Origin of the sequence: Ruegeria sp. PrR005, assembly GCF_010500245.1 — a bacterium.
GTDB lineage: Bacteria > Pseudomonadota > Alphaproteobacteria > Rhodobacterales > Rhodobacteraceae > Ruegeria_B > Ruegeria_B marisflavi.
This window is the reverse complement of the sequence record NZ_JAAGOX010000055.1, coordinates 1-56703: the sequence shown is the minus strand read 5'-3', so window position 1 is coordinate 56703 and position 56703 is coordinate 1. Positions and strand designations below refer to the sequence as shown.

The 56703-nt window shown below is 61.3% G+C and carries 53 protein-coding genes, 1 tRNA gene and 1 other RNA gene (1 of these 55 only partly in view); 35 read left to right on the top strand and 20 right to left on the bottom strand.

The window, feature by feature from the left end:
• Together G0P99_RS21530 and G0P99_RS21525 are read right to left on the bottom strand one after the other, a co-directional pair.
• Positions 1-2247: the 5' portion of a mechanosensitive ion channel family protein gene (locus G0P99_RS21530; RefSeq protein WP_164132546.1), read on the bottom strand. 15 nt of this gene lie to the left of the window's left edge; only the first 2247 of its 2262 coding nucleotides appear in the window; it begins with the start codon at positions 2245-2247; its stop codon lies off the left edge, out of view.
• 265 nt (positions 2248-2512) lie between these two features.
• On the bottom strand, positions 2513-3418 hold the full coding sequence (locus G0P99_RS21525; protein ID WP_164132545.1) for a LysR family transcriptional regulator: 906 nt from the start codon (positions 3416-3418) through the stop codon (positions 2513-2515).
• A 169-nt stretch (positions 3419-3587) separates the two neighbouring features.
• Here G0P99_RS21525 and G0P99_RS21520 point away from each other — a divergent pair, with 169 nt between their 5' ends.
• From G0P99_RS21520 to G0P99_RS24860, 10 genes are all read left to right on the top strand, one after another.
• Positions 3588-7007 carry an indolepyruvate ferredoxin oxidoreductase family protein gene (locus G0P99_RS21520; RefSeq protein WP_164132544.1) on the top strand — a complete coding sequence of 1140 codons (3420 nt, stop codon included), beginning with the start codon at positions 3588-3590 and terminating at the stop codon, positions 7005-7007.
• Positions 7008-7086: 79 nt separating this feature from the next.
• On the top strand, positions 7087-7965 hold the full coding sequence (locus G0P99_RS21515) for a lysophospholipid acyltransferase family protein (protein WP_164132543.1): 879 nt from the start codon (positions 7087-7089) through the stop codon (positions 7963-7965).
• 8 nt (positions 7966-7973) lie between these two features.
• A complete protein-coding gene (locus G0P99_RS21510; RefSeq protein ID WP_164132542.1) occupies positions 7974-8783 on the top strand; it encodes a glutamate racemase in 810 nt (269 codons plus the stop codon).
• 175 nt (positions 8784-8958) lie between these two features.
• Positions 8959-9402: a cytochrome c maturation protein CcmE gene (ccmE, locus tag G0P99_RS21505; protein ID WP_164132541.1), complete on the top strand. Its 444-nt coding sequence runs from the start codon at positions 8959-8961 to the stop codon at positions 9400-9402.
• Between the two features lie 132 nt (positions 9403-9534).
• Complete coding sequence (locus G0P99_RS21500) at positions 9535-10146, top strand: holin-associated N-acetylmuramidase (protein ID WP_164132540.1); 612 nt, start codon at positions 9535-9537, stop codon at positions 10144-10146.
• Positions 10137-10715 carry a holin family protein gene (locus tag G0P99_RS21495; protein ID WP_203583207.1) on the top strand — a complete coding sequence of 193 codons (579 nt, stop codon included), beginning with the start codon at positions 10137-10139 and terminating at the stop codon, positions 10713-10715. Before G0P99_RS21500 ends, G0P99_RS21495 begins: the two co-directional genes overlap by 10 nt.
• Positions 10716-10790: 75 nt before the next feature.
• Positions 10791-12755, top strand: a complete 1965-nt coding sequence (locus G0P99_RS21490; RefSeq protein WP_164132539.1) for a heme lyase CcmF/NrfE family subunit — start codon at positions 10791-10793, stop codon at positions 12753-12755.
• Positions 12752-13204 carry a cytochrome c-type biogenesis protein gene (locus G0P99_RS21485; protein ID WP_164132538.1) on the top strand — a complete coding sequence of 151 codons (453 nt, stop codon included), beginning with the start codon at positions 12752-12754 and terminating at the stop codon, positions 13202-13204. The genes G0P99_RS21490 and G0P99_RS21485 overlap by 4 nt, the downstream gene beginning before the upstream one ends.
• Before the next feature lie 76 nt (positions 13205-13280).
• On the top strand, positions 13281-14057 hold the full coding sequence (locus G0P99_RS21480; RefSeq protein ID WP_164132715.1) for an enoyl-CoA hydratase-related protein: 777 nt from the start codon (positions 13281-13283) through the stop codon (positions 14055-14057).
• A 49-nt stretch (positions 14058-14106) separates the two neighbouring features.
• Positions 14107-15660, top strand: a complete 1554-nt coding sequence (locus tag G0P99_RS24860) for a serine protease (protein WP_164132537.1) — start codon at positions 14107-14109, stop codon at positions 15658-15660.
• Positions 15661-15662: 2 nt separating this feature from the next.
• Here G0P99_RS24860 and bmt read toward each other — a convergent pair whose 3' ends face one another.
• Both bmt and G0P99_RS21465 read right to left on the bottom strand, forming a co-directional pair.
• Complete coding sequence (bmt, locus tag G0P99_RS21470) at positions 15663-16679, bottom strand: betaine--homocysteine S-methyltransferase (RefSeq protein ID WP_164132714.1); 1017 nt, start codon at positions 16677-16679, stop codon at positions 15663-15665.
• 251 nt (positions 16680-16930) lie between these two features.
• Positions 16931-17251, bottom strand: coding sequence for a DUF1476 domain-containing protein (locus G0P99_RS21465; protein ID WP_164132536.1), 321 nt, complete (start codon positions 17249-17251; stop codon positions 16931-16933).
• Positions 17252-17410: 159 nt separating this feature from the next.
• Here G0P99_RS21465 and purC point away from each other — a divergent pair, with 159 nt between their 5' ends.
• From purC to G0P99_RS21435, 6 genes are all read left to right on the top strand, one after another.
• A complete protein-coding gene (purC, locus tag G0P99_RS21460; RefSeq protein ID WP_164132535.1) occupies positions 17411-18169 on the top strand; it encodes a phosphoribosylaminoimidazolesuccinocarboxamide synthase in 759 nt (252 codons plus the stop codon).
• An 84-nt stretch (positions 18170-18253) separates the two neighbouring features.
• Positions 18254-18484, top strand: coding sequence for a phosphoribosylformylglycinamidine synthase subunit PurS (purS, locus tag G0P99_RS21455; RefSeq protein WP_164132534.1), 231 nt, complete (start codon positions 18254-18256; stop codon positions 18482-18484).
• A 3-nt stretch (positions 18485-18487) separates the two neighbouring features.
• On the top strand, positions 18488-19531 hold the full coding sequence (locus G0P99_RS21450) for a zinc-dependent alcohol dehydrogenase family protein (protein WP_164132533.1): 1044 nt from the start codon (positions 18488-18490) through the stop codon (positions 19529-19531).
• 12 nt (positions 19532-19543) lie between these two features.
• Positions 19544-20212, top strand: coding sequence for a phosphoribosylformylglycinamidine synthase subunit PurQ (gene purQ, locus G0P99_RS21445; protein WP_164132532.1), 669 nt, complete (start codon positions 19544-19546; stop codon positions 20210-20212).
• A gap of 36 nt (positions 20213-20248) precedes the next feature.
• Positions 20249-22021: an ATP-binding protein gene (locus G0P99_RS21440; RefSeq protein ID WP_164132531.1), complete on the top strand. Its 1773-nt coding sequence runs from the start codon at positions 20249-20251 to the stop codon at positions 22019-22021.
• Positions 22022-22034: 13 nt separating this feature from the next.
• The gene (locus tag G0P99_RS21435; RefSeq protein WP_164132530.1) at positions 22035-23369 is read left to right on the top strand and encodes a sigma-54 dependent transcriptional regulator; all 1335 of its coding nucleotides are present in this window, start codon (positions 22035-22037) and stop codon (positions 23367-23369) included.
• Here the strand turns inward: G0P99_RS21435 and G0P99_RS21430 are convergent.
• A complete protein-coding gene (locus tag G0P99_RS21430) occupies positions 23360-24103 on the bottom strand; it encodes a triacylglycerol lipase (protein WP_164132529.1) in 744 nt (247 codons plus the stop codon). The two genes, G0P99_RS21435 and G0P99_RS21430, sit on opposite strands and share 10 nt — an antisense overlap.
• Positions 24104-24567: 464 nt before the next feature.
• Here G0P99_RS21430 and G0P99_RS21425 point away from each other — a divergent pair, with 464 nt between their 5' ends.
• A complete protein-coding gene (locus G0P99_RS21425) occupies positions 24568-27465 on the top strand; it encodes a ribonuclease E/G (protein ID WP_164132528.1) in 2898 nt (965 codons plus the stop codon).
• A 33-nt stretch (positions 27466-27498) separates the two neighbouring features.
• On the opposite strand, the gene G0P99_RS21420 is transcribed toward G0P99_RS21425, so the two are convergent.
• Positions 27499-27732, bottom strand: coding sequence for a sulfurtransferase TusA family protein (locus G0P99_RS21420; RefSeq protein WP_164132713.1), 234 nt, complete (start codon positions 27730-27732; stop codon positions 27499-27501).
• A 125-nt stretch (positions 27733-27857) separates the two neighbouring features.
• Between G0P99_RS21420 and G0P99_RS21415 the strand changes: the two genes are divergently transcribed.
• From G0P99_RS21415 to G0P99_RS21400, 4 genes are all read left to right on the top strand, one after another.
• Positions 27858-28610, top strand: a complete 753-nt coding sequence (locus G0P99_RS21415) for a cytochrome c biogenesis CcdA family protein (protein WP_164132712.1) — start codon at positions 27858-27860, stop codon at positions 28608-28610.
• Positions 28611-28762: 152 nt separating this feature from the next.
• Entirely contained in the window at positions 28763-29995 is a 1233-nt protein-coding gene (locus G0P99_RS21410) for a hypothetical protein (protein WP_164132527.1), read from the top strand.
• Positions 29992-31344 (top strand): cytochrome P450, encoded by a 1353-nt coding sequence (locus tag G0P99_RS21405; RefSeq protein ID WP_164132526.1) that lies wholly within the window; start codon positions 29992-29994, stop codon positions 31342-31344. The genes G0P99_RS21410 and G0P99_RS21405 overlap by 4 nt, the downstream gene beginning before the upstream one ends.
• A gap of 68 nt (positions 31345-31412) precedes the next feature.
• Complete coding sequence (locus tag G0P99_RS21400) at positions 31413-32294, top strand: fructose bisphosphate aldolase (protein ID WP_164132525.1); 882 nt, start codon at positions 31413-31415, stop codon at positions 32292-32294.
• Between the two features lie 45 nt (positions 32295-32339).
• On the opposite strand, the gene G0P99_RS21395 is transcribed toward G0P99_RS21400, so the two are convergent.
• The 6 genes from G0P99_RS21395 to fumC form a co-directional block, all read right to left on the bottom strand.
• Positions 32340-32948, bottom strand: a complete 609-nt coding sequence (locus G0P99_RS21395) for a DNA-3-methyladenine glycosylase I (RefSeq protein ID WP_164132524.1) — start codon at positions 32946-32948, stop codon at positions 32340-32342.
• A complete protein-coding gene (locus G0P99_RS21390; protein ID WP_164132523.1) occupies positions 32945-33244 on the bottom strand; it encodes a YciI family protein in 300 nt (99 codons plus the stop codon). The genes G0P99_RS21395 and G0P99_RS21390 overlap by 4 nt, the downstream gene beginning before the upstream one ends.
• Positions 33245-33256: 12 nt before the next feature.
• A complete protein-coding gene (locus tag G0P99_RS21385) occupies positions 33257-33832 on the bottom strand; it encodes a TetR/AcrR family transcriptional regulator (RefSeq protein WP_164132522.1) in 576 nt (191 codons plus the stop codon).
• A 66-nt stretch (positions 33833-33898) separates the two neighbouring features.
• A complete protein-coding gene (locus tag G0P99_RS21380) occupies positions 33899-34120 on the bottom strand; it encodes a ribbon-helix-helix domain-containing protein (RefSeq protein WP_164132521.1) in 222 nt (73 codons plus the stop codon).
• On the bottom strand, positions 34117-34293 hold the full coding sequence (locus tag G0P99_RS21375; protein WP_164132520.1) for a DUF4169 family protein: 177 nt from the start codon (positions 34291-34293) through the stop codon (positions 34117-34119). Before G0P99_RS21375 ends, G0P99_RS21380 begins: the two co-directional genes overlap by 4 nt.
• A complete protein-coding gene (gene fumC / locus G0P99_RS21370) occupies positions 34293-35687 on the bottom strand; it encodes a class II fumarate hydratase (protein WP_164132519.1) in 1395 nt (464 codons plus the stop codon). Before fumC ends, G0P99_RS21375 begins: the two co-directional genes overlap by 1 nt.
• A 178-nt stretch (positions 35688-35865) precedes the next feature.
• Here fumC and G0P99_RS21365 point away from each other — a divergent pair, with 178 nt between their 5' ends.
• The gene (locus tag G0P99_RS21365) at positions 35866-36429 is read left to right on the top strand and encodes a hypothetical protein (protein WP_164132518.1); all 564 of its coding nucleotides are present in this window, start codon (positions 35866-35868) and stop codon (positions 36427-36429) included.
• Between the two features lie 60 nt (positions 36430-36489).
• Here G0P99_RS21365 and G0P99_RS21360 read toward each other — a convergent pair whose 3' ends face one another.
• The 6 genes from G0P99_RS21360 to G0P99_RS21335 all read right to left on the bottom strand — a co-directional run bounded on the left by G0P99_RS21360 (position 36490) and on the right by G0P99_RS21335 (position 40910).
• Positions 36490-36945, bottom strand: coding sequence for an SspB family protein (locus G0P99_RS21360; RefSeq protein WP_164132517.1), 456 nt, complete (start codon positions 36943-36945; stop codon positions 36490-36492).
• An 80-nt stretch (positions 36946-37025) separates the two neighbouring features.
• Entirely contained in the window at positions 37026-38273 is a 1248-nt protein-coding gene (gene chrA, locus G0P99_RS21355; RefSeq protein ID WP_164132516.1) for a chromate efflux transporter, read from the bottom strand.
• The gene (locus G0P99_RS21350; protein ID WP_164132515.1) at positions 38270-39085 is read right to left on the bottom strand and encodes a sulfurtransferase/chromate resistance protein; all 816 of its coding nucleotides are present in this window, start codon (positions 39083-39085) and stop codon (positions 38270-38272) included. Before G0P99_RS21350 ends, chrA begins: the two co-directional genes overlap by 4 nt.
• A 140-nt stretch (positions 39086-39225) precedes the next feature.
• Positions 39226-39657 carry an ester cyclase gene (locus G0P99_RS21345; RefSeq protein ID WP_164132514.1) on the bottom strand — a complete coding sequence of 144 codons (432 nt, stop codon included), beginning with the start codon at positions 39655-39657 and terminating at the stop codon, positions 39226-39228.
• A gap of 101 nt (positions 39658-39758) precedes the next feature.
• Positions 39759-40108: a transfer-messenger RNA gene (ssrA, locus tag G0P99_RS21340) on the bottom strand.
• 55 nt (positions 40109-40163) lie between these two features.
• Positions 40164-40910 (bottom strand): FadR/GntR family transcriptional regulator, encoded by a 747-nt coding sequence (locus G0P99_RS21335; protein WP_164132513.1) that lies wholly within the window; start codon positions 40908-40910, stop codon positions 40164-40166.
• Positions 40911-41036: 126 nt separating this feature from the next.
• On the opposite strand from G0P99_RS21335, the gene G0P99_RS21330 reads away from it, so the two are divergent.
• The 4 genes from G0P99_RS21330 (at position 41037) to acuI (ending at position 44819) form a co-directional block, all read left to right on the top strand.
• Positions 41037-41807, top strand: coding sequence for a DUF2182 domain-containing protein (locus tag G0P99_RS21330; protein ID WP_239059904.1), 771 nt, complete (start codon positions 41037-41039; stop codon positions 41805-41807).
• 18 nt (positions 41808-41825) lie between these two features.
• The gene (locus tag G0P99_RS21325) at positions 41826-42458 is read left to right on the top strand and encodes a DUF1326 domain-containing protein (RefSeq protein WP_164132512.1); all 633 of its coding nucleotides are present in this window, start codon (positions 41826-41828) and stop codon (positions 42456-42458) included.
• Positions 42459-42621: 163 nt separating this feature from the next.
• Positions 42622-43725 carry a dimethylsulfoniopropionate demethylase gene (locus G0P99_RS21320; RefSeq protein WP_164132511.1) on the top strand — a complete coding sequence of 368 codons (1104 nt, stop codon included), beginning with the start codon at positions 42622-42624 and terminating at the stop codon, positions 43723-43725.
• A 101-nt stretch (positions 43726-43826) separates the two neighbouring features.
• On the top strand, positions 43827-44819 hold the full coding sequence (acuI, locus tag G0P99_RS21315; protein ID WP_164132510.1) for an acryloyl-CoA reductase: 993 nt from the start codon (positions 43827-43829) through the stop codon (positions 44817-44819).
• Between the two features lie 48 nt (positions 44820-44867).
• Here acuI and G0P99_RS21310 read toward each other — a convergent pair whose 3' ends face one another.
• Positions 44868-45251: a VOC family protein gene (locus tag G0P99_RS21310; RefSeq protein WP_164132509.1), complete on the bottom strand. Its 384-nt coding sequence runs from the start codon at positions 45249-45251 to the stop codon at positions 44868-44870.
• A 128-nt stretch (positions 45252-45379) separates the two neighbouring features.
• Here G0P99_RS21310 and G0P99_RS21305 point away from each other — a divergent pair, with 128 nt between their 5' ends.
• From G0P99_RS21305 to G0P99_RS21265, 9 genes are all read left to right on the top strand, one after another.
• The gene (locus G0P99_RS21305; RefSeq protein WP_164132508.1) at positions 45380-46603 is read left to right on the top strand and encodes an aminotransferase class V-fold PLP-dependent enzyme; all 1224 of its coding nucleotides are present in this window, start codon (positions 45380-45382) and stop codon (positions 46601-46603) included.
• A 47-nt stretch (positions 46604-46650) separates the two neighbouring features.
• Positions 46651-48099, top strand: a complete 1449-nt coding sequence (locus G0P99_RS21300; protein WP_164132507.1) for a deoxyribodipyrimidine photo-lyase — start codon at positions 46651-46653, stop codon at positions 48097-48099.
• 50 nt (positions 48100-48149) lie between these two features.
• A complete protein-coding gene (locus G0P99_RS21295) occupies positions 48150-49364 on the top strand; it encodes a cyclopropane-fatty-acyl-phospholipid synthase family protein (protein ID WP_164132506.1) in 1215 nt (404 codons plus the stop codon).
• Positions 49365-49376: 12 nt separating this feature from the next.
• Positions 49377-49817, top strand: coding sequence for a TrgA family protein (locus tag G0P99_RS21290; RefSeq protein ID WP_164132505.1), 441 nt, complete (start codon positions 49377-49379; stop codon positions 49815-49817).
• A 30-nt stretch (positions 49818-49847) separates the two neighbouring features.
• Entirely contained in the window at positions 49848-50963 is a 1116-nt protein-coding gene (locus tag G0P99_RS21285) for an NUDIX domain-containing protein (protein WP_164132504.1), read from the top strand.
• Between the two features lie 82 nt (positions 50964-51045).
• Positions 51046-52080 (top strand): cysteine synthase A, encoded by a 1035-nt coding sequence (locus tag G0P99_RS21280; RefSeq protein ID WP_164132503.1) that lies wholly within the window; start codon positions 51046-51048, stop codon positions 52078-52080.
• 1 nt (position 52081) lies between these two features.
• On the top strand, positions 52082-54517 hold the full coding sequence (locus G0P99_RS21275; protein WP_370462866.1) for a DUF3772 domain-containing protein: 2436 nt from the start codon (positions 52082-52084) through the stop codon (positions 54515-54517).
• Positions 54507-55229 (top strand): alanyl-tRNA editing protein, encoded by a 723-nt coding sequence (locus tag G0P99_RS21270; RefSeq protein WP_164132502.1) that lies wholly within the window; start codon positions 54507-54509, stop codon positions 55227-55229. Before G0P99_RS21275 ends, G0P99_RS21270 begins: the two co-directional genes overlap by 11 nt.
• A 58-nt stretch (positions 55230-55287) precedes the next feature.
• Positions 55288-55377: transfer RNA gene (locus tag G0P99_RS21265), tRNA-Ser, on the top strand.
• 10 nt (positions 55378-55387) lie between these two features.
• On the opposite strand, the gene G0P99_RS21260 is transcribed toward G0P99_RS21265, so the two are convergent.
• On the bottom strand, positions 55388-56703 hold a 1316-nt coding region (locus G0P99_RS21260; RefSeq protein WP_203583206.1), incomplete at its 5' end, for a zinc ribbon domain-containing protein.

Below are 56703 nucleotides of genomic sequence, written 5' to 3'. Positions count from 1 at the left end.
TTGAGATTGCTCATTGGCGGCTTGTGCCGCAGCGGCCGCAACCGCCGATTTCTGGTCCGGCGTCAGATGGTCGGCTTCGTCCAGACCGGGAATGGCGACACGGACTTCGCGACGGGCGAATTCAATGCCGTTCGCCTTGAATTCGGTTTTCACCCGGTTGAAGATTTCCTTGCGCAGGGTGAACTGCTTGCCGGGCTTGGCCATGAACTTGCCCCGGATGATCATGCCGACATCGTCGAAATCGAATACACCCTGTGACTTGAAGGGTTGCAGGAAACCTTCCTTGTGGGTTGGATCCTCCATCATCTCGGCGCCGATCTTCTTGAAGATCTTCTTCACCTTGTTGGGATCGGTGTCGAAAGGCACGGTGAACTTGAGCTTCATGATTACCCAGTCCCGGCTGTAGTTTGTCAGCTTGGCGATCTCGCCATAGGGGATCGTGTGGACTGGTCCACGGTGATGGCGCAACTGCATCGAGCGGATCGAGATTTTCTCAACCGTGCCTGTGGTGCCTCCGACATCCACATATTCACCCACGCGGAATGCATCGTCGATCAGGAAGAAAATGCCGCCGACAATGTCGGCAACCAGTTTTTGCGCGCCAAAGCCGATAGCAAGGCCGAGGATCCCGGCACCGGCCAGCAGCGGAGTGATGTCGAGGCCAAGCGCCCCGAGCGCAAGAAGGGCGAAGATCACCGCGATGGCAACCTGCGCCGTGACGCGCAACAGCGGTAGAACGGTCACCAGCCGCGAGCCTCCGGCGCCGCCGCCTTCGCCCGCTTCCTCGTCCGGGCTTTGCTCGATCGCCGTCTGTTCCTTTGCCAGGCGGCGGTTGATCCAGAGCGAGATGACCTCGTCCAGAATGTAGCCGATGGCAATGATGATCAGGAACTGGATGACCGCACCACCGGCATCGGAGCCCGCGCCCGCCACCTGCCGCAGGTCGATCTCCCAGGCATTGGCGATCATCAGGACCACAAAGATGCCCGCCACCACGCGGCCGATACGGATATAGCTGCGCTTGGTCGAGCGATAGGCCTGCTCAGCTATGGGGCCGGTGCCGATGAGCGGCGGTTGCAGATGCCGCACGAGCCCCCGGATCAGCGTGTCGATGGCCGGAGCCATCAGCAGCCAGAACATGGTCACGTAATGTGCTCCCGCGCCCACATTGACCAGCACCGCCATGTCGCGGATCGCTACGAAATACTCCACGATCAACCAGACGGCCGCCGAGACCGCGATGGCGAAATAGGGGTAGTAGGTTGCGACTTTTTCGTCGAACTCGGTGCGGTCGGGATCGTTGCCGCGCATCATATCGGTCAGTCCGCTGCGCGCTGTCCAGGCGATGAGAGCGATATAGATATGGATCGAAGCGTTCAGCCAGAAACCCAGCCGCATATCGCCCATCGCCACGCCGTTCAGATTGTTGAAGGTGACGATGAACAGGGTAAAGCCGATCAGCAGGAAAAGGCCGATCTGGTTGCGGTGCAGATAGTTCGCCCAATGGTCATTGGCGTTCACCAGTCGTAGGTCGGGGCGGTTCGGAGCCAGGACAAAACGCGAGATCGCGGCCCCCAGACGCGGCAGCCAGATCAGATAGAGTACAAAGGGCGCCGCATAGGCGATCTGCTCGGGTTCCAGCAGGCGGCGGCCGACAAAGACCAGCGTATAGTAGAAGACGACCAGCCCGAGAACCTCGCGGCAGAAGCGGCGAAAGAGGAAACTCACCGCGCCGCGGAGATCGTCCGACGCACTTGCCGGATCGGCCTTGATCCACGAGCGGGTCACAAAAACCGCCAGCTTTTCAGCCGCATAGCCTATGGCGAGGGCGAGCAGCGTATAGCCGAACAGAGTGGCTATGCCCGCGCTACCCAAGGTGGTTGCAAAATTCGACAGCGCCTCGGCCTGTTTCGTCACCAGCAGCGGCACCTTGCGCAAGGCATCCAGCCACGAGGCGGCCAGCGCCTTGGCGGCGTCGCCGATCCGGGCCACGGGCCCCTTGCGCGGCTCGGAAACCTCCTGCGCGGCCAGCGCCACCGCGTCCAGCCGTTCCAGCAGCAGGGCGCGAACCTGATCGTCGGACAGGCGGGCCACCAGGTCGTCGACCTGTTCCGGGGTCAGGTTGTCTGGGACGGTCGGGGTGGTTGCGGCAGGTGCGCCCGATGGAACCGGAACCTGCGCCGCCAATGGCACGGAGATGCAAAAAAGGGCGGCTACCAGGGCCAGCACCTTGAAAAGCGGTTTCATGAATTGCCCTCGTTTTTGATAATTACGTTTTTACCGCGCGTATGCTCAAACACAAACGATTTCAGCGGGTAGAGAGGGCGCTCTCCGGCCGGTACGGCAAAAAAAAGGCCGAGCACTAAGCTCGGCCGTAGTCCAACAGGGAGGTATGAAGAGGATGAGCGTTTGAGCATCACCGCCTTCGAGTGCTCATTTATGTGGCGCCCCTTGAACGTTCAAGCTTTTTATGTCGCAGATGCAGCATTTCCGATATGCAAAAATTGCATGTCTATAGAATGCCAAGCTCTTTCAATTGCTTGCGGTGGGCAATGATTTCGTCCTGAACGAAATCCCGAAATGCCGCCACGCGCTGTGAATGCCGCAGCTCTTCTGGATAGGCGAGGTAGACGGGAACCTCGGATGATTTTATTTCCGGCAGCACATGAACCAGATCCGGAAAATCCTGGGTGACATAGTCCGGCAGGACGCCAATTCCCAGGTTATTCAAGACGCCCTGAAGAATACCGAAGTAGTTGTTAACGGTCAGCAGTGACGCCGGATTGTAGGCTAGCAGATGCTGCGCCAGAACCGCACTGGCGCCCACCTGGGCGGCAGATGTGTTCTGACAGATCAGCCGGTGATTGCTGATATCCGAGATATCGGTCGGAACGCCCGCGCTGTCGAGATAGGCGCGCGTGGCATAGAGCTTCATCTCTACAGTCATCAGACGCTTGCGGATCAGATCGGCCTGGCTGGGTTCCTTCATGCGGATGGCCACGTCGGCTTCTCGCATCGGAAGGTCCAGCACTCTCTCTTCGAGCATCAGGTCGACCTTGAGGTCGGGATACTTCTGGTAAAGTGCAGTCAGGCGCGGGGCCAACCACAATGTGCCAAATCCGAATGTCGTGGTCACGCGCAATTCGCCGAACACCTCTTCCTCGCTGTCGCGGATACGAGCGGCGGCGGCATCCAGGCGTTTGGCCATGGATTTGGTGGCGTCGAACAGAAGCTCTCCCTGCTCGGTCAGAATCAGGCCGCGAGCATGACGATGGAAAAGAGTCGCGTTCAGCGATTCCTCAAGCGCGCGAATCTGTCGGCTGACCGCTGATTGCGACAGATTCAGCTTGTCGCCCGCATGAGTGAGACTTCCTGCGTCGGCGACTGCGTGGAAGATTCGAAGCTTGTCCCAGTCCATGCCCGTAACTTTCTTAATCAGGGTGACGGACTATATGAAAGACATGACAATTTCCAGAAATATCGGACCGTGCAAAAGGCAAAGCATTTTTTTTAGACTATGCAGGTCAGCAATTATGACCTAAAATTCGACGCATGATACCGCCGATCCGGCGCAGGGGAGACGTCAGATGAGCCAACAGAAAATTTCGCTGAACGATAAGTTCGATCTGGAGAAGAGCCCGGTACTTTTGAACGGTACTCAGGCGCTGGTACGCCTGATGTTGATGCAGAAGGCGCGCGACGCCGCCGCCGGTCTGAACACGGCAGGTCTGGTCACCGGCTATCGTGGTTCGCCCTTGGGCGCGGTCGATTTGCAGATGAGCCGGGCGCAGAAACAGCTGAACGCGGCCGATGTCACTTTTCAGTTCGGGCTGAACGAGGATCTGGCGGCCACCGCCCTGTGGGGCAGTCAGCAGGCGGGGCTGCGCGGCGACGGTAAATACGATGGTGTCTTTGGCCTGTGGTACGGCAAGGGGCCGGGGGTGGATCGGTCAGGCGATGTGATGCGCCACGCCAACATGGCCGGTACCGCCACACATGGCGGTGTGCTGATGGCGATGGGCGACGACCATACCGGCGAAAGCTCGACCGTGCTGCACCAGTCGGAATGGGCGCTGGTGGACATGTACATGCCCGTCGTCAGCCCGGCAGGTGTTCAGGAGATTCTGGACTACGGCATCTATGGTTATGCCTTGAGCCGGTTCTCTGGTCTCTGGGTTGGTCTCAAGACCATGAAGGATACGATCGAAGTGACTTCGGTCGTGGATGGCCGTCCCGACCGGATGCAGCTGGTGACCCCCGGTTTTGACATGCCCGAGGGCGGGCTGAACATCCGTCTGGGCGACACGCCGCACCTGCAAGAGGGACGGATCATAGATTACAAACGCTTTGCCGCCGAGGCCTTCAGCCGCGCCAACCGGATGGACAAGCGGGTCTGGGGCAAGCCGGGCGCCAAGATCGGTATCGCTGCGGCGGGCAAGAACTGGCTCGACCTTGTGCATGCCATGTCGCTCTTGAACATCGACGAGAACGAGGCCGAGCGTCTGGGCATCACCACCTACAAAATCGGCCAGACCTTTCCGCTGGACATGCAGAGTTTCCACGACTGGGCCGAAGATCTGGACTTGGTGGTGATCGTCGAGGAAAAGCGCAAGCTGATCGAGGTGCAGGTCAAGGAAGCCATCTTTGACGACCGTCAGGGCCGCCGCGTGTATGGCTGGTACAAGGGCGGCGCCGGGGCGATGCACCGCGAAGAGCTGTTCCCGACCCGTGGCGCGCTGGATCCGATCCTGATCGCCGAGAAACTGGGTGGGATCTTTATCGAAGAGGGGCGCGAGACCGATGGGATTCGAGCCGGCCTTAATGCTCTGGCCGATGCGCGGCGCAACGACAACGCGCAGGAAATCGCGTCGCGTCTGCCGTATTTCTGCTCAGGCTGCCCACACAACAGCTCGACCAAGGTGCCCGATGGCAGCCGCGCCTATGCCGGGATCGGCTGTCACTACATGGTGCAGTGGATGGACCGGAACACCCAAGGCTTTACCCATATGGGTGGCGAGGGTGCGAACTGGATCGGCGAGGCGCCGTTTTCCAAGACCAAGCACGTGTTCCAGAACCTGGGCGACGGCACCTATAACCATTCCGGCGTGCAGGCGATCCGCGCCGCCTTGGCCGCTGGCACCAACATCACCTACAAGATCCTGTTCAACGACGCGGTCGCAATGACCGGCGGGCAGGAGAACGAGGGCGATCTGACCGCGCCGCGCATCGTGGCCGAGCTGAAGGCGATGGGTGTCAAGGAGCTGGCCGTTGTCTATGACGACAAGGAAGACGTGGACCGGTCGCAATTCCCCGCTGGTGTCCCGTTCTACGAGCGCGCCGAGTTGATGCAGGTGCAAAAACGGTTCCGCGAGATCGAGGGCGTCAGCGCCATCGTCTATATCCAGACCTGCGCCGCCGAGAAACGCCGTCGCCGTAAGCGCGGCACCTTCCCCGATCCGGACAAGCGGGTGTTCATCAATACCGATATCTGCGAGGGCTGTGGCGATTGCGGGGTGCAGTCGAACTGTGTCTCGATCGTGCCCAAGGAGACCGAACTGGGCCGCAAGCGCGCCATCGATCAATCCTCGTGCAACAAGGATTTCTCTTGCGTCAAAGGGTTCTGCCCGTCCTTCGTTACCGTGCAGGGGGCCAAGATCCGCAAGGAAGCCACCGCCGAGATCGACCTGCCGCATCTGCCGATGCCCGAGTTGCCCGCCATTACAGGCACCCATAACGTGGTGATCACCGGTGTCGGCGGCACCGGCGTCGTGACTATCGGGGCAGTGCTGGCGCAGGCTGCGCAGATCGACGGCAAGGGCGCGGGCATGATGGAAATGGCGGGGCTGGCGCAAAAGGGCGGCGCCGTGCACATCCATTGCCGCATCGCCAACCGGCCCGAGGATATCAGCGCCATCCGCGTCGCCACCGGCGAGGCGCATGCGCTGATCGGTGGTGACCTTGTGGTCAGCGCTGGAGCCAAGACGCTGGGCCTGACCCGTACCGGCACCACAGGCGCTGTGGTCAACAGCCACGAGATCATCACCGGCGATTTTACACGTAACACCGATTTCACCATCCCCGCCGACCGACTGAGCCTTGCGCTTGAGGCGCGACTGAAAGAGCGGCTGGACCTGTTCGACGCCTCGGAACTGGCGCGGGCGGTGATGGGCGATTCGATCTATTCCAACATGATGGTGTTCGGCGCCGCCTGGCAGCGCGGGCTGCTGCCAGTCAGCCACGAGGCCATCATGCAGGCGATCGAGATGAACGGTGCCGCGGTCGAGCGCAACAAGCGCGCCTTTGACATCGGCCGCTGGGCAGTGCTGCATGCAGATGAGGCCGCACGGCTGATCCGGCCCAATGTGGTCGACCTGCCGAAATCTCCCGAGGACAAGATTGCCTATCGGGCTGAGCATCTGACCGCCTATCAGGGAGCGCGTCTGGCCAAACGCTACCGCAAGGTGGTCGACGGGATCGAGGACGGCGATCTGCGCGCGGCGGTGGCCGAGGGCTATCACAAACTCTTGTCCTACAAGGACGAATACGAGGTGGCGCGCCTGCTGCTCGACAGCCGCGACAAGGCTGCCGCCGAATTCGATGGCGATCTGAAGCTGACCCTGCATCTGGCACCGCCGATCCTGGGCGGCAAGGATGCGGATGGGCGTCCGAAAAAGCGTGAGTTTTCCGAGCGCTGGCTGGGGCTCTTCAAGTTGTTGGCGCGGATGAAGGGACTGCGCGGCACGCCGCTCGATCTGTTCGGCTATACCGCCGAGCGCAAGATGGAGCGGGCGCTGATCCGGCAATACGAGGCAGACATGCGCGAAGTGCTACCGAAACTCGACACCCGCACCCGCGATGCCATCGTGGCGCTGGCGCGGCTGCCTCTGGAGATCCGCGGATTCGGTCTGGTCAAGCAGGCGAACGAAGCCAAGGCCGCCAAACGGCGCGAAGAGCTCTTGGCGGTAATCCGCCAGGGTGGCCCGTCGATGGCAAAAGCGGCGGAATAACGCGTCATCTGACTGTTACAGGCTCTATGCAAAGTCCAGGACTGCCCCTATTTCAGGGGCAGTTTTTTCGGAGCCGTTCATGACCGCAGAGCGCCATATCGCCCGCGATATCAGCTATGCCCATTCCGCCGTGACCAGGGGAGGTCGGGCGGTGATCCGCCTGATGGAGAACACCACCGGACGCCTGAGCTTGATCCGGCGCGCGCAAGGATATGAGCAGGAAGTCGCCCGGGGCCGCGATTTCTGGGCGGTGATTGTCGAGCGATACGGCCTGACGCTGGATGTGGTGGGCGGCACTCTGGAGAATATCCCGAAGGACGGGCCGCTGATCCTGATCGCCAATCATCCTTACGGCATCCTCGACGGGCTGATGATGGGACATATTCTGGCGCGGACACGGGGCGATTTCCGCATCATGGCAAACCGGGTTTTCCGAAAGGCCGAGGACATCAACCGGATCATCCTGCCGATCTCGTTCGACGACACCCGCGAGGCGGTGCAGCTGAACCTCGACACCCGTCGACAGGCGCTAAGCTATCTGGGGCAGGGCGGCGCGATCGGTATCTTTCCCGGCGGTACCGTCTCGACCGGGTTGCACCCGTTCTCGCATCCGATGGATCCGGGCTGGCGCGGGTTTACGGCCCGGATGGTGGCAAAATCCAATGCGGTGGTGGTGCCGGTCTTCTTTGACGGTCATACCAGCCGCCTGTTCCAGATCGCCAGCCACCTGCATTCGACCCTGCGCATGGGGTTGTTGATCAAGGAATTCCGCAAGCGGGTGGATACACCGGTGCGCGTGGTGGTGGGCCAGCCCATCGGCCGCGACATTCTGGACCCTCTGGCCCGGGACACGCGCAAGATGATGGATTTTCTGCGCAAGGCGACGTATGAGCTGTCTCCGACGCCGCTCAAGTCTTTTGACTACGGCTATGAATTCGAGGAACGGCATCGCGCCTGAAGGGACAGATGGCAGTAGGGATATTCGATTCGGGCCTGGGTGGCCTGACCGTGCTGGAAGCGGCGCAGAAACGGTTGCCGGATGTAGAGTTTCTCTACTATGCCGACAGCGCCCATGCACCTTATGGGGTGCGCACGCCCGAGGATATCTTTCAGCTGACCCGGACGGCGGTGCATGACCTGTGGAACCGGGGCTGCGACCTAGTGATTCTGGCCTGCAACACCGCCAGCGCCGCAGCGCTGCGCCGGATGCAGGAAGAGGGTGTTCCACCGGGCAAGCGGGTGCTTGGCGTGTTCGTGCCGCTGATCGAAGCGCTGACCGAGCGGCAATGGGGCGACAACAGCCCCCCGCGCGAGGTCGAGGTCAAGAACGTCGCCCTGTTTGCAACGCCCGCCACCGTGGCCAGCCGCGCGTTCCAACGCGAACTGGCCTTTCGCGCCATCGGTGTGGATGTCGAGGCGCAGGCCTGTGGCGGGGTGGTCGATGCCATCGAAGAGGGAGACCTGATCCTGGCCGAAGCGCTGGTACGCAGTCATGTGGACGCGCTGAAACGCAAGATGCCCTGTCCGCAGGCGGCCATTCTGGGTTGTACGCATTATCCGTTGATGGCCGAGGCTTTCCAGGACGCGCTGGGTCCCGAGGTCACAGTATTCAGCCAGGGAGATCTGGTTGCGGAAAGCCTGGCCGACTATCTGAAACGTCATCCGAACATGCTGGGATCGGGTAAGGGCGGCTATCTGACGACAGGCAAACCCGCAACCGTGAGCAGCCGGGCTACCCAGTTCCTGCGGCGCAAGATCGAGTTTCAGGCCGCCTGACTTCGGTCAAGGCCGTGGCCGAATTCAACGCCTATTGCGGTATCAACCTGATCGTGAAACCGTAACCGCTGACAAAAGGTAGCAGCCGCAAGACCTTGCAGAGCGCCAATTCGATGTTAGCTGAACGGTCAACTACTGGTCTGATGATGGCCCCGCTCTTTCTGGTGAGGACGCTATGAAATCGCTGAAGAAACAACGTCGCATACAGGTTATTGCCGTGGCCGCCGTGGCCTTGGTTTTGGCGACCGGCTTGATCGGATATGCCATGCGGGATGGCATAAACTTCTTTCGCGCACCCAGCCAGGTGATCGCGGAACCGCCGGCGGCCACTGAAGTGTTTCGCCTTGGCGGACTGGTCGAGGAAGGGACCCTGATCCGCGGTCAGGGTGAAACAGTCCGGTTCTCTGTCACCGATGGCGGCGAAAGCGTGCCAGTGGTGTTTACAGGTGTACTGCCGGATCTGTTTGGCGAGAACCAGGGCATGATCGGAACCGGGCGGTACGTCAACGGTGTCTTCGAAGCCTCTGAAATCCTAGCGAAACACGACGAAACCTATATGCCGAAAGAGGTTATGGACGCGCTCAAGGAACAGGGCGTTTATCAGGCGCCGGAAAGCTAAACGGGCGCCTTCGGCGGGAGTATCTGGCGCGAAATGAAGGAAAGGGCGTTGCGTAAGTGGCGCCCTTTGTTGTGTCGCAGGCTTAACCCTTTTGCGGCCTCATCAGAGCGGTTCTGATGGAGGTCGAGACCAATGCAGACGGTACGGCAGATCGCTCAAGACATCGTGGCGCGAGAGGGCGGGTTCGTGAACGATCCTGATGACCCGGGTGGGGCGACCAATTTCGGGGTAACCATCCACACCTTGCGGCGGCTGGGGTTGGATGTGACCGGTGACGGGGTAGTGGATGTCGCCGATGTGCGGGCGCTGAGCCAGGAGCAGGCGGTTGAGATTTTTCTGACCCATTACTACGCCCGCCCGCGCATCGGCGAGATGCCCGAGGCGGTGCAGGCGTCGCTGTTCGACATGTATGTGAACGCGGGCGGCAACGCAGTGAAGATCCTGCAACGGCTGCTGCGCGATATGGGGTATGACGTGTCAGTGGACGGCGCGATCGGGCCGCAGACCCTGCACGCGGCGCGGGATGCCGCGATCCCGCGCCCCGAGGCGCTGCGGGATGCCTATGGGGTGGCGCGGCGCAACTATTACTTCCGGCTCGCCGACCGGCGCCCGGCTAGTCGCAAATATGCCCGCAGCAGCAGCGGCGACAAGGGCGGCTGGATCAAGCGGGCCGAGGAATTCATGGCGCCCGAATACCATATGAGCACGGCTGAGTTTACGCGGAGGGTCTCAGGATGGGTCTGATCGGTGGGTTGATCGAGCTGTTGTTCGGTGGCGGACGCAATGTGGTACGCGAGACGACCGAGGTGTTTCGCGAGAATGCCGAGGCGGGGGCGGAACGGGCGCGCGACGTGCAGATGAGCGCGTTGGACCAGTTTTCTGCGGAATTCGTTGTGCCGAGGCGCGGCGGATTCGACCGTTTCATGGACGGGCTGAACCGGCTGCCGCGCCCGGCGATGGCGCTGGGGACGCTGGGCCTGTTCATCGCGGCGATGTCCGATCCGATCTGGTTTGCCGAGCGGATGCAGGGAATTGGGCTCGTGCCGGAACCGCTCTGGTGGCTGCTGGGGGTGATCGTGTCGTTTTACTTCGGAGCTCGCCACCAGGCCAAGGCGCAGGATTTTCAGCGCGACCTAGCTACCACGATCAGCCGGGTTCCGCAGGCGGTGGAGAACATCCGTGCATTGCGAGCGTTGCGCTTTGACAGCCCAGGTGCGGCCGATGCCGGTACTGACGCGGAAATGGCGCTGGCGGCAACCACCCCCGAGGTCAACCGTGCCCTGGAGGACTGGCGCCGTATAAAAAGGGCCTGACGGCGCGACACTATGCGCTGCAAATCCCGGCGAAAGGGATTGGCTGTACCCGGGCCGGGGTTTATATCTCGGCCCATGGTTACAGAACTCGGTCACTTCGCCCTCATCCTCGCCTTCATGGTCGCTATCGTACAGATGGTTGTGCCGATGGTTGGTGCTCAGAAACGCTGGACTTCGTGGATGGCGGTCGCTGAACCGGCCGCGGGAATACAGTTCCTGCTGACCGCCTTTGCCTTTGCCGCGCTGGTCTGGGCCTTTGTGACCTCGGATTTCTCGCTGCGGCTGGTGGTGCTGAACAGCCATTCGGCGAAGCCGATGCTCTACAAGATCAGCGGCACATGGGGCAATCACGAGGGTTCGATGCTGCTGTGGGTGCTGATCGTGACACTATTCGGCGCGATGGCGGCCTGGTTTGGCGGCGAACTGCCGCCCACGCTCAAGGCCCGCGTGCTTGCGGTTCAATCGGCGATCGCTGTGGCTTTCTTTGCCTTTATCCTCTTTACTTCGAACCCCTTCCTGCGGCTGGCGGTGCCGCCCTTTGACGGGCAGGACCTGAACCCTCTGTTGCAGGATCCGGGCCTCGCATTCCATCCGCCGTTTCTCTATCTCGGCTATGTGGGGCTGAGCATGGCGTTCTCCTTTGCCGTGGCGGCTCTCATCGAGGGGCGTGTCGATGCGGCCTGGGCTCGCTGGGTACGGCCCTGGACACTGGCGGCCTGGATATTCTTGACCATCGGCATCGCGCTGGGGTCTTGGTGGGCCTACTACGAACTGGGCTGGGGTGGGTTTTGGTTCTGGGACCCGGTCGAGAACGCCTCTTTCATGCCCTGGCTCCTGGCCGCCGCGCTTTTGCATTCGGCCATCGTGGTGGAGAAGCGTGAGGCGCTGAAAAGCTGGACCATTCTGCTGGCGATCCTGGCCTTTGGATTCTCGCTGATCGGCACGTTCATTGTACGTTCCGGCCTGTTGACCAGTGTGCATGCCTTTGCCAACGACCCCGAGCGGGGCATGTTCATCCTGGGTATCCTGGGAATCTTCACCGGCGGCGCATTGACGCTTTTTGCCGCACGGGCGCAGGTGATGGAGGCCAAAGGAGTCTTTTCGGTCGTAAGCCGTGAAAGCGCGCTTGTGCTGAACAATATCCTGCTGGCGGTCGGATCGTTTGTAGTGTTCTTCGGTACACTCTGGCCAATCGTTGCCGAGATGTTCTTTGACCGTAAGTTGTCGGTTGGTGCGCCATTCTTCAACGCGGCCTTCACGCCCTTCATGGTGGTTCTGGGTCTGGCGCTGCCGCTGGGCGCCATCTTGCCGTGGAAGCGTGGCAAGCTGGCGCGCGCGGCTTACAGCCTGCGGTTTGCCTTCTTCCTGGCACTGACACTGGCCATGCTGGTCTGGGCCATGCAGTCGGGGCGTAGTGCGTTGGGTCCTGTAGGTCTGTTCCTGGGAGCTTGGATCACTTTCGGAGCGATAATAGATCTGTGGAGCCGGACAGGGCGGACGGGCAAGTTTGCCAGAATTCTGCGCCTGCCGCGTGCGGACTGGGGCAAGGCGGTCGCGCATACCGGATTGGGTGTCACGATGTTCGCCATTGCCGGGCTATTGGCCTGGGAAGTGGAGGATATCCGCGTTGCCCGCATCGGCGAGCCGTTCGAGGTGGGCGGGTTTACCCTGACGCTGGACGCGGTCGAGCGGGTACCCGGGCCCAACTATTTCTCGACAATGGCCACAGTCCGGCTGGAGAAGGATGACCGCCAGGTGGCGGTACTGAACCCCGAGAAGCGCGAGTACCCGGTGGCCCGGATGCCTACGACAGAGGCGGCAATTGACTATCGGTTCCTGCGGGATGTCTATGTAGTGATCGGCGACCGTCAGGATGATGGTGGTTGGACCATGCGGACCTATATCAAACCCTTCGCCAATTGGATCTGGGCCGGGTCGCTGTTGATGGCGATTGGTGGTCTTCTCAGCCTTAGTGACCGGCGGTTCCGGGTGGCCGCAGGCGCGCGAAATGCTCCGGCAGGTGGAGTTCCGGCGGAATGAAACGGCTGATCCTGATCCTGACGCTCCTGGCTGCGCCGCTCTGGGCAGTTCAGCCTGACGAAGTGCTGGATGACCCGTTACTGGAATCGCGGGCGAGGGAACTGAGCAAGGAGTTGCGCTGTCTGGTTTGCCGAAACGAAAGCATCGACGAATCGAATGCTGACCTTGCCCGCGACCTGCGCATTCTGCTGCGGGAACGGCTGGTGGCCGGGGATAGCGACACGCAGGCCATTGACTATATCGTCGATCGCTATGGCGAATATGTCCTTCTGAAACCCACGACATCCGGTGCGAACTGGATGTTGTGGCTGGCCGGACCTCTTATGTTGGTGACCGCCGCGGCGATGGGCTGGGCATTCGTGCGGAACAGGTCGACTGCGACCGCCTCTGTCGAAGTGGCGCTGAGCACCGATGAGCAGGAGCGTCTGCGTCGTATTCTCGAGGAGTGACGCGCGGTTCCCCTTTTCCATTGGTCCGACATGCGCCAGTTTGCGTCCATTGAACCTGCGACCGAGGGCCATGGAAATGGAATACGACACGATCACACTGGACATCACCGACGGCCTTGCGGTTTTGACGATGAACCGTCCGGACAAGATGAACGCCCTGACCGGCCGGATGCGGGCCGAGATCACCTTTGCGATGCGGGCAGCTGCCAAAGAGGCACGTGCCATTGTGTTGACGGGCTCGGGGCGTGCGTTCTGCACCGGTCAGGATCTGGGCGATGCTGCCAGTTCAGGCAAGATCGATCTGGAGCGGACCCTGCGGGACGAATACAACCCCATGCTGGAGGCGATCTATGATTGCCCAGTGCCGACCATCGCTGCGGTCAATGGCCCGGCGGCGGGGGCGGGAGCCAATCTGGCACTGTGCGCTGACGTGGTGATTGCGACCGAAAGCGCCTACTTCCTCCAAGCCTTTGCCCGGATCGGCCTTATGCCCGATGCCGGTGGCACTTGGTTCCTGCCGCGCCAGATGGGATTGGCCAAGGCAATGGGGGCAGCTCTGTTTGCCGACAAGATCACCGCACGTCAGGCCGAAAGCTGGGGCATGATCTGGGAAGCTGTCGCCGATGACGAGTTTGACGCCCATTGGCGCAAGCGCGCGGCCTATCTGGCCGAAGGGCCGACCGCCGCATTTGCCAATATCAAAAAGGCGATCCGCTCCAGCTTTGGCAAGTCGCTGCCGGATCAGCTCGCCTCCGAGGCGCATTTGCAGGGCGAATGCGGGCGCACGCGCGATTTTCAGGAAGGCGTGGTTGCCTTCATGGAGAAGCGTGCCGCAAAGTTTGAAGGCCGGTGACCAATCGCCGAGTTGACAAGACAGGGGCGTGAAGCGGCATCATGCCAGCATGAGCGCCCCAACCCAACACCCGGATGCTGCCGTCCTTGAACATCTGACAGGACGCAATCGGGGACTGTATTCCTGGATCACCTCGGATGCGGTCGACATCCTGCTGGACGACGACGGCATTTTACGCGCGCTGGCCGCGGGCGATGTCCGGGTTTCCGGACAGGTCGTCGCCCGCATTCTGCGGCAAAAGAACGGATTTCATCTGATCACGGCACCCCGGGCGCGGGTCTGGGTAAACCGGCAGCCTGTCGAGGCCGCCGATCTGACCCAGGGCGACGTGATAGAGTTCGAGGAAAACGGACCGCTCTCGCGCATACGAATTTACGATGCGCAGCACCATCGGCAAAGCTCTCTTTCCGATATCCTGGGGGACGCCGAAAGTTACTTGAGGACAAGTCGGCGCCCACTTGTGCGGCGGTTGGCCCGGGCTACTGGAATGGTGCTGAGCCGTGTTGTCACGAGCCCGTCGATCCTGTTCCGGGCGGGTGTCGTTATCACGCTTGGGGTTCTGGCGGTGTTCGCCGGTTGGCAGTATTTTTCGGACCGGGCCTTGCAACAGCAGATCGAAGGCGGTCGCCTTCAGGTCGATGCCTTGGCCTCGGCCTTGGAAAAAGCCCAGCGAGAGGCGATCCGGCCGGGTGATCTGAACGCGCTTCAGGACGAGATCGGGGTTCGCCTGCGCGTGAATGCCGAGCGGATCGATACGCTCGAGGATCAGTCCACTGCCGGAACGCGGGTCGTTTCGCTGGCAACCGGATCTGTGGTGTTCCTGCAAGGCGGATACGGATTGCGCGTGCGGGACTCCGGGCAGATGCTGCGGCATGTCCTGGGGCGAGATGGAAGCCGGTTGATCTATCCGAATGGGCAGCCTGTCCTGTCCCCGGATGGCGAGGGTCCGGTTGCCGAGGCGCAGGTGACCGGTACCGGGTTTGTCCTGCGTGGGGCAGGGGTGATCGTGACGAACCGGCACGTGGCGGCGCCGTGGGAGCAAAACTCGGCCCTTCAATTTGGCGGTGATACGTTGGAGCCGGTGCTGACCCGGTTTATCGGCTATATCCCCGGTCGACCCGACGCGATTGGCCTTTCCATACTCGCGCTCAGCGACACTGCGGATCTGGCCCTGGTGGTGCCTGCTGACATATCGTCCTTGCCCGATGGGCTGGACTTGGCCGAAACGCTGCCGGTGCCAGGTCAGGAAGTGCTGGTGATGGGTTATCCGACCGGGCTGATGTCGATGCTGGCCCGGTCTGGCGAGCAATTTGTCGAGGAGATGCGCCTCTCTGGACGGACGGGGTTCTGGGAAGTGGCCGAGCAACTGGCGGCCGCAGGTCTGATGTGGCCGTTGTCGAGCCGGGGGATCGTCGGGCAGATCACCCAGGCCTCGGTCGTTTATGACGCCGAAACCACGCATGGCGGCAGCGGGGGGCCGGTCCTGAACCTGCAAGGGCAGGTGGTAGCGGTCAACACGGCCATCTTGCCGGACTTCGGCGGATCAAACCTGGGCGTGCCGGTGGCCGAGGTGAGGGCGCTGTTGGCAGCGCCCTCCCAATAGGCTCAGGCGCGGCGGCGGCGTCCGCCACGGGCGCGGCGTTCGCCACCATCATCGCCGGTGCCGTCCGAGGCGGAGGTGAAGGCGCCCAGCGCTTCGACAATCTGGTCCAGTGTGGGCCGTTCGCCACGCGGGGTTGAATCAAGCGCCGCCCGCATCTTGACCAGATGCTCGGGCATGGTGCCGCAACAGCCGCCGATGATCTTGGCCCCGGCATCGCGGGCCATGGTGGCGTAGACAGCCATCAGCTCCGGCGTGCCGTCATAGTGAATATGGCCATCGACATATTTCGGGATGCCTGCGTTGCCCTTGGAAATGATCGGCCGCTTGGTCCCTTGAGCCGCGAATCCCAGTACGGTGCGCAGGATGTCTGACGCCCCGGTGCCGCAATTCGCACCAAAGGCCAGCGGCGGATTGGGGAGACTTTCAACCAGCTGGACCATATCGGCCGAGGTGACACCCATCATCGTGCGTCCGGCGGTGTCAAAACTCATCGTGCCGCACCAGGGCATGTCCGCCAGCGCAAAGGCCTCGGCCGCGGCGCGGTATTCCTCGGGGGCGGAAATAGTTTCCAGCCACAGGACATCGACACCGCCTTCTTTCAAACCTTCGGCCTGCTCATGAAACATCTCGACCGCTGCGGCATGGCTCAGGTTGCCGACCGGCTGCATGATCTCGCCGGTGGGGCCGACCGAACCCGCCACGATCACCTTGCGGTTGGCCTTGTCCGCGATTTCGCGACCCAATTCCGCTCCGGCCCGATTCAGTTCGCGCACACGCCCTTGCGCATCGTGCAGTTTGAGCCGTGCCGCCGTGCCGCCAAATGTATTGGTCAGGAACAGGTCACTGCCTGCGTCGACAGATCCCTTGTACAGCGCCCGGATCTTGTCCTGCTCCTCGGTGTTCCACAGTTCCGGCGCGTCGCCCGATTGCAAACCCATCTTGAACAGGTTTGTACCGGTGGCCCCGTCGGCGAGGATCACGTCATGGCTGGAGAGCATTGCAGAAAAGGCGTTGGTCATGTCGTTCAAGTTCCATTTCCACGGCGCCGGCGTGGCGCGATCAGACAGGAACCTGTGTCACGAATGCGTGAAAGAGGCAAACGCAAACTTCTCATCATGATGATGAAGCGGGTTCAGTCCTGTGTTCAAGAGGCGCCATCTTTGGCGCGAGCGCGATGCGGTTTCATCGGCGCGTCCCCACCGTTCGCGACAAAGGAAAACCCGCGAACGCCTGTTCGCAGGTTTTCAATTGCTCGGTCATGGGCAGCGGCTCAGTTGCCTGCTTCGCTCATGATCTCGGCTTTGGCTGCCGGCAGAAGCTCGGCCATCTTGGCCCGCACGGTATCTGCATCCACAACGCCCTCGAGATCCTTTGCGACCTTGCGCACCACGTCTTCGTGACCGGCTTCCTCGAAATCGGCCAGGACCACGGACTTGGCATATTCCGCAGCTTCCGCCTCGGACTTGCCCAACAGGCCCGCAGCCCAGAGGCCCAGCATCTTGTTGCAGCGCGCTTGCGCCTTGAACTGCATTTCTTCGTCATGAGCGAATTTGGCTTCGAAAGCGTGTTCGCGATCGTCGAAGGTGGTCATGGGTTGCGTCCCTCCATGAAGTGTCGTTCTTTTCTGATATGCCGCCCGTCTGACGGAACCGCAAGAGGCAGTGGTATGCTTGCGACACTGCGGCGCTTGCCTTATGAGGGCGCCATGAGGGGGGACTCATTCCCCCGTCCCAGCCTGGAAAGGTCGCACATGGCGCGTCGCAACAAGATTTACGAGGGCAAGGCCAAGATCCTCTACGAAGGCCCCGAGCCGGGTACCATCGTCCAGTATTTCAAGGATGACGCCACCGCCTTCAACGCCCAGAAGAAGGATGTGATCGAAGGCAAGGGTGTGTTGAACAACCGCCTCAGCGAGTTTTTCATGACCGGTCTCAACCAGATCGGCGTGCCGACCCATTTCATTCGCCGCCTCAACATGCGCGAGCAACTGGTGCGTGCCTGCGAGATCATTCCGCTGGAAATCATCGTGCGCAATTTTGCCGCGGGCTCCATGTCCAAGCGTCTTGGCATCGAGGAAGGCACCCAGCTGCCGCGCCCGATCGTCGAATACTGTTTCAAGAACGACGAACTGGGCGATCCGCTGGTGACCGAGGAACATATCGCTGCCTTCGGCTGGGCCAGCCAGCAGGACATGGACGATATCCTGAGCCTGGCGCTGCGCGTGAACGATTACATGTCCGGTCTGATGTATGGCGTCGGTATCAAGCTGATCGACTTCAAGATCGAGATCGGCCGGGTTTATGAAAACGACTATCCCCGCCTGATCGTCGCCGACGAGATCAGCCCTGACAGCTGCCGGTTGTGGGATATCGAAACCGGACAGAAGTTGGACAAGGACGTGTTCCGCCGCGATCTGGGCAGCTTGACGGATGCCTATTCCGAAGTGGCGCGCAGGCTGGGCGTGATCCCCAAGACCTCGAATGTGGTCAAGCCGACGCTGATCAATTGAAATCACCGCCCGGGATCCGGGCTGGTTCTACCTTTCATTCGCCGGGCGGATCGTCCGGCACGCAAGACCGGGGAATAGGACGAGATGAAGGCACGCGTGCATGTGATGCTCAAGAACGGGGTTCTCGATCCGCAGGGCGAGGCGGTGCGCCACGCTTTGGGGGCGATGGGGTTCGACAAGGTGACGGGTGTGCGTCAGGGAAAGGTGATCGACCTTGATCTGGCAGATGGTGCGACCGAGGCCGACGTTGCCGAGATGTGCGAGAAGCTTCTCGCCAACACTGTCATCGAACGTTACGAGATCGAGCTGGTCTGACCCATGCGCGCCGCGCAGCTGACCGCATGGCGCCAAGCGCTGGCGCTGACCACGCTTCCCGACCCGACACCGGGCAAGGGAGAGGTCGTGTTGCGCGTGCTGGCCTGCGGCGTCTGCCGGTCGGACTGGCATGCCTGGACCGGGGCCGACCCGGATGTCGTGCTGCCGATGGTTCCAGGGCACGAGTTCTGTGGCGAGGTCGTCGCCGCGGGTGCCGATGTTTCACGCTGGCGGGTAGGTGACCGTGTGATCGCGCCCTTCATCCTGGCCTGTGGTCGCTGCGGCGACTGCGCGGCCGGGCATCAGACGATCTGCGCCTATCAGCAGGTGCCGGGGTTTACCCGCGACGGCGCCTTTGCCGAGTTCATCGCGGTACCCTTTGCCGATACAAACCTGACGGCGCTGCCCGACAGCTTGCCACCCCATGTCGCCGCGGGCCTCGGGTGCCGCGTCACCACCGCCTGGCAGGCGCTTGTGGGGCGGGCCGAACTGCGCCCGGGCGAATGGCTGGCGGTCTTTGGTGCGGGCGGTGTCGGGATTTCGGCATTGCTTCTGGGCCGAGCACTTGGTGCACGTGTCGCGATGGTCGATGTGGTCCCCGAAAAACTTGCCTATGCCAGCTCTTTGGGTGCGGATGCCGTGATCAACGCGGCCGACGTCGACGCCGCGCAGGCCGTGCGCGACCTGACCGGCGGCGGCGCCCATGTCGCGGTCGAGGCGTTGGGGATCGAGACCACCATGACCGGCGCCATGCGCGCCCTGCGCAAGCTGGGGCGCTTGGTCATGATCGGCATGCCAGCGGGCGAGCACACCGCGATGACCCTGCCGATGGATGTGCTCTATTCCGGTCAGCTGACCTTGCAGGGAACCCGGGGCATGCCCGCTTGGCGCTATCCCTCGCTTCTCTCGCTCATCGACGGAGGTCACCTGGATCTCTCGCCGTTGGTGACCCGCACCATCACCTTGTCCCAGGCAAGCGATGAGCTTGCCGCCTTTGACCGTCCCGCCCCGCCGGGCGTTGCGGTCATCACCGATTTTCAGACCTAGGAGGTCCCGCTCATGCGCGCTGCTGTTGTCGTTTTCCCCGGATCGAACTGCGACCGGGATCTGGCCGTGGCCTTTGAACAGGCCGGATTTGATGTCACCATGGTCTGGCACAAGGATGCCAGCCTTCCGGCAGGGCTTGACATCGTCGGTGTGCCCGGCGGTTTCAGCTATGGTGACTATCTGCGCTGCGGTGCCATCGCGGCCCAATCGCCGATCTGCAAGGCCGTTGTCGAGCATACTGAACGCGGCGGTTATGCCATGGGTGTCTGCAATGGTTTCCAGATCCTGACCGAGACAGGCATCCTGCCCGGCGCGTTGCTGCGTAACGCTGGCCTGAAATACATCTGCAAGACTGTCGGTCTGAAAGTCGCGACTTCGGACAGTGTATTCACCCAAGGCTACAATGCGGGCGACGTGATCGGTATTCCGATCGCGCATCATGACGGCAACTATTACGCTGACGACGAGACGCTGGCGATGCTGCGCGATCAGGATCGCGTCGCGTTCACCTATGCCGAGAACCCCAATGGCTCGCGTGGGGATATCGCCGGTATCCTGTCCGAAAACCGCCGGGTGCTGGGGATGATGCCACACCCCGAACGGGCGGCGGATGCCGGTCACGGCGGCACGGACGGAGCGGCGCTCTTCCGCGCATTGGCCGGTGTGCTCACGCCTGCATGACTTGAGAAGCGCCCTTCAGGGGCGTAGCTTGGGCATATGAACAAGCCGCTTCGTCCAAATGGTGACAACACCAGCTGGATCCGCTCCGGTCAGCTCAGCTGGCGGGTTCGGCTTGCTTTGGTGTTTCTGCTGGTTTCTGCCACGGCGACCGTATGGGTCACCAACCGGCTGCTGACCGACCGTTTCACCGAAAGCACCCGCAACCGGGCCGAACTGCGGCTTGCCCTGTATTCGGGCAACCTGCTGAGCGAATTGCGCCGGAACGCCATCGTGCCCCAGCTGCTGGCCCGCGACCCGACGCTGATCTCTGCGCTGCAATCCAGCAATTACTCGCAGTCCACACAGCGTCTGATTTCCTTTGTCGAGGAGATCGGTGCCGCTTCGCTGATGCTGTTGGACCGGGACGGACGGGTGGTGGCCGCCACCGACCGCAACCGGTTGGGAGAGTTGCATCGCTCTGCCGCCTATTTTGTGGATCCGGTTCGGTCGAACGCCACGGTTTTTACCGCCTATCAGCACGAGGCGGGGGGGTACCGGTTCACCTATTCTCGCAGGCTCGAAGACAGTTCCGAAACCTTGGGCGTGGTCGTGGTCGAGGTGGATCTGCAAAAATTCGAACGCGCCTGGTCGGGGATTTCGGATGCGGTGTTCGTGACCAACACCGAAGGCACCATCATCCTGTCCACCGAGCCCCGTTGGCGAGGCTTGAAGGAAGCGGAGGCGCTGCGTCGCCAGACGCCCGAGAACGCCATCGAACGGGCGATACGGGTGACGGCGGACTGGACGGCGCTCCCCCCCGATGCCTATTTGCGCGGCGAGGCCGTGATGCGGATGGACAGCCGCATTCCGTTTCGCGGCTGGCAGATGACGTCTTTCTCGACCTATTCGTCGATACGGGAGCGAGTGAACGGCGTGCTGGCCCTGGAAATCATGGGATTCGCGATTCTTCTCGCGCTGAGTTTCTACGCGCTGAGCCGCCGTACCGCGTTCCGCATGGCGTTGTTCCAGCGCGAGTCGGCGGAGCTTCGCGCGCTTAACGCACGGCTACAGCGGGAAATCGCCGAACGCGAACGGGTGCAGAAGACCCTTGAAGTGGCCGAGCAGACCCTGGCGCAAAGTTCGAAACTGGCGGCCCTGGGCGAGATGTCGGCGGCGGTCAGCCACGAATTGAATCAGCCGCTGGCGGCGATGAAGACCTATCTGGCGGGTGCCCGCCTCTTGTTGCGGCGCAATCGGCCCGAGGAGGCCCTGGCCAGCTTTGGCCGCATCGACGACCTGATCGAACGGATGGGGGCTATCACCCGGCAATTGAAGTCATACGCGCGCAAGGGGCAAGAAGCCTTTTCACCAATAAACATGGGTGAGGCCTTGACCGCGTCGCTGTCGATGATGGAGCCGCAGCTACGCCAGAGACAGGTTCAGATCACCCAGATCCTGCCGGATCGACCGGTGCTGGTGATGGGGGATCGGATGCGGATCGAACAGGTGATGGTGAACCTCTTGCGGAACGCTCTGGATGCCACCAAATCGGTTCGTAATCCCGAGGTTGAAATCATTCTGGCCGCAGGTGAAACGGCGACCCTGACGGTGCGGGACAATGGCGATGGCATCAAGGATTTCGAGAATATTTTCGAGCCCTTCTACACGACCAAGCAGCCGGGCGACGGGGTCGGTCTGGGGCTTGCAATCTCCTCGGGGATCGTCAACGACCTCGGGGGGCGCCTGACGGCGCGCAACGGGCAACATGGTGGGGCGGTCTTTGAAATGCAGCTCCCGATATTGGAAGACGGTCTCGAGGCCGCAGAATGACGAGGTAACGCGGATGGCTCAGGCCATGAAAATTGCGATTGTTGACGACGAGCAGGACATGCGCCAGTCGATCAGCCAGTGGTTGGCCCTGTCGGGATACGACACCGAGACCTTTGCCAGCGCGGAAGAGGCGTTGAAGATCCTCGGTCCCGATTACCCGGGTATCGTGATTTCGGACATCAAGATGCCCGGCATGGACGGGATGCAATTCCTGAGAAAACTGATGGGCGCCGACAGCTCGCTGCCGGTGATCATGATCACGGGGCATGGCGATGTTCCGATGGCGGTCGAGGCGATGCGCGTGGGGGCGTTTGATTTTCTGGAAAAACCGTTCAACCCGGATCGTATGTCGGACCTGGCCAAGCGTGCCAGCAATGCCCGCAGGCTGACGCTGGACAACCGGGCGCTTCGTCGGGAGCTGAGTGATGGTTCTCAGATCATCAAGAAGCTGATCGGGACCAGCCCCGTGATGGAGCGTCTGCGCGAGGATATCCTGGATCTGGGACAGGCTGATGGCCATGTTCTGATCGACGGAGAAACCGGGACCGGCAAGACGCTGGTGGCCCATGCGCTGCACGCGGTTGGCAGCCGCGCGGGCAAGAAATTCGTTCTCGTTTCCTGTGCCGCCCTGGAAGAGGACGCGCTGGCAAAGCGGTTGTTTGGCCCCATGCTTCCAGAGGATGCCCAATTGCCGGCGATCGAAGAAGCGCGCGGTGGAACGCTGGTGTTGGAAGATGTGGAGTCTCTGAGCGATACGCTTCAGGCCAAGCTCTTGTCGGTGATGAACGAGCAGGGCACCCCGGCCGAGACACGGATCATCGCGATTTCGAACCTACAGGAAGCGGGAAAAACCAGCGAAGACGTGCTGCGCCCGGATCTGTTCTATCGTCTGGCCGCGTTGCGGCTGACCATGCCGCCGCTGCGCCAGCGGGGCGAGGATATCCTGACGCTGTTCACCCGGCTCAGCGAGCAGTTCGCCGAGGAATACGGCTGCGACGCGCCGCAGGTCAGCGCGCAGGAGGCGGCGCAACTGTTACAGGCGCCCTGGCCGGGCAACGTGCGTCAACTGATCAACATCGCCGAACGCGCAGTATTGCAAGCTCGGCGCGGTTCCGGAACCATCGCATCGCTCCTGATGTCCGATCACGAGGACATGCAGCCGGTGATGACCACCGAGGGCAAGCCACTCAAGGAATATGTCGAGGCATTCGAGCGGATGCTGATCGACAATACGATGCGGCGGCACAAGGGCTCGATCGCGGCGGTGATGGACGAACTGTGCCTGCCGCGTCGGACGCTGAACGAGAAGATGGCCAAATACGGGTTGCAGCGGTCGGATTACCTCTGACCAGCGCCTTCGGCGACGGTTGCAATGAGGTCGGTCATCGCATCCGGGGCGCTGCCCGCCACATCATGGGTGCCTGATAGTGTCGCATGGACCCATCCTGGCACCCCTTGGGCCTTTCGCGCCAGACCGGCCAGAGGGCTGTCGGTCATCGACACCGCGTGGCGCGCCGGTTCAGGGGGGAGGCGGCCGTTCTTCAATATGACTGCACTCGTCAGGCTTGCCAGACTTTGCGGCCGAACCCGGTCGCCATAGCGGGTGCGCAGCGCGGCCGGGGCGGGCCATAACCCGGCGTCGACGATGCTTGGTGCATTGACGACGAGATACTCCAGTGTACGGGTATCGGCCGGGATAACCTCGGGCGGCGGGGCAAGTGGCAGCGGGCCCTCGACCATGACGACCGATCTGATAACGCTGCGGGCTCTATCCCATGCTGCAGATGCAATGCGCACTCCGGCACTATGGGCCACCAGAACAACCGGGGTTCCGACAGCTTCGATCGTTTGCGCCAGTCGATCCGCCAGAGTGTCGACCCCGATTGCGGCATCCGTCGCCGGCAGATCCGGGGCGCGTGTAGCGATCCCGCGCGCGTTCAGCCGCGCCTCTACCGACTGCCAGTACCAGTTGCCGACCCAGGCCCCATGCACCAAGACAACCGTCACCGGAGCGCCGGCGCGGAGCAGGCGCGGAAGGGCCAACGTGGTGGCCCCGGCGAAAATCACAGATCGGCGGTCCATGTCGGCCATGCTTGACCCGGGATTGGGTGGGGTCAAGCCCGCCCAAAAGGCAAAGCTGCACTTTGCCCATTGTCTTTTCCACAGCTCTGCTTTTAATGTGGTCAGACGGGCCGGGCGTTTTTAACCCATGCGCCCGCACCCTGAGAGTTTCGCTGCTCTGCCCCCGTTGGCACAGATCCCGGAGACAAAGCAGACCGATTGGCCCCGTGAAGGGGCGTGCAAATACCTTCGCCCAGAAATCGGGTGACGGGAATTAACGGGCGGGTCTGGAATATTCCGGCCTGTCGGAGAAGAACCGCGATGACGCGCGCGCGAAGAGTCAATGGACCAGCAGGGGGCCTCTCGGCCGTACCTTGCCGCGCGCGGTCGCTTATCGCCCAGACAAGACACCCCTCAGAAATTGTTCGCTTGGCTACCGTAAGGCCGCCTGGGCGTTCCGTTGTGACCGGGTGCATCAAGGACACATGGCAAAGAAGATGCTTATCGATGCCACCCACTCGGAAGAGACCCGGGTCGTGGTGGTTGACGGAAACAAGGTCGAAGAGTTCGATTTTGAGTCTGAAAACAAACGCCAGCTAGCTGGCAATATTTATCTGGCAAAAGTAACGCGCGTTGAGCCCTCGCTTCAGGCTGCTTTTGTTGACTATGGCGGGAACCGTCACGGGTTCCTCGCGTTCTCTGAAATTCATCCTGACTATTATCAGATCCCGGTCGCTGATCGACAGGCTCTGATGGAAGAAGAGCGGGCGTTCGCCGAGGCGCAGCGGGCGCGGGATGAGGACGACGAAAAACCCAAGCGCAGTCGCACCCGCTCGCGCAGCAAGGCCGCTGCCGCGAAATCGAACGATCCGATCGAGGTCATGGAAGTAACCGAGACGGAAATCAGTGGCATGGAGACCATTGATCTGCTCGGCGACGAGGGGGAAGAGGCTGATTTTCCCGAGGCTCTTTCGCCGATGGAACGTGTTCTGGAGACGCCTGTCGAGGAGCCCGAAGAGGCGGAGAACGGCAGCGACATCGCCCAAGCGGCGGCAGCCGAAACCGGCGACGACGTTGCCGAAGACGATGACGCGGCAGATCGGGACGACGAGGAAGAGCAGGCGCCCTCGGACGCTGCATCGAAAGATGACAGCATCGAATCAATCGCCGAGGAGGATGACGCCGAAGACCTGCGCCCGGTACGCAAGCCGCGTCCGCGCAAGTACAAGATCCAGGAAGTGATCAAGGTGCGCCAGGTCATGCTGGTGCAGGTGGTCAAGGAAGAGCGCGGCAACAAGGGAGCTGCGTTGACCACTTACCTGTCACTGGCAGGCCGCTACTGCGTGCTGATGCCGAACACGGCACGTGGCGGCGGAATCAGCCGCAAGATCACCAACGCCGCCGACCGCAAGAAGCTGAAAGAGATCGCCGCCGAGATGGACGTGCCCCAGGGCGCGGGCCTGATCGTGCGCACTGCCGGTGCCAAGCGGACCAAGGCTGAGATCAAGCGCGACTATGAATACCTCCAGCGCATGTGGGAGCAGATCCGCGAGCTGACGCTGAAATCCATCGCGCCCGCCAAGATCTATGAAGAGGGCGACTTGATCAAACGCTCGATCCGCGACCTCTACAATCGAGATATCGACGAGGTTCTGGTCGAGGGCGAAGGCGGCTACCGCATCGCCAAGGACTTCATGAAGATGATCATGCCGAGCCACGCCAAGAACGTGCAGCGGTATGAGGATCAGCTGCCGCTGTTTGCGCGCTTCCAGGTGGAAAGCTACCTGAACTCGATGTTCAACCCGACGGTACAGTTGAAATCCGGCGGCTACATCGTGATCGGCGTGACCGAGGCGCTGGTGGCTATCGACGTCAACTCCGGCCGCGCCACCAAGGAGGGCTCGATCGAGGAAACCGCGCTCAAGACCAACCTGGAGGCCGCCGAAGAGGTGGCCCGCCAGCTGCGCCTGCGCGACCTGGCCGGTCTGATCGTGATCGACTTCATCGACATGGACGAGCGCAAGAACAACGCCGCCGTCGAGAAACGCCTGAAGGACAAGCTGAAGTCGGACCGCGCCCGCATCCAGGTGGGTCGGATCTCGGGCTTCGGCCTGCTCGAGATGAGCCGCCAGCGTTTGCGCCCCGGCATGATCGAGGCCACGACCCAGCCGTGCCCCTCGTGCCACGGCACCGGCCTGATCCGTTCCGACGACAATATGGCGCTGAGCATCCTGCGCCAGATTGAGGAGGAAGGCACCCGCCGCCGCTCTCGCGAGGTGTTGGTGCGCTGCCCGGTGGGCATCGCCAACTATCTGATGAACCAGAAACGCGAGCATATCGCGCAGATCGAGGCGCGCTATGGCATGTCCGTGCGGATCGAAGGCGATCCGCATCTGGTCAGCCCGGATTTCCACCTTGAAAAGTTCAAGACCGCCACCCGCGCGGTACCGCAGGTGCAGGCACCGGTGGTTTCGGTCGATACCCGGTTGATGGAGCAGATTGACGCCGACGAGGCCGCCGAAGAAGAGGTGGAGGCCGACGAAGGGAAGGCCGAGATCCCGGGTGACGGGGACGGCGAGGGCAAGCCCAAGCGCAAGCGGCGCCGGCGGCGTCGGCGCAAGAGCGGCGGCAATGGCGGCGAAGACAGCGCTCGGGACTCCGACGGCGATGATGAAGCCGGCGATGAGGTTGCGCCCGAGACGGGTGACGATACGGCTGAGGCAGAGCCTGAGACGGAAATCGCAGCCGAGAACGAAGGCGCCGAGGCCGACAGTGCGACCAAAGCCCCGCGCAAGCGCACCCGTAGCCGTAAGAAACCGGTCAAGGCCGAGGCAGCGGTTGATGAGGTCGTAGCGGAAGAGGTCACAACCGAAACAGAAACGGTGGCAGAGGCAGAGGCTGAGGTCGAAGTACAGGCCGAGGCCGCGCCCAAGCCAGTGAAGAAGCCCGCCAAGCCCCGTAAACCGCGCAGTACCAGCAGCCGCAGCAAGAAGGCTGAGGCGCCCGCCGAACCTGCTGAGACCAGCGGGACGGTCGACGCCCTTGTGGAGGCAGTGACCTCGGAAGAAGAAGCCGTCGTCGAAGAGGCTGCCGGAGATGTAGCCGAAGCCGAAGTCGAGGGTGCCGAGGTTGAGGCGGAAATGACCGAGGCCAGTGCCGAGACTGTCGAAGCAGCCCCGGTGCAGGAATCCGTTGCCGCTCCGACCGATGTTCTTGAGGAAGAGGCTTCGCAGCCTGCCGAGGACGTTCCGGCGACGCCGGCCGAACCGGTCATGGCGAAAGAGGAACAGGCTGAGCCGGAACTGGTTGTGGCCGAAGCAGAGGTCGAACCCGAGAGCCCGCCGAAACCCAAGCGGCGCGGTTGGTGGTCGCTGGGCCAATAAGACAAAAAAGGCGGGTTCTCGGACCCGCCTTTTTCATTTCGCCCGGCGGATTAGGTAAACTTGGTGACCCGAAGCCTCATCCTGCGCGATTAACGCGTGACCGGCTTCGGCACAAAAATGCGGCACGTCGATCACCGCAGCAGGGTCATCGGCCAACAGTCGCAGCACCGCTCCTGGTGCCATGGATCTAAGCCGCTTGCGGGCTTTGAGCACGGGCAGGGGACAGAGCAGCCCCAGCGCGTCGAGGGTCTCGATTTCTTCGGTCATGTCTTGCAGATACGCCCAGCCCGCGCGCCTGTCCAGCGTCGGGTACTTGGCCAAGACACGTCGGCCACGAGGATGTGACCGCATGGCCCCGTGACGCGGCGCGCGCGATACCCTATGTGCAGGTCATGTTTGGAATAGAGATCATCGACGCGGGCCTCTTGCCCGCCATGTTCGTGGCGCTCCTTGGCGGGATTGTCAGCTTTCTCAGCCCCTGTGTGCTGCCCATCGTGCCACCCTATCTTGCTTATATGAGCGGGGTGAGCCTGGGAGAGATCCAGGATCAGGCCGCCGCCCGGCGCAAGGCGGTGCTGGCGGCGCTGTTCTTTGTGCTGGGCCTGTCGACCGTTTTCCTGCTGTTAGGTTTCACCGCCTCGGCCTTTGGCGCCTTTGTGCTGTCGAATCAGGAGTTGTTCGCCAAGGCCTCGGGCGTGGTGGTCATCGTCTTTGGCCTGCATTTCCTGAACGTTTTTCGCATCCCGCTGCTGGATCGCGAGGCGCGGATGCAGACCGGCGATGCGGGGGGATCGGTCTTTGGCGCCTATGTACTTGGTCTGGCCTTTGCCTTTGGCTGGACGCCTTGTATCGGGCCGCAGCTGGGCGCGATTCTGTCGCTGGCTGCGTCAGAGGCGTCGGTGGCGCGCGGCACGCTTCTCTTGGGCGTCTATGCGGCGGGGCTGGGCGTGCCATTTCTGCTGGCGGCGATGTTCCTCAGCCGCTCGATGGCGCTGATGAACCGGATCAAGCCGCATATGGGGCTGATCGAAAAGGTGATGGGCGGGCTGTTGCTGTTTGTCGGCATCATGCTGGTTACGGGCCTGTTCACTCAGTTCAGCTGGTGGCTGCTGGAGACCTTTCCTGCGCTGGCGGTGCTGGGCTGAGCGGGGCCGGGGGGCTGTCTGCCCCCCGCCGCCGGGCCGTTGGCCTGCCACCCCCCGAGAGTGTTTCCAACCAGAAAGAAGCAGGCGGTGCCATCGCTTGGGCTTAATCTTGCCCCAGTGATCGGCTAGGCTCGGACCAAAGAGGTCGAGCCATGAGCAGTGTTCCATCCGCAGGTCAGGTGCGCCGACGCCGGGTGTTCTATATCCCCGGCTATGACCCGATTCATCCGCGCCGGTACCGCGAGCTCTATCGCAAGGAAAGCGCCGAGCAGGCGCGCATCTCGGGCTATTCCGTCGACCTGAAACCCAAGACCACCAAGGGCCCCTATGGTTGGCACGTTAGTTCCAAGCAGGACGGTGCCGAGGTCGAGGCGGATGTGGAGGTGCTGGTCTGGTCAGACATTGTGCGGGGCAGCATGTCGAACTCGATCCCGGCCACCTATGCGCAACTGGCGCGCACCGCCTGGACCTATATCGCTTCGGGCGTGCTCTGGCGGTTGATGCGGCTGAGGAAGGGGCCGGTGATCGCGGCGCTCTATCCGGTTGGGATGCTCTTGGCGCAGCTATTGACAGCGCTGCTGCTGGTCTGGCTGGGCTGGTGGCTGGGCGGGTTGACCGAATGGCCCTTTGCCGCACTGGCCGGTTTGGCAGCGGGCGCGGGCGCGGGGGTCTACCTGCTGCGCTGGTTCCAATCCAAGGATGGCAAGTTTTTCGCCTACTATCTGATGCATGACTATGCCTATTCGGCGCGCTGGCGCGGCGCCAACCCGCCCGAACTGGAAGAGCGGATCGCGGCCTTTGCCGACCGGATCGCCGAGGCGCTAGAAGGGGACGCGGACGAGGTTCTTGTGGTCGGCCATTCCTCGGGCGCGCATGTGGGCGTGTCGGTGCTGGCCGATCTGATCCGCGCGGGCAGGGTGCCCGCCGATGGGCCGGCGCTGGGGTTTCTGACTTTGGGGCAGGTAGTGCCGATGGTGTCGTTCCTGCCCGAGGCGCAGCGGCTGCGCGCCGATCTGCACTATCTCTGCGCGCGCGACGAGCTGTCTTGGGTCGATGTCTCGGCGCCGGGTGATGGTTGTGCCTTCGCGCTGTGTGATCCGGTTGCGGTCAGCGGCGTTGCCCCGGCGACGGGAAAGTGCTGGCCGCTGGTGCTGTCGGCGGCCTTTACCCAGACGCTGAGCCCGGCCCGCTGGGCCGAGCTGCGCTGGCGTTTTTTTCGGCTGCATTTCCAGTATCTTTGCGCCTTTGACCGGGTGGGGGATTACGACTATTTCCGAATTACTGCCGGGCCGCTGACACTGGCGGCGCGCTATCGCGACCGGGCGCCGTCGAAATCGCTCATCGACCGGGCGGTGAGCAAATACACCGACATGGGCACCGCATGATTCCGCCCAAACCCCCCGCGCGCCCGGACAAGGTCTCGCTCTGGCGGTACCTCAAATTGTTCCGCCAGGACCTGCTGTCGGCGCAGCCCGCGCGGCTGTACCGCGCCTGGATGGCCGAGTTCCGCACGCCCTTCTTCCGCTCGTACCTGGTGAACCAGCCCGATCTGGTGGACACGGTGCTGAAGGGGCGGCCCGACGATTTCCCCAAATCCAACCGCATCAGCGAGGGGTTGCGGCCTTTGTTGGGCAATTCGGTCTTTCTGACCAATGGCGAGACCTGGAAACGCCAGCGCCGAATTATCGACCCGGCATTCGAGGGCGGGCGCCTGCGCGACACGTTTCCGGCCATGTGGGCGGCGTCCGAGGCGGCGGTGAACCGGCTGGCGGCGCAGGCGGGGCAGGAGACCGAGATCGAGGAGATCACCAGCCACGCGGCGGCGGATGTGATTTTCCGCACCCTGTTCTCGATCCCGATCGAGCATGAGGTGGCAGCGCAGGTCTTCACCCGGTTTCGGGCCTATCAGCGGGCGCAGCCGCTGTTGAACCTTGCGGCCTTTGTGCCGGTGCCGCGCTGGGTGCCGCGGTTCCATTCGCGCCAGACCCGGCGGAACGCGGCGGTGATCCGGGGATTGATCCGGCAGTTGACAGACACCCGGATGGAGGAAATCCGCGCCGGCACCGCGCCCGACGATCTGGCCACCAAGATCATGACCACAACCGACCCGCAGACCGGTGACCGGTTCGACACGAGCGAGATGGTCGATCAGGTGGCGATCTTCTTCCTGGCCGGGCACGAAACGAGCGCCTCGGCGCTCGCTTGGACGCTTTACCTGATGGCGCTTTACCCCGAGTGGCAGGAGAAACTGGCCGAGGAGGCGAGGGCGCTGGACAGCCCCCCGGATTTCAGCGTTATGTCGAAACTGCGTCTCAGCCGCGATGTATTCCGCGAGGCGCTGCGTCTTTATCCTCCCGTACCGATGATGGTGCGCGAGACGACCTGCCCCGAACACTTTCGCGACCGCGATGTGCCCAAGGGCGCGCAGATCGTGCTCAGCCCCTGGCACCTCCACCGGCATGAGCGACTATGGGAGAGGCCCGACGATTTCGATCCGGGCCGCTGGCACACTGAAAATGGCAAGATCTGTCAGCGCAACGCCTATATGCCGTTTTCGGCCGGGCCACGTGTCTGCACCGGGGCGGGCTTTGCCATGGTTGAGGGGCCGCTGATCCTGTCGATGCTGCTGCGCCGGTTCCGATTCGAGCGGATCGCGGGCCGCGACCCGGTTCCGGTGGCGCATCTAACCGTGCGGGCGGCGGACGGCATCTGGCTGCGCGTCCTTGAGCGCTAACATCCTACCATCCAGCGAAACCATGATATATGCCGTGCCGAACGGAATCATTTAGACGGGTAAGACTTATGTCCAAGGCACAAATGCGCGAACAGATGGCAACCGGCGCGGGCTTTATCGCGGCCCTGGATCAGAGCGGCGGCTCGACCCCCAAGGCGCTTGCGCTCTACGGTGTGGATGCCGCGCAATACGGCTCCGAGGAAGAGATGTTCGCCGAGATCCAGCGTATGCGCGCCCGGATCATCCTGGCCGACGATTTCACCAGCAAGAAGGTGATCGGCGCGATCCTGTTCGAACGCACTCTGGGCGAGAGCATCGACGGTCGCGGCGTTGCCGATTTTCTGTGGAACGTCAAGGGCGTGGTGCCCTTCCTCAAGATCGACAAGGGTCTTGAGGATGAGGCCAACGGTGTGCAACTGATGAAGCCGATCCCGGGTCTCGCTGACACTTTGGCCAAGGCCGAAGGCGTGTTCGGCACCAAGGAACGCTCGGTCATCCACGAGGCCAATGCCGAAGGCATTGCCGCCGTGGTGGCGCAGCAGTTCGACGTCGCACGCGAAGTCGTCGCCGCCGGCATGGTGCCGATCGTCGAACCCGAGGTGAGCATTCACTCGACCACCAAGGCGCAGGCCGAAGAGATGCTGAAGGAGGAAATTCTGAAACATCTCGACACGCTGGCCGATGGGCAGGATGTGATGCTGAAACTGACCATTCCCAGCACCGCCAATCTTTATGACGCTCTAGCCGATCATCCCCGTGTGGTGCGAGTGGTGGCGCTGTCGGGTGGCTATTCCACCGATCAGGCCTGCGATCTGCTCAGCCGGAACGGCAAGATGATTGCCTCGTTCTCGCGTGCGCTGACCGAGGGTCTGTCGAAACAGCAGTCGGACGCCGAGTTCAACGCAGCCCTGGGCGGCAATATCGACAAGATCTATCGCGCCTCGCTGTAAATCGGGCGCAGATCGGGAACCGGGCCGCGATATCGCGGCCCGTTTTCATTTGGGCAGCGTGAATTCGGCCCGCAGCCGCCCCGCCTTGTCGCGCATGACGCAGCCCCGCGCGTGGTCGTTGACCAACCCCATCGCCTGCATGAAGGCAAAGACCGTGGTGGGGCCAACAAATTTCCAGCCGCGTTTTTTCAGATCTTTCGACATCGCGGTCGAGGTGGGGATGATGCTGGCAGTCTGCGGCTCGGGCAGGTCCTCGGGCTTGGGTTCGTAGGACCAGACATAGGCGGCTAGGCTACCATGCTCAGCCAGCAGATCATCCATACGACGGGCATTGTTGATCACCGCCTCGATCTTGCCGCGATGGCGGATGATACCGGCATCGCCCAGCAGGCGGGCAACATCCGTGTCGTTGTAGACAGCTATGCGGGTCCAGTCGAACCCGTCGAACGCGGCGCGGAAATTCTCGCGCTTGGCCAGGATGGTGCGCCAGCTGAGGCCGGACTGAAAGCTTTCAAGGCAGAGCTTCTCGAAGAGGCGCCGGTCGTCATCCACCGGATAGCCCCATTCGCTGTCGTGATAGTCGAAGAATTCCGGCGCCGCCTGACACCAGTGGCAGCGCGGCTGGCCGTCGGGGCCAGGGACAGTGCCGCTCATACGGCAGCCTCGGGCAGCAGGAAGGTGAAATCGGCGCTGGCGCGCGACGGCGTAAGCTCCAGGACCTCGGCGGTCACCACATCCTCGACCACAAAGGGGTCCGCGGCGACGCGGGCCTCAACCTCGGCGCGCGAGGCGGACCGCGCGAGGATGCCGCCGCCTAGCTGAGGTTGAAGACTGCCCGCAAGGTCAAAGACACCATCATCAAATCCCTGTTTCAGCCAATCGACATGGTTGGCCATGAATTCGGGCGCCCGGGCTTTGTTGGTGGAGAATTTCAGCAAGATCAGAAACATCTCTTTGTGTCCTCAAGTTGTTCGGGAAAGTGTGTCATCCAGCCAGCGGTGCATCTCCGCCACCTCGGTGCGAAGGAACCCCTCGTCGTGAAAGCTCTGCGCCAGGGTCGCAGCGCCCTGGCTGCGGGCCAGCAGATGCATCGCCAGTGCGGACGCCTCCGCACCAAGACCCGCCTCGGCGAACTGGCGCTGCAACCAGTCGCGGAAAAGGGTGAACAGCCCGTTGGCCTGCCCCTGCGCGGCATGGTCAAGCTTGCTGAGTTCGGTGCAGAGCGAGCCGACTGGACAGCCGTAGCGGGTGATCTTGGCCCGGTTCATGATCATCAGGTCGATGAAACTGGCGATGCGGGCGTGGGAGCTGTCACCGTCGCCCTGCCAATCCGCCAGTATCTGCGCGGTGCGGGCCAGTCGCAACTGGATCACCTCGGTCAGGATCTCGTCCTTGGTCTTGAAATGATAATAGAAATTGCCGCGCGAGATGCCCACCGCGGCTGCGATATCGGCGAATGAAGTCTGCGCAAAACCCTGCCGGTAGAACAGATCATCGGCGGCGGCGACGATCTGTTCGCGGGTGTGTGCCTGTACCATATCCAACCTCTAGGAAGCGTGTCCTAGAGGTTGTAGGGCAAGCGTCCTAATGCTGTCAACCCGCGGTCAGCGCCGGGCCTGGTACCAGGCCAGAACATAGACGCGTATGGCGGAGGCGAGGCCGGTCTCGGGGTCTCGCGCCGCGTCAATGTTGCCCGCTAGAACGTTGATTGGTATATCTTTTTCCTTTGCAATCTCGCGAAAGGCGCGCCAGAACGCATCCTCGAGAGAGACCGAGGTGCGGTGCCCCCGCAGCGTCAGCGAGCGTTTGACGGGGCGGCCGCTCATTCCTCGACCTCGTGGCCGTCATGATCGCGCCGGGCCTTGTCGGCGCGGGCGCGGTCCAGCTGTTTGTCGGCCATGCTGCGGCCGAATTTCACGGCATTCTCGTCCGCACGCGCCTTTTTCTCGGCGCGCGCCTTCTGTTTCCGGAACTGGTTGAGGTTGACCGGCTTGCCCATCAGTCTCGCGGCCCGATCATCTGTTCGGGACGTACCACCCGGTCAAAGGTCTCAGCGTCGACAAATCCCAGCCGCACCGCCTCTTCGCGCAGGGTGGTGCCGTTCTTGTGTGCGGTCTTGGCGACCGTGGTGGCATTGTCGTAACCGATGGTCGGCGCAAGCGCGGTGACCAGCATCAGGCTTTCGCGCATCAACTGGTCGATCCGTGCGGTATTGGCGCGGATGCCCAGCAGCATCCGCTGCGTGAAACTATCCGCCGCGTCGCCCAGAAGTTGCATGGATTGCAATAGGTTATAAGCCATCATCGGGTTATAGACATTGAGTTCGAAATGCCCCTGAGAGCCTGCGAACTTGATCGCCGCGTCATTGCCCATCACATGGGCGGCGACCTGCGTCAGCGCCTCGGCCTGGGTCGGGTTGATCTTGCCCGGCATGATCGAGCTGCCCGGTTCGTTTTCTGGCAGGATCAGTTCCCCAAGCCCCGAACGCGGACCAGAGCCCAGAAAGCGGATGTCGTTGGCGATCTTGTAGCAACTGCCCGCCACCGTCGCCAGCGCACCGGACAGGAACACCATCGCGTCATGGGCGGCGAGCGCCTCGAACTTGTTGGGCGCGGTGACCAGCGGCAGGCCGGTGATCCGGGCCATGTTGGCGGCGACCGCCTCGGCCCAGCCTGCGCGTGTATTCAGGCCGGTGCCCACGGCGGTGCCGCCCTGGGCCAACTCGTACAAACCGGGCAGGGCGACCTCGATCCGGGCCAGCCCCATGCGGATCTGATGGGCATAACCCGAAAACTCCTGTCCCAGCGTCAGCGGCGTCGCATCCTGCGTATGGGTGCGACCGATCTTGATGATATCCTGGAATTCTTCGGCCTTCTGCTCCAGCCCGGCCAGCAGGGTGCGCAGCCCCGGCAGCAGCACGTCGCGCGCGGTCATCGCCGCCGCCACGTGCATCGCGGTGGGAAAGGTGTCGTTCGAGGATTGCCCCATGTTCACATGGTCGTTGGGGTGCACCGGGTCTTTGCTGCCGAGCCGGCCGCCCAAGAGTTCGATGGCGCGGTTGGCGATCACCTCGTTGGCATTCATGTTCGACTGAGTGCCCGAGCCGGTCTGCCAGACCACCAGCGGGAAATGATCGTCCAGCTTGCCTGCGATCACCTCATCGGCGGCGGCGATGATCGCATCGGCCAGATCGGGGGCCAACGCGCCGGTTTCGCGGTTGCGCAGGGCGCAGGCCTTTTTCACCACGCCCAGTGCGCGGATGATAGCGACCGGCTGCCGTTCCCACCCGATAGGGAAGTTCTGGATCGAGCGTTGGGTCTGTGCCCCCCAATACTTGTCGGCGGGTACGTCGAGTGGGCCAAAACTGTCTGTCTCTATGCGTGTTCCCGCCATGTGTGCCTCCGCTCTCGGGTTGGCCTCAGATTTGACCGGTCGCTCCGCCGGTGCAAGGGGGATTGGGCCACTGTTTCGGAGCGGAACAGGTATTTTATCGGCCATAGGAGACTCATGCGTTGTTCCCTGCGCGCAGCAAGGTAATATGAAGACGACAAGTCAGTCATTGGAGGCCTCAATGCGTACCGCGAACCTTAGCCTTCCGTCCCGTGCGATATGGCTGTTTTCGTTCTTCTTGTTGTCTGTTTTGCTTTTGACCAATCCGGTCAGGGCGGCAGATATTGAGCAGTTCGTGGGCGAATACGAAGGCAATGCGGACCTGATCCGGTCAGATGGCAGCACCGAACCGCGTGACATGAGCGTTTCCATTGAAGAGACCAAGGACGGGTTCAACGTCAGTTGGTCCACGACAATCCAGAAACCTGACGGCAGGATCAAGGAGAGCGACTATTCGGTCGATTTCCTACCCAGTGGCCGAGATGGGATATATTCGGCGGCGATGACCCGCAACGTGTTTGGTCATGCCGTGCAGCTCGACCCGATGAAAGGCGAACCCTATGTCTGGGGGCGGATCGTCGGGGATACCATGACGGTCTATTCGCTGTTCGTGGCGGATGACGGTGGCTACGAGATGCAGCAATTCGACAGGACTTTGGCTGATGGAGGATTGATGCTCAAGTTTTCACGGCTGAAGAACGGCGTCATGGAGCGCTCTGTCGAGACCTTTCTGCAAAAGCAATAATTCTGGCACGAACAGGCACGGCCGAGCCTGACCATTTCTCGGATCGGCCAAGCTCCAACCTCAGTGCTTGCGGAAACTGTCCAGGGAAACAACTTCGGCATCCGAATGCCGCTCGTCGTCGTCGTCCTCTTCGTCTTCATCCATCTCGTCGGTTTCATCCGAGTCCGGGCTTTCAAAGCGCAAACCAAACTCTACCGAGGGATCGACAAAGGTCTTGATAGCATCGAAAGGAATGTAAAGCAGTTCAGGCGTATCGCCAAAGTTGAGCGTAATGGAGAACCCGTCGTCGTCAACATGCAGGTTTTCATACCAATGCTGCACCACGATCGTCATCTCGCCGGGATAACGGTCTGACAGCCAGTCGGCCAGGCCGACATCGGGATGCCGCGTGTCGAACGTGATGAAGAAATGATGAGCCCCGGGCAGCCCCTTTTGTTCCACGTCGCTCAGAACTGTCTTTATCAGTCCGCGCATAGCGGTATGCATCAGATTGCCGTAGTCGATGCCTCGCGACATGTTGTGTCCCCATTCGAAATTGAGGTTCAGCATAAAAGATTCGGACGGAAACAAAAGAGACTGTACGCGGCTATTTTCGGTCAGATGAAATAGCTGGCCATGCCTGCTGCGGTCATCAGCACCAAGGTCTCACCGATTCCCCGCTTCAAGACGATCATCGACACTGCGGCGAGCACCGACAGTGATGCCGCCAAGGGGTCGAAACTGACCCAGACGGGAGACCAGAAAGCCACTGGTCCGACGCTTGAAAATGCGACCTTTCCAAAGATGACATGCATTCCGAACCATAAGGAGAGGTTCAGGATCACTCCGACAACGGCGGATGTGATTGCATTGAGCGCGGCCGCGGGTCTGGGTCGACCGGCGATCTGGTCCAGGATGGGTGCGGTCGAAAAGATCCAAAGAAAACAGGGCACAAATGTTGCCCAGAGAGCAACCGCGCCAGCAGCCAGGGCCATTGCTGGGCCATCGGCCATGTAGCCGGCAAGCATTGCAACGAACTGCGTTACCAATATCAAGGGCCCCGGTGTCGTCTCGGCCAGCCCCAGGGCGTCAATCATCTGTGTGGTCGTGATCCATTGATGCTGGTCGACGACCGTTTGCGTCATATAGGCCAGCACCGCGTAGGCGCCTCCGAAGGTCACCACAGCAAGAATGACGAAGAACCAGCCGAGGTCCGCCAACAAGGTCGGCCCAAAGAAATGGAGCCAGAGAATGGGGGCAAGCCAGAGCACCAGCCAGGTGGCAAGCGTTCCCGTTTCTGGGTACTGCCACTCGGATGAAGGATGGGGGGCATCGGTCGTTTTGGCGCTAATATACCCCCAGATGCCCGCAGCGCCGACAATTAGGGGGAACGGCATGGCAAACGCAAAAATCGCGACAAAGGAGAGACCGGCGATCACCCAGGCCGAACGGCTTGTCAGTGTCTTGGAGCTGAGTTTGCTCAATGCCTGTACGACGATGGCGATCACCGCGGCTTTGATTCCAAGAAACGCCGATTGAATCAGCGGCAGGTCGCCAAAGGTTACGTAAAGCGCCACGAGCGCCGAGATCACCAGAGCACCGGGCAAAACGAAAAGCCCGCCCGAGATCAGGCCACCGGGTATCCCACGTAGTCGCCAGCCCGCATAGGTGGCCAGCTGCATGGCCTCTGGTCCGGGCAGCAACATGCACAGCGACAGCGCCCGCAGAAAGGTCTTTTCATCCAGCCAGGGGCGGGTTTCGACCAGCTCCCTGTGCATCAGGGCGATCTGCGCCGCTGGCCCGCCAAAGGACAGCAGCCCGATCCGTCCGAAAACGCGGACGAGTTCCGACCATGACGGCGTCATGGCCGACGGTCCGCAGGCCAGTCGTGGCCTTCACTTTGTCCATCGCGCGCCCAGCGGTAGAGCGCGTCATAGAGCACTATGCCAGCGGCCAACTGGTCATGGTCGTCGCGGTACTGGCGCGATAACCCGACTGAAATCGCCAGCAACCCCGCCGCCTGTGGCGCGATCTGATGCCGGTCGGTGTCGGCTGCGCGTACAACCACGGACAGCCGGTCAAGCGCCTCGGTTCGCAATCCGAATTCATCAAGCATGGTGTCGAAGGTGCATTTGTCGTCCCGATGTGACCAGAAGACGTTTTCCACGTCGAAAGGTGTCGCACCGTACCGCTCGGCGACGCCCTGGACCTGGTCGGGTGAAACGAAAAGAAACCTTGCCGAGGGGTCCACGAAACGCCGGATCAGCCACGGGCACGCAATTCGGTCGATCTTGGGTCGGTGGCGAGTGACCCAGAGCGTGGCACCCTGAGCCGATGCGGGGATCGCTGTCGCGGGAATGCGGGGGGCGTCCGGGTTCCCGCGCCAGCCATGGTTGCCGCCCTGAAGGTATTCGGCCAGGTGCCCGTCGTTTCGAAGGCGAGCCACCAATCCTTGGCTGAGCTTGAGGCCCTGTTGACAGATGACGATGCAACGCCGCCCGGCCAGACGCGCGACGAGCCTGTCATAGTCGGTGTGTGGATGGCGAAAGGCGCCGGGGATCAGGAACGGATCGTCTGCGAAATCCGCGTCGATCGAGATATCCACCAGAACCGGGCAATCCGGCGTGCCGATCAGGCGCAGCAATTGGGGAACAGTAATTTCATTTGGCGCAGCCATGGCATGCTCCTCTCGTCAAAGGATACATGCGAAACTTGGGCCGGAGCCTCACGGGGCGTTCGCAAGCGACCCCATGACCCTATCGCTAGTGCAACAGGGCAGGGGGTGTCAATGCACCAGTCAGGCGTCGCCGCGACAGATCAGGCCCATTCGAGGCGCTGACCCGTCATGCATATTGGCAACGTGTCGGCCGGCATCTGGCCAAGTTGCTCGAACAGCGAGATCAGGTCGAACTGATTGTAGGCTTCGGCGATCTTGTTGTCCTTGTAGCGGACCATGACCTGACCCGTGACCTCGATTGGTGCTCCGTTGTCGGCCCTTGACGTGTGCACATGCAAGATTGCACTGGCCCAATCGCCGTTCTCGATAATCTTTGGGATATCCACGCGGATCTCGCCCAGATGATACTTGAAGGCGGAAACAAAATCCCTGAAATCGTCAGCCCCTACCTGCATCTCTGGGATCAGCCCGTCGGCCATCGTGTCGGCCGCAAAAAACTCATCAATCGCGTCGATATTTCCTTGCTCCCAAACCTGGGAATACCATTCTTTCAACAACTCGGATTTGTCCATCTGATCCTCCATCGCTGTCAGGTACAGCATTGGGGGCAATGGTGAATGAATGCTGAACAAAAGCGGCACAAGCAGCAAAAAGTACAAACATATGAAAGGAAAATGCAGGTTTCTGTTGCCAGGTACCTGCGAACCCCGCCTTACGCTGCTAGGCGCAAGGGCTTAAGTTTCGGTTTTTCGGACTGCTTACGCAGCCAGAGCAACCGGAGCACGATTGTCGTTGGCAATTATGCTTTACGGACCGATAACGGTGGTACCCCGCCGAGACAAAGCAAACTCCTTTAGACGTCCGTCGATCCTATTTCGGCCCCATTGTCCCCCAACGAGGGTATCTGGTGGAGCCGCCGGGTACCGCCCCCGGGTCCGATCCGCTTATTACGAGCGCGTTTATGTCCATAGTCCCCGAGGGAACACGACGAATATAATCGCTTGGTGCGCAAGTGCAACGGGATCCCGACCTGCCGGGACGGAATTCGTGCTTGCGGCTTGATCTGAATGGGCCGATGTCAGCCGCCCAGGGTTTCACGTGCCGCAGCGCGTGCGGCCATCACGCTGTCCTTGAGTGTCATCGTATAGGTGGTCAGTTCGACCAGCGCCGTATCGGCGGCTGCGGCATCGCGGGCTTCGATTGCGTCGGCAATGCGCGTATGCAGGCCCACGATCACCTCGCGCGAACGGGCGGTGAAGGTGATCATGTTCATCAGCGGCTGCATGGCCTCGACGGCTCCGGCCAGTTGGTAGGACAGCACCGGGTTGCCGGCGCCATCCACCAATGCCCTGTGAAATGTCACGTCCGAGGCGCAAAAAGTTTCGTCGCTCAACCCCGGCTGGCTCTGACGCACGATCTCGGCTCGCATGGTGGCCAGGTGATCCGGCGTGCGTCGCCGCGCCGACAACGGAGCACAGGCGCGCTCCAGCGCAAAGCGTGCCTCGCAAGCGGTATCGAAACTGACCGCGTTCATCGACAAGAGCAGGGTCGAGGTGGTGATCTGTTGGGAATAGGCATCCTCGAAGCTGATCCGGTTGACAAAGGCTCCGCCAAAGGCACCGCGCTGGGTGCGGATCAGCGATTGCGCCGCCAAGCGTTTCAGCGCTTCGCGCACGGTGGGGCGCGAGACCTGGAACTGGTCAGCCAGTTCCGCCTCAGACGGCAGGCGCTCGTCCACGATCAACCGGCCTTCGACGATGGAATCCTTGATCGCCTGGGCAATCTGAGCCGAGAGATCGGCGGAACTGTTCGGGTCGATTTTCATGGCACGTTCCTGGTGTCCTGGTTTGGCGGATCTTCGGGGTTGGAATATTTTATTTGTCTGACATTTAAAAGTCTGACATTTAAGTGTCAACGCGTGAGTCGCCTAAGCTGATAGCTGGAGTGCGGAATGAAGGCCATCGTTGCCGAACGGATCAGGTCGATGACAGGGGGGCACTGGATCCTCCTGTTCGTTCTTATCCTGGGCGCGTGGTCTGCTCTGTTCCTGATGGCAATTCCGGCCGAAATGCGGGTTGCGGATGCCGTCTATGGTGCGGATTTCTGGCGCGATCTCTGTACCTTGACACCCGATGTAGCCGGGTTCGGAAGAATGGTTTTCATGTGGGCGCTGATGTCCGCTGCGATGATGGCCCCCACTGCCCTGCCTGCGCTGGCCACTTACGAGGATCTGTCCCATACCGCCCCGGGCACGCGGTTCGGCGCTCTGCTTGGGGGGTACCTGCTGGTATGGCTGGGGTTCTCTGTACTGGCGGCTGGGATGCAATTCGCCTTGTTCAGTGCCGGTCTTCTCGGTGGATTTGGCGACAGCCGGTCGGTGCTCTTGTCGGCGGGCCTGCTGATTGGCACGGGCACCTATCAATTTTCGGCGATCAAGGCTGCCTGCCTCAGCAAATGCCGCCAACCGCTGACCTTTTTCATTCAGCATTGGGACGAGGGACCGTTGCGCAACGGCGTCCGGCTGGGCCTAGTGTGCCTTGGCTGTTGCTGGGCGCTGATGCTGTTGGCCTTTGTCGGCGGGGTGACGAACCTGGCCTTTATGGGCTTGGCTACGGTGATCATGGTTCTGGAGAAACTCCCCGATATTGGCCGCCATGTAACACGGCCTTTGGGGTACTGCCTGTTCGCCTGGGCAGGCTGGACCATCTGGATGACGATATAGGGAAAAGGGAGATATCACATGGCTTTGGACGAGTTGGGCACGGTGCCTTGGACGGTCAAGGGAGAGTTGATCCTGAACTGCAACTGCACGGTGTTCTGTCCCTGCGTGATCAGCCTGGGCAAGCATCCCCCAACCGAGGGACACTGCCAGACCTGGGGTGGTGTACGCATCGACCAAGGTGCTTATGGCGACATTGATCTCAGCGGGTTGAACATCGGTCTGATGATCGAGATCCCGGGCATGATGAGCCGTGGCAACTGGAAGGTTGGGTTGTTCATCGACGACCGTTCCACGGATGCGCAATATGACGCGCTGGTCGCGATCTTCTCGGGTGCGGCCAAGGGAACAACAGGCCTGTTCCAGATCCTCGTCGGTGAAATCCTGGGCCACGAGCGTCAACCGGTGACCTACGAGACCGAGGGCAAGACGCGTCACATCACCGTTGGCCGCAAGATCCAGGGTGTCGTTGCTCCGGTCGCTGGCAAGGATCCCGAAACCGATCTGGTCGTGACCAACACTCAGTACTGGATGGGGCCGGATATCACGGTGGCGACAGCGTCCAAGGGCAAGCTGCGCGCCTATGGCCGGGTCTGGGATTTCGACGGGCGCTCCGCCGAAATCTGCCAGATCGATTGGCACGGCCCGCGCTGACGGGAGGATTGAGCCGATCGAGCGCATTCGCGCCTGACCAAGCTCTGCCTGGCGAACAGACGGCCATCCGTTGAGGGACGCCGTCGAAGTCTGGCTTTGACATAGTCCAAACGGTTCCGACCGTTGGTTCAAGAAACGAAACTCATGCCGGAGGACGCCTGATATGGCGATGATCTCTCCCTCGCGCCGGGTCAGGCGCACTCCCTTTTCCGACGGTGTCGAAGCCGCCGGGGTCAAAGGCTACACTGTTTACAACCGAATGCTGCTGCCGACGGTGTTTGAAAGCGTCGAGGCGGATTATCACCACCTGAAGAAAGCGGTGCAGGTCTGGGACGTGGCTTGCGAGCGGCAGGTCGAGTTGCGTGGACCTGATGCCGGGCGACTGATGCAGATGCTGACCCCGCGCGACTTGCGCGGCATGCTACCGGGGCAGTGCTATTACGTGCCGATTGTCGATGAAACCGGCGGCATGTTGAACGATCCGGTTGCCGTCAAGCTGGCCGAGGACCGCTGGTGGATCTCGATTGCGGACAGCGACCTGCTGCTTTGGGTCAAGGGCATTGCCAACGGCTACCGGCTGGACGTGCTCGTGGACGAACCGGATGTTTCGCCCCTGGCCGTGCAAGGGCCAAAGTCCGATGACCTGATGGCCCGCGTTTTCGGGGATCGGGTGCGCGATGTCCGCTTCTTCCGGTTTGGCATGTTCACCTTCGAGGGGCGTGATCTGGCCATTGCGCGGTCGGGTTATTCCAAGCAGGGTGGTTTCGAGATCTATGTCGAAGGTGGCGACATCGGCATGCCGCTATGGAACGCCTTGAAGGCGGCGGGCGAGGATCTGGACGTGCGCGCGGGCTGTCCCAACCTGATCGAGAGAATCGAGGGTGGTCTGTTGTCCTATGGCAACGACATGACCGACGACAATACCCCGCATGAATGCGGGCTGGGCCGCTTTTGTAACACGCATACCGCAATTGGCTGTATCGGCCGGGATGCGCTGTTGCGCGTCGCCAAGGAAGGCCCGGTTCAGCAGATCCGCGCAATTGACATCAGCGGTGATCGAGTGCCGGGGTGTGACAGGGTTTGGCCGTGCTACGCCGATGGCCAGCGGGTGGGTCAGGTGACCTCGGCCGCGTGGTCGCCCGACTTTCAGACGAACGTCGCCATTGGTATGGTTCGGCTTAGCCATTGGGCCGAAGGAACTCGGCTGGAAGTGGAAACGCCGGACGGCATGCGCCCGGCAACGGTTCGTGAAAAGTTTTGGGCTTGAGCGGGCAGGGTGCGGCGTTGTCGGCCCCTGTTCGCGCTGCCAGACGAAATATGTGGTTATGTAATCGACGGCCCTGATTTGGGTCGCGGAAGGAGGAAAAGATGTTCAACGCACTGGTGGTCGAAAAGGACGAAGAAAGCGGCAAGACCCAGGCTGCTGTCAAACAGCTTGGGCTGGATGATCTGCCACAAGCCGAGGTTACGGTCGCGGTCGAGTATTCGACGGTCAACTACAAGGACGGTCTGTGCATTGGTCCCGGCGGTGGGCTGGTGCGCAAATATCCCCATATCCCTGGCATCGATCTTGCCGGAACGGTCGAAACCTCGTCGGATGCCCGGTACAAGCCCGGCGACAAGGTGGTTCTGACCGGTTGGCGCGTGGGCGAGGCCCATTGGGGAGGATACTCGCAGAAGGCACGGGTCAAGGCCGACTGGTTGGTGCCGCTGCCAAAGGGGCTGGACACCCGGCAGGCGATGGCCGTGGGGACCGCAGGCTTTACCGCGATGCTGGCCGTCATGGCGCTGGAGGATCATGGCCTGAAACCTGGACATGGACCGGTTCTGGTGACTGGCGCCGCGGGCGGCGTTGGTTCCGTGGCGACCGCCATTCTGGCCAACCTGGGCTACGAAGTGGCGGGTGTAACCGGGCGCCCTGAAACCGCCGACTACCTCAAATCTCTTGGTGCGACCACCATCGTGCCGCGCGAAGAGTTGAACGAAACGGTCAAGCGCCCGCTCGAGTCGGAAACCTGGGCAGGGTGCGTGGATGCCGTGGGCGGCGCCATGCTCGCGCGGGTTCTGGGCCAGATGAAGTACGGCGCCTCGGTGGCTGCGGTCGGTCTTGCAGGCGGCGCCGGCCTGCCGGCGACCGTGGTTCCCTTTCTGCTGCGCGGTGTCAACCTTCTGGGTATCGACAGCGTGATGCAACCCTATGCCAACAGGCTGCGTGCGTGGGAGCGTATCGCCTCGGATCTGCCGATGGACAAGCTGGAGGCGATGATCCAACCGGCCACCCTGGCAGACCTGCCGCAGCTCGGCGCCGATATCCTGAAGGGCCAGGTCAAGGGCCGTGTCGTTATCGACGTCAACGCCTGATCCGGTCGAGCCCCTTGGCCCCCGGCGGACCGCCGGGGGCTTTCTTTGTCACGCGGTTGTCGGTTCAAAAAAGCCGACGGAATTGCCGTCGGGGTCCTTGGCGTAGAAAAACCGCCCGGCCGGGATTGTGATTGCGGGTGAGATTACCTCGCCACCGGCTTGCGTCACACGGGACATCGTCTCTTCCAGTGCGCCCTCGGCGGCCAGATGCAACGTCGGGCCACTGCCGTCGCCCGCCGGTGTACCGGGATAGAGATGCAGCGCCACTCCGGTTTCGGCGGCGGCAGGTTTGAATACCGCCATCGGGTTGGGGCCGCTGGTGTCGATCGTCAGTTCGGCGCCAGTGACCTTGGAATAGAACGCGACGCTGCGGTTCATGTCGGTCACGGGCAACTCTCCCCAGACCAGGAAATGTTCGGGCTGATAGCTCATCGGTTTACCTCATTGTTTTCGATGGTGCCTGTATGGCCGGTGGTGATGACAGTTTTTGACATCAGCACATGGCCTTGACCCGGACCCGGTCAGCAGGCATCCATTTGCCATCAGAAACGAGGGTCAAGATGGCATTGGATATCGGCTTTGTCCGCAAGCAGTTCCCGGCATTCTCCGAAGCATCACTGGACGGCCAGGCGTTCTTCGAAAACGCAGGCGGGTCTTATACATGTCAGCCGGTGGTCGACCGGCTCACCCGGTTCTACACCCAGCGCAAGGTACAACCTTATGCGCCGTACGAGGCGAGCCTGCTCGCTGGCGCCGAAATGGAAGAGGCGCGGGCGCGGATGGCGGCAATCCTGGGGGTTGAGACCGACGAACTGAGCTTCGGCCCCTCGACCTCGCAGAATACCTATGTTCTGGCCCAGGCGTTCCGGCAATGGATGCAGCCGGGCCAGGCGATCATCGTGACAAATCAGGATCACGAGGCAAATTCCGGCCCCTGGCGGCGGCTGGCCGAGGCAGGGATCGAGGTGCGTGAATGGCAGATCGACCCGGACACTGGGCATCTGAACCCCGAGGATCTGGAAAACCTGCTGGACGAGAACGTGCGGCTGGTTTGCTTTCCGCATTGTTCAAATGTGGTGGGCGAGATCAACCCGGTAACCGAAATCACGGCCATCGCCCATGCCGCCGGTGCCTTTGTCTGTGTTGACGGGGTGTCTTATGCGCCGCACGGCTTTCCAAATGTCGGAGAGTTGGGACCCGATATCTACCTGTTCTCCTCCTACAAGACCTATGGCCCGCACCAGGGGGTGATGGTGATCCGGCGCAATCTGGGGCAGATGTTGCCGAACCAGGGGCACTATTTTAATGGCGATGTCCTGTACAAGCGTTTTACCCCAGCAGGTCCCGATCACGCCCAGGTTGCCGCCAGCGCAGGCATGGCCGATTATGTTGACCTGCTGGCGGCACACCACGGGTGTGATGCCACTGGCCCGACACAGAGGGCGGCTTTTGTTCATGACCTGATGCGGGACTATGAGGTGGAACTGCTGCAACCATTGCTTGATGCAGTTGCCGATCGCAATTCGGTCCGTCTTCTCGGCCCGGACAAGGCCGAACTGCGCGCACCGACGGTGGCGCTGGCGTTGAACCGCCCGGCCGAGCCGGTCGCGGCCGAGTTGGCGAAATACGGGGTGATGGCGGGTGGCGGCGATTTTTATGCCGTGCGGGCCTTGCAGGGGATGGGTATCGATCCAAACCAGGGTGTTCTCCGGCTGAGCTTTACCCACTACACCGCAAAATCTGAAATCGACCAGCTTTTGCAGGCTCTTGACCGGGTTTTGTGATCCAGAAACAGGCCAGCCCCGTATCCTGAAAAAGACCGGGGCAGCCTATGACCAATTCAGACAGTCCAATTATCTTCTGGTTTCGCCGTGATCTGAGGATCACAGACAATCCCGGCTTTCACGCGGCTTGCGCGACCGGACGCCCGGTGGTCCCCGTATTCCTTCATGACGAAGGGGTTGAACGGCTTGGTGCCGCGCCCAAGTTTCGACTTGGCCTGGGGCTCGCAACTTTTGCTGCCGAGCTGGAGAGGCTGGGAAGCGCGTTGATCCTTCGTCGCGGATGCGCGTTGCAGGCGCTTCAGTCGCTGGTCGAAGAAACCGGCGCCGGTGCTGTCTGGTGGTCGCGGGGGTATGACCCTGTGTCTGTCGCGCGGGATGCAGGTGTGAAGTCGTGGTTCAAGGACAATGATGTCGATGCCCGCTCGTTTGCGGGGCATCTGTTGTTCGAGCCGTGGAATGTAAAGACCGGCGCCGGGGGATACTACAAGGTTTATTCGCCGTTCTGGCGGGCTGTCTGCCAGCAGGATGTCGGTCCGGCCCTGCCGGCCCCTTCGCGTTTGGCAAAACCGCCCCACTGGCCGAATTCCGATGCACTGAGTTCATGGCACATGGACGCGCAAATGAACCGTGCGGTCCCGATTGTGACAAGATACCAGTCACCTGGCGAAGCCGCGGCCCTCGCAAAACTGGATCTGTTCATCTCTGACCGCATCAACAACTATAAGAAAAATAGGGATTTTCCAGCCTTGGATGCCACATCGGACTTGTCCGAGCATTTCAGCCTTGGCGAGCTTAGCCCTCGGATCGCGTGGCATCGGGCGCAGGAGGCGGTTCGCGCGGGTTCTGCGGGAGCGGAGCATTTCCTCAAGGAGCTGGTTTGGCGTGAATTTGCCTATCACCTGATGTTCAACAGCCCCCATATTCTGGATCGGAACTGGCGGGTGGAATGGGATGATTTTCCCTGGTCGGCAGACGAAACCAATCCGGACTTCGTACGCTGGTGCCGGGGACAAACCGGGGTCCCAATGGTCGATGCCGCAATGCGCGAGATGTATGTGACCGGACGAATGCACAACAGGGCCCGTATGATTTCCGCAAGCTATCTGACGAAGCACCTGATGGTGCATTGGAAACTTGGCATGGACTGGTTCGCGGACTGCCTGACCGACTGGGATCCGGCCGCAAACGCCATGGGCTGGCAATGGGTTGCCGGTTCAGGGCCGGATGCCGCCCCTTACTTCCGGGTGTTCAACCCTGAAACCCAGGCCGGCAAATTCGATCCAGACCGCGCATATATTGATCGTTGGATCGCCCAGCAACAGGAACACCCAACGCACACGGCATTGGAATTCTTCGATGCGGTTCCCCGCAGTTGGGGTTTGAACCCGGGCGAGGAGTACCCATCGCCCGGCATTTCGCTCGACTTGGGCAGAAAACGGGCGCTTGCTGCCTATTCCACAGCGTTTCCGCCGAGACCTGACGCAAAACTTGCCTGAATTCAGGTCTCGAATTAGCCTGTTTGGCAAACCGCAATGGGGAGAAGCGGATGATTTTGACATCGACAGACGGTCAGGAGAACCTGCCGCGGTATTTTCCGCAAGTCATGAAGATGTTGGGCAAGATGGAGGCGGGCCGCCTTGATATTGCCTTGCCCGACGGACGCATCTTCCGTTCCGAGGGACCGAAGCCCGGTCCCGTGGCACAGGTCGATATACACGACCCGGATGTTTTCGCCCGCCTGATCCGCGAGGGCGAGCTGGGCTTTTGTGACGCCTACCTTGAAGAGGATTGGAGCACGCCGGATCTTCGGGCATTTATGGACCTTGTGCATCAGGGTGACGAAACCGTGTATGACGGTTTTCCCGGACAGTTTCTGGCGCGGGCCTATGAGCGGTTGCGGTTCTGGCTCCAACGAAATCACAAGGAACAAGCCAAGAAGAACATTTCTTATCATTACGATCTGGGTAACGATTTCTATGCGCTCTGGCTGGATGAGACCATGACCTATTCCAGCGCATTGTTTGAAACCGGGCAAGAGAGTCTGGAAAAAGCGCAGACCGCCAAATACGCCAGTCTGATCGACGAGATGGGAGCCAAGCCGGGCGATCATGTCCTGGAGATCGGATGCGGCTGGGGCGGATTTGCAGAATATGCTGCAAAGGAAAGGGGCCTGCGGGTTACCGGCCTTACCATCAGCAAGGAGCAGTTGAAGTTCGCTCGGGAAAGGATTGAGAAAGCGGGGCTTTCCGACCTTGTTGATTTCAAGCTGCAAGACTATCGGGACGAGCGCGGCAGCTATGATGGTATCGCTTCGATCGAGATGTTCGAGGCAGTTGGCGAAAGATACTGGCCGACCTATTTCAACACTGTGCGCGACAGGTTGAAGCCGGGCGCGCGTGCTACGTTGCAGATCATCACCGTGGTGGACAAAAGGTGGGAAGTATACCGCAACGGCGTGGACTTCATACAGAAGTACATTTTTCCGGGCGGTATGCTGCCTGCCCCCAAGATCCTGAGAGAGCAATTCGCGCGCGCGGGGCTGGAGTTCGTGAATTCCAAGGAGTTCGGCAAGAGTTACGACCTGACACTCAGGCGCTGGTACGAGACGTTCAACGAGAAATGGGACCATATCGCAGAATTGGGTTTCGACGATCGGTTCCGCCGCATGTGGAATTTCTATCTGACCTCCTGCGGCGCGGCCTTTGACTCGGGTACCTGCGATGTGACACAGGTAACAGTGGCAAGACCACAAAAAAGCTGAGTTCACCTGTCCATGCCCACCGCAGCCCGTCTCGTCGCCGCCCTTTGCCTGGGCATTCTTGGATATCTGGTGTCAGAACTGATCAAGCCGCGCATGCCGGAAGGAACCGACTTTGGCTACTTCAACCTCGTCAATGTCGGTCTGGGTATTCTTTGCGGCTGGTTTGTCATGGGACCAAGGGCGGGCAGGGGGCTGTCAGCAGCTATCACCAATGGGCTGACCGGTGTGGCGGCGCTCGTCTTCTGGGGGCTGTTCGTGCAGGGTTGTTACGAGATGTTCCGGTTGGCGATGCGAAACCGCTATGGTGGCCCTTTCGAAGCGGTGCTGGCGATTTTCGAGAAGAGTGTCGATTTCGGCGCTGTCCTGATCGCGACAAATATCATCTCGACATTGCTCGTTGGGGCGGTGATATCCGGTCTTGCCACCGAAAACGCCTGGCGGAGATGGCGTTAGATTCCCCTTTGCGACGGATACTTACCGGCAGTGACCAATCTTTTCTTTTACGGCACCCTGCGGTTTCGACCGCTTCTTGAACTGGTCCTGTGTGAACCGGGCGTTTCCCTGAACATGGTTTCGGCGCAGTTGCCGGATCATCAGGTTTACGGCGTTCAGGGGCAGCCCTTCCCGATGGTTGCGCCCGCGCCAGGGCAATCCGCAAGCGGCGTGCTGGTTCGCGGTTTGACCGCGCGCCAGATTGAACGTCTCGACTATTACGAAGGCGGGTTTGACTACGATCTGCGGCCGATGACATTGCGCGTCTCGGATGCGCAAACAGCAGAAGCGCAGGTTTTCTTCCCCCGGGACGGGGCGTGGACACCCGGCGATGTTTGGAGCCTTGATGATTGGGCGCTGGCGTGGGGGGAAATGACCCTGCATGCCGCGACCGAAGTGATGGCGTTCTACGATCGTCTCGGCCCGACAGAGATCGCCAAAAATTTTCGCGCAATCCGCGTCAGAGCTGCCGGACGGATTGCGGCCGCGGCCCGTACACCCGATCCGCAGCACGACGTGACCCGCGATGTCGTCGTTGAGAAGCATAATCGCGGCTATCTCAACTATTTTGCCATGGATGATATGGATCTGCGCCATCGCCGCTATGACGGCACCATGAGCGACAGCCTCAACCGAGCAGCGCTGATGACAGGCCAGGCGGCCGTTGTTCTCCCTTATGACCCGATACGGGATCGGGTCTTGCTCGTAGAGCAGTTTCGCGCGCCAGTGTTCATGATCGGAGATCCCGCACCTTGGGTATGGGAGGCGGTCGCGGGAATGATAGATCCCGGCGAAACGCCCGAACAAGCGGCCCATCGCGAACTGTTGGAAGAGGCGCATCTGACGGCGCGGCGGCTGGAACCAGCGGGACAGGCGTATTCGTCGTCCGGGTCGTCTTCGGAGTTCGTTCACCTGTTTGTTGCGATCGCCGACCTTCTGTCTGAAACCGACTCCGGCGGTCTGGACAGCGAAGGAGAGGACATCCGCAGCCGAATTCTCAGTTTCGAAACGTTGTTGGACCTGACGGACCGCCAGCAGATCAAGTCGCTTCCCCTTGTTTCGCTCGCCAACTGGTTGGCAAGGCATCGTGACAGACTTCGGCAGTAATGGATGCTTTGGGGATCCTTGCTTGAGGTTGAGACCTCGCAGGGCTACATCAAATTAAACAAGATAACCTTGCGAGGACTCAATGCGCATTGCACGCGATCTGGCTGACGCCGTAGGACACACACCGCTGATCCGGCTGCGCCGTGTCAGTGAAATGACAGGATGCGAGATACTGGGCAAGGCGGAGTTCATGAATCCCGGCCAGTCGGTCAAGGACCGCGCCGCGCTCTTTATCATCAAGGATGCAATCGCTCGTGGCGAACTTAAACCGGGTGGCACGATCGTTGAAGGTACTGCCGGGAACACCGGTATCGGACTGGCGCTGGTCGGCGCCTCGATGGGGTTCAAGACGGTCATCGTTATCCCCGAGACGCAATCCGAGGAAAAAAAGGATATGTTGCGCCTCGCAGGTGCGGAACTGGTGCAGGTTCCGGCCGCACCGTATCGCAATCCCAACAACTTCGTTCACTATTCGCGCCGCCTGGCGGAGGAGCTGAACAAGTCGCTGCCCAATGGAGCCGTCTGGGCGAACCAGTTCGACAACATTGCCAACAAACAGGCCCATGTTGAAACCACCGGTCCCGAGATCTGGGAGCAGACCGGCGGCAAGGTCGACGGGTTCATCTGTGCCGTAGGTTCGGGGGGAACACTGGCAGGCGTCGCCGAAGCGCTTCAGCCGAAAGGCGTGAAGATCGGTTTGGCAGACCCGATGGGGGCTGCTCTTTACAGTTTTTACACCACGGGCGAACTGGCGATGGAGGGTGGCTCGATCACCGAAGGCATCGGCCAGGTCCGCATCACCAAGAACCTCGAAGGCTTCAAACCGGATTTCGCCTGCCAGGTGCCCGATGCCGAGGCGCTGCCCTATATCTTTGACCTGCTGCGGCAAGAAGGGCTGGTGATGGGGGGCTCGACCGCGATCAATATCGCAGGGGCCGTGCGCATGGCGCGTGAGATGGGGCCGGGGCATACCATTGTCACCATGCTCTGCGACTATGGCACCCGTTATCAGTCCAAACTGTTCAACCCGGATTTCCTGCGGGAAAAGAACCTGCCCGTGCCCGACTGGATGACGCGCGCGCCCAGTTCGATTCCCGGCGTGTTCGAGGACGTCTGACATGATGATGGGCCGGGTGTTGCGGTTGCTGTTGACCGCGTTTCTGCTGCTGACAGCTACCGCTCTTTCGGCCCAGCTGACCGATGAGAGCCGTGCCTATTACGAACGTTGGGTAAGCACGGCAGACCGGGCTGAAGAGGTCATCAAGGCGAACCGTGCTTCGCAGGCGGCTTTCGAGCAATTGCGAGCCGAGGTCAGGACTTACCGGGATACCTTCAACCGTGTACGGGGCGAGAACTCGGACCGGATCAAGACGCTGGAGGCGCAGATTGCGGCGCTTGGACCAAAACCGGCCGATGGAGAGACCGAGGCCGAGGATATCGCCCGGCTGCGCATCCATCTGAACGATCAACTGGCCAAGTTGACGGTGCCGCGCATCATCTCGGAAGAGGCCTATAGCCGCGCCAATGGTCTGATCAACGAGATCGACAGGATCGTGCGGTCACGCGACACCAAGGAATTGCTCAAGCGCGGGCCGTCACCGCTGAATCCCGAGTACTGGCCCGATGCGTGGAAGGATATCAAACAGGCGATCACGGCGCTGGCCAACGAGGTCGCGTTCAACATGCGCTCGGACGTGGTCCGCGAACGGCTCAAGACCAACGGCCCCGGCATCCTACTGCTGAGCTTGGTGGGGCTGGTGTTCCTGGCGCGAGGGCGCAGATGGTCGGAACGGATAGGCGATTTCCTGCGCTCGCTGGGCGGCGAGGGGACAGGTGTCTGGTCCTTTGTGGTGTCGCTGCTCAGAATCGCGATCCCCTGGATCGGGGTCATGTTCGTTGTCCAGTCGGTGGAGATGATGGATATCACCGGCCTGCGTGGCGCCATGTTGCTGGACCAGGTACCCTATTGGGCGGCGGCGATCCTGTATTTCAACTGGATCGGCCGGCAGGTCTATCTGTTCAACGCCAATACCGGCTTTCGGTATCTGAGCCAGTCCCAGGTGCGGGTGATGCGGCTGTGCATCGACATGCTGGCGCTGACACTGGTGCTGCACGACCTCGTCGTGCTGTTCGAAAGGCTCGAGAACATTCCCGAGGCCACGCGCGCCGTCACCGGTTTTCCGATAATCCTGATGACCGCGCTGCTTTTGTTGCGGCTACAACGCGTGCGCTCCCAGGCACAGGTCAAGGGCGGCACCGTGGACGGGGGCGAGGCCGCGCGCAGCGGGGCAGGGTTCAGCCGCATGGTCGGTTTCCTGCGTCGCGCGCTCTATCTGCTGGGGATTGCCTCGCCACTGTTGGCGGTGGTCGGCTATAACAACGCGGCCGAAGCGCTGGTCTATCCGGCGGTCAAGACGCTGGCGTTGGTCGCTGTGCTGGTGATCCTCCAACGCTTCTTGACCAATGTTTATGGCTGGTTGACCCGCAAGGGGGACGAAGCGGGGGATTCGCTTTTTTCGGTCATCCTCGGCTTTCTGCTGGCGATTCTGGCGCTGCCGCTGCTGGCGCTCTACTGGGGCGCGCGCGAGGCGGAACTGATCGAGATCTGGTCGCGGATCATGATGGGCTTCGATATCGGTGGCGTGGTCATTTCACCGTCGAACTTCCTGACCTTCGCGCTGGTCTTTGCCATCGGGTATACGGTGACACGGCTGTTGCAGGGGGGCTTGCGCAACTCGCTGCTGCCCAAGACTCGGCTCGACCCCGGCGGCCAGAATGCCATTGTCGCCGGCACTGGGTACCTCGGCATCTTCCTGGCCGCGCTGTTGGCGATCACCATGGCCGGGTTCGACCTGTCGTCGCTGGCCATCGTTGCCGGTGCGCTGTCGGTCGGTATCGGTTTTGGGCTTCAGACCATCGTGTCGAATTTCGTGTCGGGCATCATCCTGCTGATCGAGCGCCCGATCTCCAAGGGCGACTGGATCGACGTGAACGGGCAGATGGGTTATGTCCGCGACATCTCGGTGCGCTCCACCCGGATCGAGACCTTTGACCGGACCGATGTGATCATCCCAAATTCGGATCTGATCAGCGGCAGCGTCACAAACTATACCCGCGGCAATACGGTGGGTCGCGTGATCGTGCCGGTGGGCGTGGCCTATGGCACCGATACCCGCCGGGTCGAGACGATCCTGCGTGAGATCGCCGAGGCGCACCCGATGGTGCTGGCCAACCCCGCTCCCAATGTAGTGTTTCAGGGCTTTGGCGCGGATTCGCTCGACTTTGAGATTCGGGCCATCCTGCGGGACGTCAACTGGGTGCTGTCGGTGAAATCCGACATGAACCACGAGATCAACCGGCGGTTCCTGGAAGAGGGGATCGAGATTCCCTTTGCTCAGCGTGACGTCTGGCTGCGCAATCCCGAGGCGTTGACAGGGGCTCCGGCGACAACGACGGCGGCAGCGACGGAAGCCGAGGTTGAAAGTTCGCCGTCAACGGTACCAGCCACACTGACGGAAGCCGATATGAATGAAGGAACAGAAGATGACCACTGAACCTCTCTTCATGCTTGACGCTTATCGCCGCCAAGCATCGGCCCGGGTGTCCGGATACACGGCCGAAGGCGGGGTAATCCTGGACCAGTCACTATTCTATGCTACCGGCGGCGGCCAGCCCGGCGACAGCGGGCGGCTAAGCTGGGATGGCGGAGAGATGGTTGTCGCGACTACGGTCAAGGTGACTGAAGGGGCCATCGCCTTGGTTCCTGTCGAGGGCGCCACGCTGCCACCGGTCGGCTCCGAGGTGACGCAGCATCTCGATTGGGACCGCCGCTTTGCCCATATGCGGGTCCACACTGCGCTGCATCTGTTGTCGGTGGTGATCCCGCTCGAGGTTTCGGGCGGCGCCATCGCGGCGGACAAGGGGCGCCTCGATTTCAACATGCCAGAGGCGCCCGATGACAAGGCGGCCCTGGAACAGGCGTTGCAGGCACTGATCGACCGCGATCTGCCGGTGACCGAGGACTGGATCACCGATGCTGAACTTGACGCCAATCCGGCGCTGGTCAAGACCATGTCGGTCTCACCGCCTCGCGGCAGTGGTCGGGTGCGGCTGGTGCGGATAGGGCAGGGGGACGCGCAGGTTGATCTGCAACCTTGCGGCGGCACCCATGTTGCCCGCACCGGTGAAATCGGTCGCATCCGCTTGGGCAAGGTCGAGAAGAAAGGCCGCCAGAACCGCCGCGTTTATCTGCATCTGAACGGGTAGAGATTAAGGGAAAAACCCCCTTGCAAATCTTGGCGCGATAGTCGAAACACCCCGTCACGGACAGTTGGCCGAGTGGTCGAAGGCGCACGCCTGGAAAGTGTGTAGGCGGGGAACCGTCTCGAGGGTTCGAATCCCTCACTGTCCGCCATCAAACATTTCTAACCCTCAGCCCCCCCTAACACCTTGAACGGCAAGGTGGTTTCTGGGGTTCGAAGTCCTGTTTTGCGGCAGTAGGTAATCCGCTCGGCAAAAGCCAGTTTCAGGACAGTTCTTTGCAGGGTGAGTTGGCCTGATTCCCAGAGTTTCCAAGGGCTTGCAAGAAACGCGCAGGCGAGTTCGAACAATTGGTCGAAGCTGTGGCTAGGTTCGGCTGTTTTGCCCAGTTTTTCCTGTGCAACGAGCTTATCCTGCTCCAGTCGCGCGAGGCGTTTCTCATAGGCGGAGATGACCGATGGCATGCTTGCCTCGACAATGCGGTGCAGCAGCCCGTCGATTTGTTTCTCAATCTTGGTGACTTCGCGTTTTAGCGACACCATTCCGGCCTGGGCTTGCTCTGCCCGTTGATCCCAGACATTCTTGAACATCGCCTTAGTGAGGGTCAGCAATGTCTCAGACGGCTGAAGCTCATGCAGGTAGTCGGTGAACGCCTCTTCCAGCACGTCGCGCCGGATCGACTTGCGGTGGCTTTCGCAGCCCTTGGTGAAGCAGAGGTAGTACGGATGTTTCTTGCCGGTCTTGCTTTTTGACCAATTGGCGGTGAGTGGGTTGCCGCAATCATTGCAGAGGACAAAGCCACGCAACGGGAAGTCCGCATTGATATCTTTACGCACAGGGGCGCGTGTAGCGCCGTTGACGCGCTCCTGCACCGCCTGCCAAGTCTCAAGCGATACCATTCCCTCATGGTGGCCCTTGCGCAGGTCCACGCCCCATTCTGGCCGCTCAATGTAGCCCGCGTAGTGAACACGGCGCATGATCCGCGCCACCTTTTCATATCGGATGGTGCCGTCTGGGAAATTTTTAGGAATCTCAGGACAGCTTTCCAGAAAGCGTTTCACTTCACCTTGGGTTTCAAATCGGCCTGAGGCAAAACCTTCGAGCGCTTCTTGGATGTAGCTGGCAACGGGTTCGTCACGCAGCAAAAGCCTGCCATGCCCTTTCACCACTTCACTCTTGAATCCGACAGGTGCGTGGAACACCCAATAGCCGTTCATCATACGTGCGCGCATACGGTTGACGGTTTGCTCCTGGTTCTTCTGACGTTGGTGCTGAGATACCGTTGCCAGCATGTTTTCTCGCAAAACAGAGTCGGAGTCGTCGCCGAACTCCAAACTCGGGCTTTCCAGCTTGCCGCCCGCTTCTGACAAAAGTGCACGCAACTGCCAGTGCACAACTGGTCTTCCCCCACTGAAGTGGTCCTCCGCTATGTTTAGGAAAACGTAGGAAACACATGGCCAACAAGCGACCGAAGCCCGAA

Coding starts and splice junctions, on each gene's coding strand:
- G0P99_RS21510 (WP_164132542.1), top strand. CDS start 7,974: ATGGCAGTAGGGATATTCGATTCGGGCCTGGGTGGCCTGACCGTGCTG.
- G0P99_RS21495 (WP_203583207.1), top strand. CDS start 10,137: ATGGGTCTGATCGGTGGGTTGATCGAGCTGTTGTTCGGTGGCGGACGC.
- G0P99_RS21305 (WP_164132508.1), top strand. CDS start 45,380: ATGGCATTGGATATCGGCTTTGTCCGCAAGCAGTTCCCGGCATTCTCC.
- G0P99_RS21440 (WP_164132531.1), top strand. CDS start 20,249: ATGAACAAGCCGCTTCGTCCAAATGGTGACAACACCAGCTGGATCCGC.
- G0P99_RS21520 (WP_164132544.1), top strand. CDS start 3,588: ATGAGCCAACAGAAAATTTCGCTGAACGATAAGTTCGATCTGGAGAAG.
- purS (WP_164132534.1), top strand. CDS start 18,254: ATGAAGGCACGCGTGCATGTGATGCTCAAGAACGGGGTTCTCGATCCG.
- G0P99_RS21350 (WP_164132515.1), bottom strand. CDS start 39,085: ATGGCTGCGCCAAATGAAATTACTGTTCCCCAATTGCTGCGCCTGATC.
- G0P99_RS21410 (WP_164132527.1), top strand. CDS start 28,763: ATGAGCAGTGTTCCATCCGCAGGTCAGGTGCGCCGACGCCGGGTGTTC.
- G0P99_RS21485 (WP_164132538.1), top strand. CDS start 12,752: ATGAAACGGCTGATCCTGATCCTGACGCTCCTGGCTGCGCCGCTCTGG.
- G0P99_RS21365 (WP_164132518.1), top strand. CDS start 35,866: ATGCGTACCGCGAACCTTAGCCTTCCGTCCCGTGCGATATGGCTGTTT.
- G0P99_RS21270 (WP_164132502.1), top strand. CDS start 54,507: ATGACCACTGAACCTCTCTTCATGCTTGACGCTTATCGCCGCCAAGCA.
- G0P99_RS21290 (WP_164132505.1), top strand. CDS start 49,377: ATGCCCACCGCAGCCCGTCTCGTCGCCGCCCTTTGCCTGGGCATTCTT.
- G0P99_RS21525 (WP_164132545.1), bottom strand. CDS start 3,418: ATGGACTGGGACAAGCTTCGAATCTTCCACGCAGTCGCCGACGCAGGA.
- G0P99_RS21345 (WP_164132514.1), bottom strand. CDS start 39,657: ATGGACAAATCCGAGTTGTTGAAAGAATGGTATTCCCAGGTTTGGGAG.
- G0P99_RS21405 (WP_164132526.1), top strand. CDS start 29,992: ATGATTCCGCCCAAACCCCCCGCGCGCCCGGACAAGGTCTCGCTCTGG.
- G0P99_RS21465 (WP_164132536.1), bottom strand. CDS start 17,251: ATGACCACCTTCGACGATCGCGAACACGCTTTCGAAGCCAAATTCGCT.
- G0P99_RS21420 (WP_164132713.1), bottom strand. CDS start 27,732: ATGACCGAAGAAATCGAGACCCTCGACGCGCTGGGGCTGCTCTGTCCC.
- G0P99_RS21395 (WP_164132524.1), bottom strand. CDS start 32,948: ATGAGCGGCACTGTCCCTGGCCCCGACGGCCAGCCGCGCTGCCACTGG.
- bmt (WP_164132714.1), bottom strand. CDS start 16,679: ATGACCAACGCCTTTTCTGCAATGCTCTCCAGCCATGACGTGATCCTC.
- G0P99_RS21435 (WP_164132530.1), top strand. CDS start 22,035: ATGGCTCAGGCCATGAAAATTGCGATTGTTGACGACGAGCAGGACATG.
- G0P99_RS21335 (WP_164132513.1), bottom strand. CDS start 40,910: ATGAAAATCGACCCGAACAGTTCCGCCGATCTCTCGGCTCAGATTGCC.
- purQ (WP_164132532.1), top strand. CDS start 19,544: ATGCGCGCTGCTGTTGTCGTTTTCCCCGGATCGAACTGCGACCGGGAT.
- G0P99_RS24860 (WP_164132537.1), top strand. CDS start 14,107: ATGAGCGCCCCAACCCAACACCCGGATGCTGCCGTCCTTGAACATCTG.
- G0P99_RS21375 (WP_164132520.1), bottom strand. CDS start 34,293: ATGGGCAAGCCGGTCAACCTCAACCAGTTCCGGAAACAGAAGGCGCGC.
- G0P99_RS21425 (WP_164132528.1), top strand. CDS start 24,568: ATGGCAAAGAAGATGCTTATCGATGCCACCCACTCGGAAGAGACCCGG.
- acuI (WP_164132510.1), top strand. CDS start 43,827: ATGTTCAACGCACTGGTGGTCGAAAAGGACGAAGAAAGCGGCAAGACC.
- G0P99_RS21280 (WP_164132503.1), top strand. CDS start 51,046: ATGCGCATTGCACGCGATCTGGCTGACGCCGTAGGACACACACCGCTG.
- G0P99_RS21400 (WP_164132525.1), top strand. CDS start 31,413: ATGTCCAAGGCACAAATGCGCGAACAGATGGCAACCGGCGCGGGCTTT.
- G0P99_RS21415 (WP_164132712.1), top strand. CDS start 27,858: ATGTTTGGAATAGAGATCATCGACGCGGGCCTCTTGCCCGCCATGTTC.
- G0P99_RS21275 (WP_370462866.1), top strand. CDS start 52,082: ATGATGATGGGCCGGGTGTTGCGGTTGCTGTTGACCGCGTTTCTGCTG.
- ccmE (WP_164132541.1), top strand. CDS start 8,959: ATGAAATCGCTGAAGAAACAACGTCGCATACAGGTTATTGCCGTGGCC.
- G0P99_RS21300 (WP_164132507.1), top strand. CDS start 46,651: ATGACCAATTCAGACAGTCCAATTATCTTCTGGTTTCGCCGTGATCTG.
- G0P99_RS21490 (WP_164132539.1), top strand. CDS start 10,791: ATGGTTACAGAACTCGGTCACTTCGCCCTCATCCTCGCCTTCATGGTC.
- G0P99_RS21500 (WP_164132540.1), top strand. CDS start 9,535: ATGCAGACGGTACGGCAGATCGCTCAAGACATCGTGGCGCGAGAGGGC.
- chrA (WP_164132516.1), bottom strand. CDS start 38,273: ATGACGCCGTCATGGTCGGAACTCGTCCGCGTTTTCGGACGGATCGGG.
- G0P99_RS21380 (WP_164132521.1), bottom strand. CDS start 34,120: ATGAGCGGCCGCCCCGTCAAACGCTCGCTGACGCTGCGGGGGCACCGC.
- G0P99_RS21390 (WP_164132523.1), bottom strand. CDS start 33,244: ATGTTTCTGATCTTGCTGAAATTCTCCACCAACAAAGCCCGGGCGCCC.
- G0P99_RS21320 (WP_164132511.1), top strand. CDS start 42,622: ATGGCGATGATCTCTCCCTCGCGCCGGGTCAGGCGCACTCCCTTTTCC.
- G0P99_RS21480 (WP_164132715.1), top strand. CDS start 13,281: ATGGAATACGACACGATCACACTGGACATCACCGACGGCCTTGCGGTT.
- G0P99_RS21310 (WP_164132509.1), bottom strand. CDS start 45,251: ATGAGCTATCAGCCCGAACATTTCCTGGTCTGGGGAGAGTTGCCCGTG.
- G0P99_RS21430 (WP_164132529.1), bottom strand. CDS start 24,103: ATGGACCGCCGATCTGTGATTTTCGCCGGGGCCACCACGTTGGCCCTT.
- G0P99_RS21450 (WP_164132533.1), top strand. CDS start 18,488: ATGCGCGCCGCGCAGCTGACCGCATGGCGCCAAGCGCTGGCGCTGACC.
- fumC (WP_164132519.1), bottom strand. CDS start 35,687: ATGGCGGGAACACGCATAGAGACAGACAGTTTTGGCCCACTCGACGTA.
- G0P99_RS21295 (WP_164132506.1), top strand. CDS start 48,150: ATGATTTTGACATCGACAGACGGTCAGGAGAACCTGCCGCGGTATTTT.
- G0P99_RS21360 (WP_164132517.1), bottom strand. CDS start 36,945: ATGTCGCGAGGCATCGACTACGGCAATCTGATGCATACCGCTATGCGC.
- G0P99_RS21325 (WP_164132512.1), top strand. CDS start 41,826: ATGGCTTTGGACGAGTTGGGCACGGTGCCTTGGACGGTCAAGGGAGAG.
- G0P99_RS21330 (WP_239059904.1), top strand. CDS start 41,037: ATGAAGGCCATCGTTGCCGAACGGATCAGGTCGATGACAGGGGGGCAC.
- G0P99_RS21385 (WP_164132522.1), bottom strand. CDS start 33,832: ATGGTACAGGCACACACCCGCGAACAGATCGTCGCCGCCGCCGATGAT.
- purC (WP_164132535.1), top strand. CDS start 17,411: ATGGCGCGTCGCAACAAGATTTACGAGGGCAAGGCCAAGATCCTCTAC.
- G0P99_RS21515 (WP_164132543.1), top strand. CDS start 7,087: ATGACCGCAGAGCGCCATATCGCCCGCGATATCAGCTATGCCCATTCC.